This window comes from Sporolactobacillus nakayamae (assembly GCF_900113325.1).
Taxonomy (GTDB): Bacteria; Bacillota; Bacilli; order Bacillales; family Sporolactobacillaceae; genus Sporolactobacillus; species Sporolactobacillus nakayamae.
Map to the genome: position 1 here is coordinate 76,879 of NZ_FOOY01000006.1, position 57,671 is coordinate 134,549.

Sequence of the window (57,671 nt, forward strand, 5' to 3'; positions counted from 1 at the left end):
CCGAAGGCAAACGATCCAAATACGGAATCTGCTGACTCGTAATACTGAGTGCTTGGGCGAACCCGAAAAACAATGATGCACCCATGGCGCCAATTGGATGCCATTTACCAAAGACAAGTGCGGCAAGCGCGAGAAAACCTTGTCCGGCGATCGTCGTCACACTGTAGTTGGATGTAATTGTTACCAAATATACGGCACCGCCGATTCCTCCGAACACACCGCTCAGAGCGACACCTATGTAGCGCATCCTGCTGACATTAATGCCAAGCGTGTCTGCAGCAGCCGGGTGTTCACCTACCGAACGAAGGCGTAATCCGAATGGCGTTTTGAAAATAATAAACCAGACAAACACAGAGACAAGAATGGCAAGGTATGATGTATACGTCACTTGTTGAAAAAAGATTGGTCCTATAAAGGGAATCTTGCTTAATCCAGGAATGCTGATTTTATCAATATTATGCGAAATATAAGGGGTCTGCCCTTTTCCATCAAAAATCATTTTCACGAGAAAAATGGTTAACCCTGCTGCAAGAAAATTTAACGCCACGCCGCTGACTGTTTGATCTGCGCGGAAAGAAATCGAGACCACTGCGTGAATCAACGAGAAAATCCCCCCTGCAACAGCCGCAATTAAAATGGCAATCCAGGGAGATGCGTCACCAAGTCCCGCGCGCTCCAACCCTAGGGTAGAAATAGCCGCCGTAAAGGCACCGACTGCCATCAATCCTTCCAGTCCGATGTTGACAACTCCCGAACGTTCAGAGAAAACACCGCCCAATGATGTAAAAATCAACGGGGCAGCGGTAAGCAGTGTCGAAGGAATAATAATCGTCAATACTTCAAAAAGGCTCATTATTTGTGCCCCTTTCTCGATAGGCGGCCGAGCGCCCACTTAATCACATACCCGGAGCCGACAAAGAAAATAATCAGAGCAATGATGATCTGAATTAATTCAACCGGGACTCCGGCTACCGATTGCATCGTCAAGCCGCCGGTTTGCAATCCGGCGAACAGCGCACCGGAAAGCAATACGCCAACCGGTGTGTTTAAGCCGAGCAAGGCAACAGCAATACCATTGAAACCAATCCCGGTAAATGCAGAATTAATCGTCATATACTGATAAGTGCCCAGTCCTTCCATCGCACCACCTAGGCCAGCAAAGACACCGGAAATTGTCAGCGACAGAATAATATTCCGACTAACATTCATTCCTGCATACTTCGACGCGTCAGGGCTGAAGCCGACAGCACGGAGCTCATAGCCCTTTGGCGTTTTCCATAAAATGAACCACATCGCCAGCACTGCGATAATCGCTACAATAAAGCCCCAGTGAAGCCGAGAACCCTGAGTCAAGTTGGCAAGAAACGGGGAAGCCAGTGATGCTGCGTGTGGTATTGTCGGTGTGCGTTCCCCTTCGGTATAAAGAAAATTCTTTATGATATACGCCGTCGAATAGAGAGCAATATAATTCATCATAATCGTTGAAATGACTTCATGCACTTTAAATTTTGCTTTAAGAAGGCCGGGGATATAACCCCATAATGCTCCCGCTGCCCCGCCGGCGAGAATAGAAAGCGGAAGCAGAACCACTTTTGGAAGGTGACCAAAAATGATGGCGCAAGCCACAGAGGCCAACCAGCCGGCCATCAGCTGACCTTCCACACCAATATTGAAAAGACCGGTGCGGAAGGCAAATGCAACAGCGAGTCCTGCAAGTACAAGCGGGATCATCGCCCGGATCGTTTCACCACCATAATAGGGCTGAAGGAAAATGGATTCCACAATGGATTGATAAGCCAGCAACGGATTGTAACCAATGATGAGCATGATGATCGCCCCGCAAAGCAGGCCAAGTACTACGGAAACAACAGGGATCAACAGATTGATCCAATCAACTTTTTTCAAAAGTCTGTTCACGACTCTGCGCCTCCTTTCTTACGACCGGCCATAAGCAAGCCAAGTTCATTCTCATCCGTTTCTTTCGGATTCACGATATCAATGATGTTCCCCTCATAGATCACAGCAATTCGGTCACTTAAATGAAGAATTTCGTCCAACTCAAAAGAAACAAGCAGAACTGCTTTCCCCTTCTTCTTTTCATCGAGCAATTTGCCATGAATAAACTCGATCGCGCCAATATCCAGTCCTCGTGTCGGCTGTGCCGCAATCAAGAGTTGCGGACTTCGATCCACTTCACGAGCGACAATAACCTTTTGCTGATTGCCTCCCGAAAGTGAGCGTGCAAGCGTTTTTTCACTTGGAGTGCGGATATCAAACTCTTGGATCAGTTGTTCCGCCTTTTTGGTAATCACTTTGTTCTTTAAAACGCCGGATTCGGCATAAGGCTTTTTATAGTAGGTTTGGAGTACCATGTTCTCGCCAATCGTGAAATCCAACACCAAGCCATGTTTCTGCCGGTCTTCCGGTATATAGCCCAAGCCTGCCTCTACAATTTTTCTTGTTTTTTGATTCGTAATATCTTGACCGTTGAGTTTGATCGTTCCCTCTTTAACTTTGCGCAGACCGGCGATTGCTTCAATCAGCTCCGTTTGCCCGTTTCCGTCCACACCCGCGATGCCAAGAATCTCTCCACCATGTACGGACAGGTGTAAATCCTTGATCACATTAACCTTGCGAGAATCCAGTACATTAAGATGCTCAATTTCCAATACCTTTTCCTTAGGATCGTATGGTGCGTCATTGACTTGGACATGAATTTTACGTCCAACCATCATACTGGCTAAATCGCTTGGATTCGTCTCGGAAATCGACATCGTATCTATATTTTTCCCGCGCCTGATGACGGTGCAGCGATCACATGCCTCAAAGATTTCTTTCAACTTATGCGTGATCAATATAATTGACTTGCCTTCCGATACCAAGCGTTTCATGATCACGATCAATTCTTTAATTTCAATCGGAGTCAGCACAGCTGTCGGCTCATCGAAAATCAGTATATCTGAGCCTCTGTAGAGTGTCTTTAATATCTCCACACGCTGCTGCATCCCTACTGTAATATCCTCGACCTTTTGATAAGGATCAACGTCCAGCCCGTATTTTTCGGAGAGTTCCTTAACAATTTTGACTGCTTTCGCCATATCCAGCAAGCCATGCTTTTTTGGTTCTCTTCCCAAGATAATATTTTCAGCAACAGTAAACTTGTCGATCAGCATAAAATGCTGATGCACCATGCCTATGCCGAGCCGAGTTGCGTCGTTGGGGTCATTAATGACTGCCTTTTTCCCATGAACATATAGTTCTCCCTGATCAGGCTGATAGAGACCAAAAAGGATATTCATCAACGTTGATTTTCCGGCTCCATTTTCACCGAACAACGCGTGAATTTCTCCCTCTTCTACCTGAAGGGTAATGTTGTCATTAGCCACAATACCGGGAAATTCTTTCCTAATATGTCTCATTTCAATTGCATAGGACATGCCTTCAGTCTCCCATCTCTGAATATGTAAAAAAGTTTGTCCTTATCACTATGTCAAAACTTGTTTTTTGCTTAATTATAATAGATGGATGAGACAGAATTCCGCCTCATCCATCAGCAAATATTAATAATCACTTCAAATTAGCAAGATATTCCTTTAATTCCTTGTCCGTTGTTGGAACAGTGATCGAACCATCAATGATCTTACCTTTATAGTCATTTACAGCGTCCAAAGCTTTCTTCGATACGTTTTCAGTTGTTGGCGCGATACCTACACCATTTTGTTCAAGTCCGAATTCAAGTACTTTTCCGCCTGGAAATTTGCCTGCTTTTGTTTGCTTCGTTACATCATAGATTGCTTTATCCACACGTTTCACCATGGAAGTAAGTGTTACGTTTTCCGGCAGTCCTTGATCATGCTGATCTTTATCGACACCGATGACCCATACCTTCTTGCCATTCTTGGTGCGATTCTTCGCTTCCGTAAATACACCATTGCCCGTATTGCCGGCAGATGCATAAATAATGTCCGCGCCTTTTGTATAAATTGTTTGAGCGATTGCGCGTCCTTTATCCGGTGCATCGAAAGCACCGGCATATTGAGCATAGACTTCCGCTTTCGGATTCACAGTTTTTACACCGGCTTTAAAGCCGTTTTCGAACTTCTTGATCAGTGCTGAATTAATACCGCCGATAAAGCCGACTTTATTTGTTTTCGTTGTCAAACCTGCAACGACACCGACCAAGAACGAGCCTTGTTGTTCTTTAAATGTAATGCTTGCCACATTTTTCAGAGGTTTATTGTTCTTATCAACAGCAACGGCATCAACAATACCGAGTTTCGCTTTCGGATTCTGTTCAGCAATCTTCTGAACGTCACTCTGCATCAGGAATCCAATGCCATAAACCACGTTGAAGTTCTGGTGAATCATCGTATTCAAGTTCGGTGAATAATCCGAAGCTTGAGTTGACTGCAAATACTTAACGCCCGTCCCTGTTTTCAGGTCGTTGTCTTTAGCAAAATCTTTCAAACCTTCCCAAGCAGACTGGTTGAAGGATTTGTCATCAACGCCGCCTGTGTCCGTAACCATACCGGCTTTAAACGCGCTTTTCTTTGTCGCGCTGTCACCGCTCGATTTGCCATTGCCGCATCCAGCAAGAACAGATGCCATGACAACAACGAAAGCTACGAGCACTGCTATTCTCTTTTTAAACACTTAAAATCCCCCCGTTAAATCTTTTTAATTAAACTCACAGACTTTACTATAGCTTATCTCAGTTCAAAAGGAAACCAATAACTAGCGAAAAAGCGAAAATTTAGTAGAACAACGGAATAATCGTTCGGTTTTTATTATTTATCCCCGTCAAAATTCTTTAATTCATGCGTATTTCACATGAATCGTTGCTCTTCACCTGCTTTCTCCTTTCCATAATAGATTATCTCTCAACTATTTTAGTTCTTATGCAAAAAAAATGGTGGTTACTGTCATATTATCTGACAGAGGTCATGCCATTCATATGATTACAGTACACAGGATACTTTTGTTATAATGAAGCCAAAAGGGTTCTGAGGAGGTTTCTATTTATGGATCGGCTTCTATTTATTGAAACAGGATTTGGTATTGACGTTCATGGTCAAGATGTGACAACCGCTGCTGTCCGTGCCGTTCGCGATGCGATTCACCGCAATTCTATGCCAGGCATCACTCACTTTCTGCCGGAAAATGATCTGAATAACATGAAAGTGACCATTCGCCTCGCCGTTCCTATGGATAAAGAATCCCTGGACTTTGAAAAAGTGAAAGCCGAGATTCCCTATGGCACGGTTCACATTGTAGTTATGGACGGAGGTATGGCTGCTCCAAGCGGAATCGTACTTAAAGAAAAAAATGATAAAAACGATTTAATGTACATTGTTAACGCTTCGGTAGAAGTGGGCTGCTAAAGAGGAAAAGAGGCCGGTAAGCGCATCTATATCTTGCTTCCATTGGCCTCTTTTCTCTTCTTATTCCTTGTATCGATCATAGAGCTTTTCGCGATGCGCGTTAACCACATCATCCAAACTTAACTGATACAGATCGGCGAGAATCGCTAAATTTGAGAGCACATCGCCAATTTCTTCAGATAGATTCTGCTTGATCTCAGCCTTTGTTTCGGCAGACTCACCCGGATGATCACGCCCTATCTCATAGGCGCGAACCGCGCGCGACACCTCTCCTATCTCTTCCATTAAAAAACCAACACGTATATATGGAGGAAGATCCTTCCAACCACGCTTTTCATAAAATCTTTTCTCCCATTCCTGTACTTCTTTCAGATTCATGTATTATTCCTCCATTTGCTCCTTTTGCGACTAATCTTCCGGTACTTTTCATGAGTTGATTATAGCACGTGCGTTCGCTATCACGCAGGATTAACGGTGAAAAATCGGACATAATTTTACGGAAATGACAGGGCTAGACTAAGGTGCAACTAAACAGTAATTGATCCGTTTCCAAACGTTTTCGGATAAGGCCGAGCAGCAGGGATAAATTAAGATAAAATGATTGACCCCAATGATTTTCTGAACAATTAGAAAGAACGTTTTCTACAAGTGTATTTACACTTGTAAAGTTTGTCATTATAATGGGGACAGATTTGAATAATAAAAGATGAACACGCTCTGTTTCATAAACACTAAGAGCTGCACTCATTTAATAGGAGGATATTATGTCACTCACGAATCACCCCTCGGAAAAAAAGTTGCTTGGCGTCGCCGGTCTCGCCTGGTTGTTTGACGCGATGGACGTCGGTATGCTGTCATTCATCATCGCAGCTTTGGCAGCCGATTGGAAATTAGATTCGATTCAAATGGGCTGGATCGGCAGCATCAGTTCAATCGGTATGGCTGTCGGCGCGCTTATTTTCGGATTAATGGCCGACCGAATCGGACGGAAAAATGTGCTTATTTTAACTCTGCTTTTGTTCTCTGTCGGTGCCGGTCTGTCAGCACTGGCTACCGGAATCACCGTTTTTCTTGTACTACGTTTCTTCATCGGCATGGGCCTTGGCGGTGAATTGCCTGTCGCTTCAACCCTTGTTTCCGAAAGTGTTGCCAAAGAAAATCGCGGTCGGATTGTCGTACTGCTCGAAAGCTTCTGGGCAGGTGGGTGGATTATCGCTGCACTGATTGCGTACTTTATTATTCCGCCTTTCGGATGGCGCATCGCATTATTGATCGGAGCGCTTCCGGCATTCTACGCCATTTATCTTCGCTGGAATATCCACGATTCGGCAAACTATGTCGCGAAAAATTTGCAGGATAAACCCTCTGTGCTGCAAAACATCGTTGAGGTCTGGTCGAAAAAATATGTCCGCCAAACCGTGATGCTTTGGATCCTCTGGTTCTGCGTCGTGTTCTCATACTACGGCATGTTTCTCTGGCTTCCCGGCGTCGTCGCTCTTAAAGGATTCAGTATGGTTAAAAGCTTCGGTTACGTACTGATCATGACACTTGCGCAGCTTCCGGGCTATTTCACTGCCGCGTGGCTGATTGAAAAATGGGGTCGCAAGTGGGTGCTGATGGTCTACTTGCTGGGCACTGCGGTATTCGCTTATTTCTTCGGCTATGCGACGACACTGCCGGTCATTCTGATCTCCGGCATCCTGCTTTCATTCTTTAACCTCGGTGCATGGGGCGCACTGTACGCCTATTCACCGGAACAGTATCCGGCAGTTATTCGGGGCACCGGCACAGGCATGGCGGCAGCTTTTGGACGAATCGGCGGCATTTTCGGACCGCTTCTTGTCGGCTATTTGCTCGTGCAGAAGGTATCCATCGGCGGCATCTTCACGATCTTCTGCATTTCCATTATTGTCGCTATTTTAGCTGTGCTCTTCCTCGGTAAAGAGACGAAGAACAAAGAATTGGCTTAAAGAAAAACTTTTAGTAGTAAAGAGGCTTCCCGTGTACATCGGGAAGCCTTTTTGATTAGTTAAGAAAGTATAAAAAAATTAAAGACTCAAGGAAACGAGTGTAAGTGCGACTAAGTCTTTGCCTTAGCCGGAGACTTGGCAAAGCCAAGTTTCCTAATAAGTAAAAAAAGTAAAGCGTTTTGCCTTGCCGGTACGACGATAAGGTCATAAGATTCGGTTGGGCGATCAGATAAGCGTCCAATCTGAGAAATAAACGGATAAATTCCGCTTATTTTGAAAATGAACGAAAAAATAGCTTAAATAGGCGGAAAAATTCCGCTTATCGTATCGAAAAACGTGAAAATGGAGGGTTTTTCTGTGAATAAGCGGAAAAATTACCCTTATGTACCTGTGAAACAAGCGCCAGGATACAAGTAACCGGAAAATCTCCGCTTATTTTACTCCGGCCGCGTTACTTAATTAAGGACCAAAATGATTTATGAAACAGAAATGTCTGTTCACGCACAAGGTTGATGATTCAAACCGGTATTTGGAGCAAAGGAGCTTTCGTATGCAAGGAACCTTCGCTAACAATAGAAGAACTTTCGCTAATTACGCATACGTCCTGTATGCAACGTGAAAGTCACCGCATCATGCGGAAGTAAGGACCGGGCTGTGCCCGGTTTTTCTAATTAGTTACGACTGACCTGATAAATCTTTTCCAGCCATTTCTTTCTTTTCTGCTCACTGCTCGTTCGCACACCGAAAAAAACAAACCGGCGTACCGGCCGAATTCCGCAAAATATCCCGCCAAGTTGGGACTTAATCAGGGAAACTTGGCATTTAATCCGGGATAAATCCTGAACTATCCCGGAAAACTGCGGCCTTACCCGGAAATGGACGCCGTGCTCGAGCTTTATCCCGGCAATTCGGGACTTAATCTTGTAATTTTCGCGCATCGTGTTGTTGCGCATCTCACGTCTACTGTTCAGGAATAGTAAGGCGGCATGAAAGCAGAATCTCCCTTCAATTCTTTCAATAAAAAAACCATTGGCCTAATCTTATTAGCCAATGGTTTTTCGTTTACTGTTTATTTTTTCATCCCATAAACGCAGCACCAATAATGAGCGTACCAGCAATCACAAAAGCAGGATGAACCCGGAAGCGCTGTATTAGAATAAGGCTTGCCGCGGCGATCAGGACCATCGGCAGCCATCCTGATGATTGCAAAGAAGTCGCAAAGAAATTGTAGGCCATCATACCAAGCATGACTACGATAATCGGACGAATCAATAAAGTCAGCCACTTGACCTTTGGCGAATCTTTGAATCGTTCGAGCAGATGCAAAAGCGTAATAAGTAGAATAAGTGAAGGTGCAACGGTCGCAACCATCGCAACTACCGATCCGGCAATACCCGCCACATCATAGCCGATATAGCCGGCCATTTTGGTAGCGATCGGCCCGGGCAGAGCATTTCCGAATGCCAAGATATTGCTGAATTCCGATACCGACATCCAGTGATAGTGGCCGACGACCTCATTTTCTACAAGTGGAATCGATGCGGGACCACCGCCGTAGCCAAGAATAGCCGGAATAAAAAACGCCAGAAATAATTGCCACAGAATCAATTGTGCTCACCCGCCTTTTTGGAAGGCTTAAGCAGAACAAGTAGCAAAGTTAACACGATCAGAATTGCCGGGTGGACATGCAGTACTTCCATCAATACAAAGCTCAATCCGACCAGAATCAAACTGATTGTCCATCCCAAACCCTTTTTAGCATTTTTCATAAAGCTCCAAGTCAGCTGAGCCATCAATACACCGACCACCGGCAGAACCGCCTGCGTCATCCCGCGCACCCACCGCTGGTCTTGGAATCGGGCGAGCATTCCGAGCAGCACGATCATTAAAACAACGGTAGGCAGAACCACTGCCGCAAGTGCGATCAGCAAACCTGAGAGTCCCTTCACGCGCCAGCCGACATATCCGGCGAGCTTCGTATTAATCGGTCCGGGCAGAGCGTTTGACAGAGCCACTAAATCGCCGAATTCTTCAAGACTCATCCATTGATATTTTTTGACCACCTCAGCCTCTATGAGCGGGATTCCGGATGGACCACCGCCAAAACTGACAATCCCTGAGCGGAAAAAAGCGACAAATAAATCCCAATGAATTGCTAAAGTAGATTTCTGAATCGACTTGTTTTCACCTTCCTGAGTCATCCGATCAAACTCCTATCTTTTCCATTCTTTCTTCCTATATTAGAAGATCAAAGTGTGTTCCTATTACCAGGCGGAAATGATGCCGTCCGCCCGTGATTCTGTTCCCCCTGCTAAAGTTCCGGTTTTCGCGTCGCGCCAAATAATTTGTCCGCGTCCAAAGGAACCGGTGTCTAGAGCGATGCGAATGTCATGTCCGCGCCGTGCTAATGCTTGCGCCAACGCATTTGGAAACTCAGGTTCAACCATTACCGTCTTGTTTTCAATCCATTGCCATCTCGGTGCGTCAAGTGCGGCTTGCGGATGCAGGTGCTCGTCAATTAATCGGCTCACGACCTGCAGATGGCCTTGAGGCTGCATATAACCGCCCATAACACCAAACGGCCCGATCGGTTGTCCGTTCTGCGTTAGAAAGCCCGGAATTATGGTGTGATATGTTTTCTTTCCAGGTGCGAGGCTATTTGCGTCCTTTGGATTCAGCGAGAAGGTGTATCCGCGATTCTGCATTGAGATTCCTGTACCCGGAATCACGATCCCCGACCCGAATCCCATGAAGTTGCTTTGAATGAAAGAAACCATATTCCCTTCATCATCAGCGGTTGCCAAATAGACAGTTCCGCCTTTTGGCAGCCTGCCCGGCTCCGGAGTAATCGCCAATCGTCCAATTTGTTTTGCCCGCAATGCAGCGTACTGTTCCGAAAGCAGCTGCTTCGTTTCATCACCCATGTCGCGCGGATCCGTAATATAGGATTTGCCATCGGAAAAAGCAAGCTTTATCGCTTCAATTTGCTTATGATATGTATCAATCAAATCCTCGTTCTTCAAATCGAACTGCTTCAAAATAGTCAAGCCAAGTAAAGCAACCAGCCCCTGCCCGTTCGGAGGAAGCTCCCACACTTCATAACCGCGGTAATTAACTGAAATAGGATCAACCCATTGCGGACGATACTGTTCAAGGTCGCTTTTACGGATAAATCCTCCATGTGCGCGTGAAAAAGTATCGATTTGATCCGCCAATTCGCCTTGATAAAAGGCTTCAGCATTTGATGCGGCAATAGCTCGCAGACTGCGCGCGTGATCTGGGGAACGCCAAATTTCGCCTGCTTCAGGTGCTCGATCATCAGGAGCAAAGATATCGAACCATGGCGCATACATAGGATCGTGGAAAATTTGCTTATATTCATCAAAGGCATGACGCCAATTTTTGGCGACAACAGGCGAAACAGGAAAGCCTTGCTCCGCATACTCAATGGCCGGACGGAGCACATCCTTTAAAGGGAGACGTCCAAACTTGCGTGAACACTCTGCCCACGCGGCGGGAGCACCGGGAACCATCACCGGCTCTAAACCGTGTGCAGGTATCGTATCAAAACCACGTGCGCGAATCGCTTCAATGGAAATGCCCTGCGGAGCAACCCCGCTGGCATTCAGTCCGTGAAGTTTTCCCTTTGTCCAAATAATCGCAAAAGCGTCACTGCCGATTCCGTTGGAAGTGGGTTCAACTACCGTCAGACAAGCCGCCGTGGCAATGGCTGCGTCGATCGCGTTGCCGCCGTCTTTCAAAATATCGAGACCCGCTTGGGCTGCCAATGGCTGCGCGGTTGCCACCATTCCTCTTTTTGCGAAAATTGAATTTCTCGACTGGGGAAATGGATTAAAGTGATAATCAAACATGTGCCACGCCTCTTTTTCAGTGGAGTATGTTCTTTCATTTTACCCCAGCCATGTTAACCCTGTATATGCGGCACGTGATGATTTTACTTTTTTATCAACCAATTGACAGTGCTTATGTTCACTTTGCACAATAGCAAAAAGCGGTGCCTGTACAGGCACCGCTTTCAATCAATTTTTATTTCAGTTGTCCGTGTCAAGAGAGCTTTTGTCAATTGATGACCCTTTGGTTGAATCGCTTTGTGATTTTGTGTTCGATTTACTTTGGTCCTTTGACTTTCCGCTGTCCTGTTTCGGTGTTTCTGTGCTGCCTTGATCTTTTACCTTTTCAGAGGCTGACGGATTTGCTGTTGTTGACTGAGCGCCAACCGTTACTGCCTTCACATCTGAAGCACTCTTGTTCATATATTTTTCCGGGCTGACTGGAATATTATTTTTGCGAATCTCGAAATGTAGATGAACACCCATCGCTTTGTTCAACGCTTCTGTTCCTGCGGTTCCGATTTTCTCTCCTTGAGCAACCTCTTGTCCCTTAGCGACATCTACTGATCCGAGACTTTGATACATTGTTTCAACACCGTCTTTATGTTTCAGTGTGACTTTGTAACCCAAGGTGTCGTCCTTCGTTGCTTCTGTAACTTTTCCACCCATCGCCGCTGTAACTGTAAACGGTTTTTCATCATTCGCGCCAATGTTGATGCCCGTATTTTGGACGTATGAATTGTTATAGTTTACGAGAGCGGCTTGCTGTTCTGCTTCAGTTCCTTTGACGTCATAGAATGGCTGGACCGTTGTTGTGTCCTCTGCCTTTGCCGGCCATTCAAATACTTCATCCCCGGCATTAAGTGCATGAGGCGTTGCTTTGTCCTGATTGAAAACCGTGCTATCCTGATTCTCGCTCGCCTTATCCGCGCCATTCATTTGAAAGAGCAGCACCCCGGTAAGGATAAGTGATGCGGCGCATAAATATAAGGCGGGATAGAACCAACGCCGTTTTGCTAGTTTTCGCAGACCGGACAACTCTTTTTCTTGCGTTTTCTTTTGATCCTTGTTATCTGTCAAATTGTATCACCTCAGCAACATTCTGATCAGAATGCGGCCAATCTATACATTGAAAATGAAAAATCAAGTTTTTTTCTGTAAAAATTTATAAAATTAACAAAAGTGCATCGATAAATTGCTATTTTTTAAGAATAATCTGCGTTCTGTTTTCTGAAAATATTGTGAACAGACACTCCATCTGCGCATTCTTGGAAAAAAATATGGTGCTCGTCCGTCTTATTGATCTTTACTTAAATCTGGTGAGAGTAAAAATAAGCGGAGATTTTCCGGTTATTTACATCACGACGCTTGTTTCATAGGTAAATAAGGGTAATTTTTCCGCTTATGCACGGAAAATACCTCTATTTTCACGTTTTTCGATTCGATAAGCGTAATTTTTCCGTCTATTTAGGTGAATTTTTCATTCATTATCTAATTAAGCGGAATTTCTCCGTCTATTTATCAGATTGGGTGCTAGCCTAATTGTCAACCACATTTTATGACACTTATCGTCGTATCAACAAGCCAAAACACTGTACTTTCTAAACATGTAAAACAGGCACCAAAACTCAGGTCCCTGCAAAATAACGATCATTTTTTTGCGATTTCCTTTTCCCCTTTGACTGTCATCTTGCTAATTTGTGTCCCTTTGTAGAAGTAAGTGATGATCTGTTCGGCTGCCTTTCCTTCGCGGGCCATTCCTTCCGCTCCGTATTGGCTCATTCCGACATCGTGTCCGCTGCCCATGGTCAACACTTTGATTTGATTATCAACTCGTGTGAGCTGGAAATCAGTAGAGCTCAGTTTTAATTTTTCGCGCACCTGCCTGCCTGTAAATCGCTTGCCCGCGATCTCATAGAGCGCAATATGACCGGTACTCGTTTTCCGAACGACCTTCCCTAAAACACCTTGATTATTTGCCAAATTAATGTCTAGTGCCTGTTCAACTGCTCGAATGCTGATTGACTTCGTGTTTCTATACCTTGGGGATAGTTTATCCCATGGACTGGGTACTGATTTAAGGTATGGGACATCATTTGTCCAGTAGTCTTTAGCATTTTCCGTTTGTCCATTGCTTGTCGAAAAGAACACCGGAGAAATTAATTTCCCATTATAAGTAATGACTTGGTTATGTGTACCATCAACTGCTTTTTTAACTTTTTTCATTTTCCAATCATAGTCCTTACCCCAAATTTTCTTTAATTCTTCGGGACTATGATACACTTGGTTCTGTACTGTGTCTGTCACACGAACATCCGAATTTTCAATAATACGCGCCATAATGTACGTTCGTGCAGCGATTGCTTGAGCTTTTAGTGCCTCAACCCTGAACTTGGCTGGCATTTCTGATCCAACAACACCAACCAAATAATCATTTAAATCCACGTGATCCGTTTGTTTTTGTTCTGACCTGTAAACGGAGACGGTTATCAAACTTTGCTGAGCCGCGCTTTGAGTTCGATTGCTGCTTAGGCTTTGTTTCTGTTCACCTACAGCCTTATGTGTGAATGGAATCACGACTGCCGCGGGGATAATAATAATGACAAGCGCGAAGAGGAAAAGGAGTACGGCGGCTTTCTTCATATGGTTTTTGCCTCCAGGACATTGATTTATTAAAATTTATGTTGTCCCTGAGTTAATTAGAACAGGCTGTTCACACATAGTTCCGCCGCTGCTGCATATAATCTTGTTTAAAGATCTTTCTATAACTATCTATTTCTGAAAATTCAAAACGATTTATGCAACTTTCTATTCGTCCACCAATTGATTAAACCAGTATTATCTAGTACTGCAAAAAACCCGACCAGGTCAGTCAGGTCGAGTTTGATTTAAGACATTATTTTATTTTAATACATCTGTTTAAGCAAATTTTGGATTAATGCTAAGGGATCCGCGCAGATCATCAGCGACAGCAACAGGTTGCTCCACCTCGTTTAGGTTTACGCGTTCAATTTCCGCGCCTAAAGCACGTAACTTGCCTGTCAAATCTACATAGCCGCGATCAATATGGTGTAGACGGCTGACCTTTGTATAGCCTTTTGCAACAAGCCCGGCAATAACAAGTGCAGCACCCGCGCGGAGGTCTGTTGCTGCCACCTCGGCACCTTGCAGATCGCATGGACCGCTTATGACCGCAGAGCGTCCGTCAATTTTAATGGTTGCATTCATTCTTCGGAATTCTTCGACATGCATAAAACGATTTTCAAACACCGTTTCTGTGATGACCGATGTTCCTTTGGCTTTGAGTAAGAGTGCCATCATCTGAGCTTGAAGGTCAGTTGGAAAACCGGGATGCGGCATTGTTTTTACGTCAACCGTATGAAGATGGTCACTGCCGATGACACGAACGCCATCCGTTTCTTCTTCAATTGTAACACCCATCTCACGCATTTTTGCAATTAGGGGACGAAGATCTTCAATATCTGAGTCCTGAATCAACACATTACCGCCGGTGATCGCAGCCGCAATCATGTACGTTCCTGCTTCAATCCGATCGGGAAGGATCGTGTGTTCGGCACCATGCAGCTTCTCAACACCTTCAATTGTGATTCTGCCGGTTCCTTCGCCACTTATCTTTGCGCCCATCGCATTGAGGTATTGCGCCAAGTTAACAATTTCCGGCTCACACGCCGCATTCTCAAGGACTGTTTTTCCATCGGCAAGCGATGCCGCCATGATTATGTTTTCCGTAGCGCCGACACTTGGGAAATCCAAATAAATGACTGCGCCTTTAAGTTTTCCGTTGATGCTCGCTTCTATCGAACCATTACCAATGGTAACTTGTGCACCCATCGCTTCAAACCCTTTGAGGTGTTGGTCAATCGGGCGTGATCCAATCGCGCAGCCGCCCGGCAATGCAATTTTCGCATGACCAACCCTTGCCAAAAGAGGACCCATAACCAAGAATGACGCACGCATTTTCCGAACATATTCAAATGGCGCTTCCGTAAATAGATCGGCCATTGCGTTAACCATAATCGTTTTATTTTCATAGTTCACCGACGTATTTAAATAACGTAATACTTCGTTAATTGTGTATACATCCGCCAGTTCCGGTACATTATATATCTTGCTTGTGCCTTCAGAGGCAAGCATTGATGCGGCAATGACAGGAAGAACAGCGTTCTTTGCACCTTCAATCTTCACAGAGCCCGAAAGCCGTTTCCCTCCATGAACGATAATTTTTTCCAAACTTTTCCCCTCCGCGTCCATTTATCTCTTCGCTCGATCCGGAACATTCTTCCGTGCCGCGTATTTTACTAAATCAAATCAAAACGAGGAGTGTCCTAAGATTTATATTCCCCACTTAGTATTCCGTCGTTATGATCGGTGAGCCAAGGACAATAATGGTCCGGTCCCCATCATTCCTCAAGGCCGCCTGAATGTTCATCTTTTTGTTCGCTGTATAAATGGCATTGTTCCATGTCTTAGTATATGCGGAAATTGATACAAAGGTTTTTTCTTGCAGTCGTTCAATTGGAGCAGCTGAAAAAAAGTTCAAATATCGTTTTCCTTCGTCAATTAAGGCAAGTTTCATTTTAGCACTGCGATAAGCTTTTACACAAGTGTAGATGTGCTCTTGTCCGTGAAAAATTCTACTCATTTCCGCCGTCATTTCTTTTTTGTTTTTCAACCATTCATTCTGCATAAGAGATTCGCCGGATACTCGATATAGTACGACCGTCTGGTAATACTTTCCTTTGGGATAAGCGATATAAGTTACCCTCATTTGATAGTTGCCAGACGTTACTTTTTTTGTTCCTTGCCAACCTATGGCCCCTTCATTTGGTCGCAATTTCTTCCAGCTGTATCTAGTTAATTGCGCCTTTTTTTGTGCGAATAAATGGTGAAATTGAGTAAGCGTTACATTTGAAGCCTCGTTCTCACGCGCATAAACCGTCCAATTAAACACATGCGCATGATACTTCTTAAAAGCTTGCGCAAATAATGAGACACGATTTAATTCGTCGCTTTGATGTGTTGCCTGTTCCGCTGACGCTCGTTCTTGACTTGTCGCCGTATACAACTGGATACTCAGTAAAAAGATTATTATTAGAAAAATATTCCGATTCATTATGCCCGCCTCTCTCCCTGTCTTCATTATTCCCAAGGGAAAGAAGGAGGCATACGTGGAACTTTTCGTCAAAAACAGAGCAATTTCGCTGTAGTAAAGAGAATGATCATAGTCAATTGTAAATTTGCGGCAACATCAGAGACCAAACGACATAGTCAAGAAAAAACTTGGCTACAGGATAACTGATCGCGATGGCCAAAAGCACATAAAAAATTCTTGCCTGCAAGCTTTTCGGATAGCGAAATACTGCTTCGAATTTCAAGCTTTGCAGAGCCCACCACGTGAGCGCAAGAAAACTGAGATGAATTAAGATGCTGATCATTGCCTGAAGGCCGGAATTTTCAATCAATCAAAGCCACCGCCTGTTTCTGTCTTCATATGTAATGCCTGTTCTCTAATTCCATATACGATCAACACATGTAATTCGTATAAGAACAAGAGATTGTGCATCCATCTCCTCATTCGTAATGAAATTGTAATACGTTTTTAATGAAAACATAATATTTTTTGCCTGTGATCATTTTATCGCGGATCGCGAGAAATAACCACTGTTTTTCTAATAATATTTTTTTCAATTTATTTCATTATGAAATAAATAATGCTGTCTTTGTATTTATTAAAGTGCGAAAAAAATATACCAAATACATCTGTACACTTTTTGAACAAATAAGCGGAATTTCTCCGTCTATTTAAGCAATTTTTTCATTCATTTTCTAATTAAACGGAATTTTTCCGTTTATTTCTCAGATTAGGCGCTTACCTGATCGCCCAACCGAATTTTATGACCTTATCGTCGTACCAGCAAGGCAAAACGTTATACTTTCTTAACTTGGCACAGAAGAACCGGGCAAAAAGCGCCCGGTTCTTACTTTCACAGGATGCGACTTCAAATCATCAACCCTATGCGCCTAATTGTCATTTTAGCTGCTCGCTTGCCGCGGGCGATCCGGAAGCCTAAGGACGCACTTCCGCAGGACGCGGTGGCTTCGACGTTGCTCATAGGATGTGAGTGCCGTTAATCGAAGTTTCCTCTATTTTTTGGATCGCTTACACAATACTCCGCTCAATTTAACATTTTCTTATAGTAAAAAAAGACCTATCCCACAATCTTTACGGGATAAGTCCTTCGATTTATAGCTCTTATGCTTCTGGAACTGAATCGTCAATCGCTGCTGTAGCTATGCGAAGCTCTGATCGCTCCAGTTTCAGCAATGCTTCTGCATAACCATCGGAAGTCTCATGAAGTGTGCTGAGCTGCACTTCAGCTTCAGCCTTTGCCTTCTTGGCACGTTCTACATCAATGTCGGCTCTTTTTTCTGCAGCTTCCGACAAAATTGTAATCGTACTGCGACTCACCTGGATGAAGCCCCCGTGAACAGCCACATAGTCGACAATTTTCTCGTCTTCATGCTTCAACCGAACAAGTGCGATTTCAAGTGGAGCGACAATCGGCAAGTGATGCGGCAAAATACCTAGTTCGCCGCTTTTGGAACGCACACATACCATATGGACGTCTCCCTCGTACACCTTGCCCGCAGGTGTGACGATATCCGTATGCACCGTACTCATCAGCCAGCCCCCCTCATTAGGTCCAAGCGTTTCATCTCGCTCCGCCAATTAAACCAGTTGCTTTGCTCTTTCCAAAACATCTTCAATGGTTCCTGTGTTTCGGAATGCTTCTTCTGGAACATCGTCATAGTTACCGTCAAGAATTCCTTTGAATCCCTTAATAGTTTCTTCAACAGTAACATAGGAACCTGAAACACCGGTAAATTGTTCAGCAACGTGAAAGTTCTGACCTAGGAAGAACTGGATCCGGCGCGCGCGGCTTACCGTTAATTTATCCTCATCAGAGAGTTCATCCATACCAAGAATAGCAATGATATCCTGCAATTCGCGGTATTTTTGAAGTGTCATCTGAACACGTTCAGCGACTTCGTAATGTTCTTCACCGACAATATCCGGTGACAGCGCTCGTGATGTGGAAGCAAGCGGATCCACAGCCGGATAAATACCGATCTGTGTCAACGAACGTTCAAGGTTTGTTGTCGCATCCAAGTGAGAAAATGTTGTGGCCGGAGCCGGGTCGGTATAGTCATCGGCAGGCACATACACAGCCTGAATGGATGTTACGGAACCTTTTTTCGTTGATGTGATTCGTTCCTGCAAACGCCCCATTTCCGTTGCCAGCGTCGGCTGATAACCAACGGCGGACGGCAAACGTCCAAGCAACGCGGAAACTTCCGAGCCTGCCTGGGTGAATCGGAAAATGTTGTCAATAAACAGCAGTACGTCCTGACCATCGACATCACGGAAGTATTCAGCCATCGTCAATCCGGAAAGTGCGACACGCATACGCGCACCCGGCGGCTCGTTCATTTGGCCGAACACCATTGCAGTCTTTTTAATAACTCCTGAATCCGTCATTTCATAATAAAGGTCGTTACCTTCACGTGTTCGCTCACCGACACCGGCAAATACAGACACGCCGCCGTGTTCTTCAGCAATGTTGTGAATCAATTCCTGAATAAGTACCGTTTTACCAACCCCGGCACCACCAAACAGGCCGATTTTTCCACCTTTGATGTATGGTGTCAAGAGATCAATGACCTTAATTCCTGTTTCAAGAACCTCCGTCTTCGTAGACAGTTCTGCGAATTTTGGCGGTTGTCTATGGATCGCGTGTTTCTCAACATCCGGAGCAATCGTTTTTCCATCAATGGCTTCACCAAGGACATTAAAGACACGTCCCAGCGTCACATCGCCAACCGGAACAGAGATTGGCGCGCCTGTATCAACCACTTCCAGTCCTCTGACAAGTCCGTCACTAGAATCCATGGCGATTGTTCGCACAGAGTCGTCACCAAGGTGAAGTGCGACCTCGAGCGTGAGATGAATGTCAGTTTCATTGGAGGACTGCGCTTTATAATTTATGGTGAGAGCGTTATAGATATCAGGAAGATGACCGCGTTCAAATTTAACATCGACAACGGCGCCCATGACCTGAGTCACATACCCTTTGTTCATGAAACTACCTCCTTCAGCTAGGTTTTCAAAAAGTCCGGGAAAAAGGGGTTCACGGCTCTCTGCTAACAGTACATCCTGTGCACAACACACAGAAGTCACCGCTTCCTGCGGAAGTTCAGCGTCAGCCTGTTTTCCGCTCTTTTGTCCTCCTTTTTGAAACAATAAAAATTTCTTACAGCCGGTTATTCGAGAGCGGCCGCGCCGCCGACAATTTCAGTAATCTCCTGAGTAATAGCGGCCTGGCGCGCACGGTTGTAGGACAGAGACAAGTGATCGATAATATCACTCGCATTGTCCGAAGCGCTTCTCATCGCAGACATTCGAGCTGCTTGTTCTGCGGCTTTTGCATCAAGTAACGCACCGTAGATTTGTCCTTCTGCGTACAGCGGCAGTAGCGTCTCAAGCACTTCATCTTCATCTGGTTCATAGACGTAATTGACCTTTGCTGCTGATTCACTTTCAAGATCCTTCAACGGCAGCAGCTGCTTGTCAACCAAGGTTTGAGAGATGGCATTAACGAAGTGATTATAGATCAGATGCAATTCATCAAACTTTTTGGTATCAAACAGTGCAAGAATCTGCTTAGCGAAATCCAATACATCATCAAAAGAAAGATCATCCGGAATATCCGTTTTGCTCAAAGTCACAGGGTAACCGCGCTTTTCAAAAAAATTCAATCCAACTTTCCCGGTCACGATGATCACGTATTGATCTTTGGACGCGTGCTTTTCTTGGATTAAATTCTGCGTGTACTTCAACACGGTGCTGTCATAGGCACCTGCTAAGCCTCGGTTTTCCGTGACCACTAGATATGCGGTCTTCTTTACCGGCCTCGTCGCCAGCATCGGATGTTTGCTGCTTGATCCTGTCGATGATGTGCTGGCAATACTTGCCACAACTTCGCGCAGTTTATCAGCATAAGCTGAATAATTCTCCGCGGTTGCCTGTGCACGATTCAGTTTCGCTGCTGCAACCATTTGCATCGCTTTGGTAATTTTGCGCATCTGTTTCGTAGACGCGATTTTTTCCTTTATGTCACGCATTGAAGGCATGTTCGTTCACCACCCTTGAAAGCCTGTCTGATCTTAATTATGTACTTCATAACCAATCAGATCGGGCAAATCTTAAGAAGACTGTGCATTCTTTCAAGCACGTTTATTCGATCACTGTGACTTATTCAGTCTTTGAAGGAGCAAAAGTCTTTTTGAATGCGCTGATTGCTGCTGCAAACGTTGCATCATCCGGCAGTTGTTTCGTCGTGCGGATATTATTAAGAATGCCATCACCATTTTGTTCAAGGTAAGCAAGCAATTCTTTTTCAAAACGCTTCACGTCTACTAGTGCAACATCATCAATATAGCCCTTCGTCAACGCGTAAAGAACAGCTACTTGTTTTTCAACCGGATACGGTTTGTGAAGATCCTGTTTCAGGATTTCAACCGTCCGAGCTCCACGATCCAATTTCGCTCTTGTCGCCTTATCAAGGTCTGAGCCGAACTGCGAGAATGCTTCCAACTCACGATAGGACGCCAAATCGAGTTTCAGTGTTCCGGCAACCTTCTTCATCGCTTTGATCTGAGCGGCACCACCAACACGGGATACAGAAGTACCAGCGTCAACGGCAGGGCGAATACCTGAATAGAAAAGATTCGATTCAAGGAAGATCTGACCATCAGTAATGGAAATAACGTTGGTTGGGATATACGCTGAAATATCCCCGGCCTGCGTTTCAATGATAGGCAGCGCGGTAATTGATCCGCCGCCTAATTCATCACTCAGTTTAGCCGCACGTTCCAGCAATCTCGAGTGCAAGTAGAAAACGTCGCCCGGGAATGCTTCACGACCCGGCGGACGGCGAAGCAGCAAGGAAAGTTCACGGTATGCCGCCGCCTGTTTGGATAGATCATCATAAATAATCAACACGTGTTTGCCGTTGTACATGAACTCCTCGCCCATTGTAACGCCGGCATATGGAGCCAAATAGAGCAATGGTGCCGGTTCGGATGCTCCGGCAGAGACGACAATCGTCTTATCCATACATCCGTATTCTTTTAAGGTGTTTACAACACCTGCAACCGTTGACTCTTTTTGACCAATAGCAACGTAAATACTGATGACGTCCTGATCTTTTTGATTAATAATCGTATCAATCGCGATCGCTGTTTTACCGGTCTGACGGTCGCCAATGATCAATTCACGTTGGCCGCGGCCAATCGGAATCATTGCGTCAATCGCTTTAATACCGGTTTGCATTGGTTCGAACACTGATTTTCGATCCATAACGCCTGGCGCTTTCTTTTCAACCGGACGCGACTTATCCGTTACAATCGGTCCCTTTCCGTCAATCGGCTGACCCAGCGGATTGACGACACGGCCAAGCAACGCTTCGCCAACAGGCACTTGCATGATACGTCCTGTACGTTTTACAGCGTCTCCTTCATGGATATCTGTAAAAGGGCCGAGAATAACGATACCGACATTGTCTTCTTCAAGGTTTTGAGCCATGCCAAGGACTCCGCCTGAAAATTCGACAAGCTCGCCCGACATGACACTGTCAAGGCCGTGGACGCGGGCGATTCCGTCGCCGACAGTGATGACACTGCCAACTTCGCTCACTTCAACGGTGGATTGATAATTTTCAATCTGCTGTTTGATCAATGAGCTGATTTCTTCCGCTTTAATGCTCACGATATTTTCACCCCTGTCTCCCTACTTTAATCTCCTGTTTGAAGCCTGCCAGTTTGCCGGCAATCGACCCATCAAAAAGACGGTCGCCGATGCGAAGCAGGATGCCTCCAATGATTGCCTTGTCAACTTTAACGTGGATGCTCAACTTTTTGCCGAGTGCCTTGCCCAAACGCTGAGCAAGTTCTTGTTTCTCTTGCTCTTCTAGGGCAACGGCAGTCGTAACAGTGACGTCAAGTATGCCGCGTTTTTCGTTCGCCATATGTGTGAATGCCTCAAGCACTTCATCAAGTATAGCTTCGCGTTTGCGGTCGATGAGCAGTCTCAGCAGATTCAGGACTTCAACACCTGCTTGATGTTCAAACAGCTTGTTCACAAGTTCTTTTTTATTTTCACCACTGACCTGAGGATGCATCAGAACTCGGCGCAGATCTTCGTGCTCATAAAGGCTCTCTGCTACGATGTGTAATTGAGATTCAATGGTGTCAATGGCATCACGCTCTTCCGCAACTTCAAAAAGCGCACGAGCATAACGGTTCGCTACGATTTCGCTCATCGTTGATTCCCCACTTGTTTGATCAACTGGTCAATCTCTTTAGAATAATCGTCCGGATTGATTTCTTTTTCAAGCACTTTAGATGCGAGCAAAACCGACAAGTCGGCGACTTCATCGCGGATTGCGGCAATCGCCTTTTCTTTCTCAAGGCCAATTTCTTCATTCGCATCTTTAATCATCAGATCCGAACGGTTCTTCGCTGCTTCAAGAATAGCTTTTGCCTCAGCATTAGCCTGGCTTTTCGCCTGTTCAAGAATACTATGGGCTTCATTGCGAATCCGTTCGATTTCCGACTTCTGTTCAGCCAAATAGGATTCCGCATTCTGACTTTTCTTTTCAGCGTCGTCAATTTGACTGTTAATGTATTTTTTTCGTTTTTCCATGATCGCAATAACCGGTCGTACACCGACAATTGCGACGAAAATCATCAACAATATGAAGACGACTAATTGGAAAATAATATTTCCTAAAGAAAATGACAGCACAGCTCTTGCCACTCCTTTCAATCTACAGATTTTCTCGCTGATTTCTACCGCAACAAAAGAGTGGCAGAATTACCCGATAATACCGAAGAGCACCAGGATGCCAAACGCGATTGAAATGACAGGTAATGCTTCTACAAGGCCAAGGGCGATCATTGATTGTCCGAATAAAGTACCCTGAGCTTCCGGTTGACGGGCAATGCCTGACAAATAACTGCTGAAAAGAACACCGTTGCCAATACCTGCTGCAAGCGCACCAAATGCGATCATGATACCACCCGCTAGAACTGCTAAACTCATAACAAGATTCCTCCTAGTTTGTCTATGTTTTTTACTATCGCCTAAGCAGAGGAGCCTATTCATAAATAGGCATTATTCCTCTCCCACCTTTTGGGCGATGTACACCATTGCCAGTACTGTAAAGATGTACGCCTGGATACATCCGACGAAAACGGAGAATCCCATCCAGGCAAAGAGCGGCACACCGGTGAAATAAAAGGCGCCTTCACGAAGAATGGTTATTAATACTTCACCCGCGAAAATATTCGCCCAAAGTCGCAGGGCGTGCGTTGCCGGTTTCGATACTTCGTCAATCAGGTGAATTGGAAGCATCCACCAGAACGGTTTTACATAATGCTGCAGATAGCCGCGCGGACTTTTGGCAATGCCCGCAAAATGCGAATAAAGAAAGATTGCGCCAGCCATCGCCACCGTAACATTGATGTCGGACGTTGGCGATTTGAACCAGCTGACCGAATTATCTGCCATTTTCAAGCCAGCTGTAGTGATCCCAAGTGAAGGAATCGGACCGTTTACTGTTGACGTTACCATGACGATAACGCCAAGCAAATTGGCCACCAAGATGAAAAGAAAAGTTGTCAGCGCAAAGCTTAAATATTTGGCAGACTCTTTCTTTTCAAGCATCGTGCCTGTGATGCCACTGACAAAATCAATGATGTATTCCATCACATTCTGTCGTCCCTCGGGTCTTACGCTAAGTCGCCGAGTCAATAAAAACACAATTAACATGACGATTAACGCGGAAACCACTGATCCAATCATCAATGTGACATCAAATGTCATCCCGAGAAATTTCACTTTCGGAGTCAGTTCCATGAATCTCCCCCCCTTCATCCGAAGAAGTCATGCCATTGCCTTTCAGATAATAATAACTCATCACCGTCACAAGTGTCAGATAGCCGAATAACAATGATAGCACAAAAGATCGATAATCAATACGGGTTGGAAAACGATAAACCATCAGCGCACCAAACACAATAGTCAGTATGCGGACCGTCATATGTAATCCCGCTTGTCTGCGGGCACCTGATTGAACCCGAAGTCCGGCCATCCGTAAACGAAACGATAAATGAAAAACATTATATAAACTGATTAATCCGCCGAGGAGAAAGCCGCTGGCCAGCGCTCTCGCCGGTATCAAAAACCAGATTAACCCAAATACACAAGTGTACAGAACTGTGACAATCAATAAAACGCGTGAAAACCACTCCATGACCGGTTTCATCGCTATTCATTCCTTCATTAGGGATTTCAAAGTATAAAAACAGCTGATCAGTCCCAAAAAGAAACCGGCAACCGCACAAACCGGCAACCATAGATGCCCTGTTCCGTATCGTTTATCAAGATAATTCCCACCAAGCGCACCGATGATGATAAAGGCGAAAATTTCAAATCCCATCGCGCTTACCGTTGCGGCGATCTGCAAAGAGTTAGGTCTTTTTTTCTGTTGCATTAGAACCCCTCCAAAAAAACAATCGTTCTTCCACAACTGTTGCACTCAGGCATATTGATGTACAGGGAAGGCCCCACCTTTATACTTTTCGAATCCAGCATACCGAAACTGTAGTCAGCCATAAATCGTTCACAAAGCAAGTTTACTACAGAAAAGGGGATTGCCTGTACAGTCGCACTTGAAAACGCGGTCATCAAAGCGGTCCTTTTTTAACGTTTCCATGAAAACGTTCTCTTCATGCAATCATTATACAACAAAGTGTGCGATTGATCACTGCAATTGTTTGCGTCTTGTGATAAAAAGTTTTGGCGCATATTTCTTTATAATAAGAATTCTAATCATTTTTCCTACCTACGGCACAGGCGAATTGTGACAAATCACCAACAATGAAAATTTTTCTCATCCTTACCGCTACGAAACGAAATGATTTTTGAACGTATTAATCCTTTTATTTCGTTCCAAATAGTCTGTCCCCGGCATCTCCTAGACCCGGTACAATATAGCCATGCTCATTTAACTTCTCATCAAGCGCAGCCAAATAGATATCGACATCAGGATGCTCCTTCTGTATTTCTTTAACACCCTCGGGGGCACCAATCAAACACATTAACTTAATATTGACCCCGCCCCGCTGCTTCAGTGAAGTAATCGCTGCTGCCGCCGATCCACCGGTCGCCAGCATTGGATCGACAACAATCAAGTCACGCTCTGAAATATCAGCAGGAAGCTTAACATAATACTCCACGGGTTTCAGTGTTTCCGGATCGCGATAAAGACCGACATGGCCCACCTTGGCCGCCGGAATCAAATTCAACACGCCATTGACCATACCCAGTCCGGCGCGAAGGATCGGAACAATGCCCAGCTTCTTTCCGGCGATTTTATACGCCTTTGCTTTTGCGACCGGTGTCTGCACCTCAACTTCTTCCAAAGCAAGGTCACGTGTAATCTCAAAGGCCATCAATGTGGCGACTTCGTCCACCAATTCACGAAATGCTTTTGTGCCTGTTCTGTAGTCTCGTATCATCGTCACTTTATGTTGAATCAGCGGATGATTCAGTACAACTAGTTTACCCATTTTGTGCCTCCATACTTTAATCACCAGAGATGGTAATTAAAAGTTCATATTAGAAAACGCAGCTCCAATCCCTTAGCGGAAGGGCAGGCGTTGCGACGGCCATGGACGGCCTAGATCCGGTGCGCCGTGCGGTGGCTTTGGCGTTGCTTATAGGAAGCGAGCGCTGTTAGTCTTTATTTGCCGGGCCGCTTACACTCATTTCCTTTAAAAATTCTATACTTCTTTACGTATAAAAAGGGAGAAATAAATTCTCCCCATGCAATCTTTTTTAATGGTCAAGCAAAAACTCCGGCACCTTCAGCATACAACGGGTATTTCGCAGTCAATTCATGAACGCGTTTCGACGCTTGATCCAGTGTTTTGTCGTTATCAGGATCCTTCAGCGCGAATGCAATAATGGACGCTGTTTCGTTCATGTCGACTTCTTTGAATCCTCTCGTTGTTACGGCGGGTGTTCCCATTCGCACACCACTTGTAACAAACGGTTTTTCCGGATCAAAAGGAATCGCGTTCTTGTTGGTGGTGATTCCGATAGCGTCAAGAACAGCCTCGGCTTTCTTACCGGTAATCCCCAAGTTGCGCATATCCGCAAGAACAAGGTGGTTGTCTGTTCCACCTGAGACAAGATTAATTCCTTGTTCTTGGAGGGTCGAAGCGAACGCCTTGGCATTGGCGATTATTTGAGCCGCATAGTCCTTAAATTCAGGTTTGAGCGCTTCACCAAGCGCAACTGCTTTGGCTGCGATGATATGCATTAGCGGTCCGCCTTGAATGCCAGGAAAAATAGACTTATCCAGTTTTTTCGCAAATTCTTCTTTGCAGATGATCATTCCGCCGCGTGGTCCGCGCAGTGTCTTGTGCGTTGTCGTGGTGACAAAATCCGCATAAGGAACCGGGCTCGGGTGAAGTCCCGCTGCGACGAGTCCTGCGATATGCGCCATGTCTACCATCAAATAGGCGCCTACACTGTCGGCAATTTCTCGGAATTTCTTGAAGTCGATGATTCGCGGATACGCACTTGCCCCGGCTACGATCAATTTCGGCTTATGTTCCTGAGCCTGTTTAGCCACCTCATCGTAGTCAATAGTTTGCGTATCTTTGGTCACTCCGTAATCCACAAAGTTGTAAAGCTGCCCACTGAAGTTCACCGGGCTTCCATGTGTCAAGTGTCCGCCATGGGCAAGCTTCATTCCCAGAACCGTATCTCCCGGTTTTAAAATGGTTTCATATACCGCCATATTGGCTTGAGCACCTGAATGAGGCTGAACGTTCACATGGTCACCGCCAAACAGTTTAAGCGCGCGATCTCTTGCAAGATCTTCAACGATATCGACATATTCACAGCCGCCATAATAGCGATGTCCAGGATAGCCTTCTGCATATTTATTGGTGAGAACCGAGCCTGCCGCCTCGAGTACCGCGGTGCTGACAAAATTCTCCGAGGCAATCAATTCAATTTTATTCCTTTGTCTGCCCAGTTCTTTCTCAATGGCTTCAAATACTTCAGGATCGTTCGCTTTAATACCCTTCATGAAATGCGTGCAACTCCTCTCAAGTCTAATTCAAGTAAATTTTATCACATTTTATCCATTAACAGTGAATTAAATCGATCCGGAAAATGACCCAGTTGTAATTTACATGAAAGAAAAAAAGAGATGTAAATTGAAAAGACTGCCCAATCGATAACATTTCCAATAGGGCAGCTGCTTATTTATCTTATCTTTTATTGAAGTTATCTTATCTTTTCCGGGTAAACGGCCCGCTCGCCCCCGATTAGTTTTGGACGAGTTCGTGCCATAACTAAATGGGCTTTGCCAATTTCTTTTATCTCGCTGCGAACCGGAACGGCTACATGCTTGAGATGCATACCAATCAGCGTATCGCCTATGTCCAGACCACCGTTTGCTTGGATGTATTCAACAATTACCGGGTCCTCCATATGGTCATAGGCATATGTAGCCATTGAACCGCCTGCATGGCGAATCGGTCTCACCGTTACTTCGTCATAGCCGCGTTGCTGCGCCACTGTTCGATCGATCACGATCGCACGATTTAAATGTTCACAGCATTGAAACGCGAAATGAACGTTTGTCCGTTCATGCCATTTTACTAGTGCGGCAAAAATTGAAGCTGCAATCCCCAATGATCCGGATGTACCGATATGCTTCCCTTCTACCTCACTGGTGCTGCACCCGATGACTAGCAGCGTCCGGTTAGTAAAAGGCATGGCATGCTCAAGATCGACTAATGCTTTGTCAACTGCTTCTGTTAGTTCTGGATCCAATAGTTCCATATTTAATCCTTCCTTGTGAGGACATAGTTATCAATGATTCACTCATTATTATAGCAGGTTACACATTTCAGAAGTAAAGAATACGCAATGTCCGACAAGATTCGCGGGGAACAGCTATTACCTGGGAAATAATTTGGCGAATAAACGGGGAACAACCTTTTGAACGTCATTTTTCTCGCACATGGCTTTTGTTATATATGAAAGTGCAGCAGGAGCTTCAATCCAAGTGTGAAAAGAATGATGCCGCCTAAAGCTTCGCCATATCTCCCAAAATAGTTTCCCGTTTTCCGCCCAATATAAAAGCCAAACCAGGCCATACTCATGCTCGTAAAACCAAACATAAGAATTGCCACCAGTATTTTCGCTCCAAAAAGGCCCATACTAAGTCCAACAGAAAAACTATCAACGCTGACACTCAACGCGAAAAGAAGCAGGCTCACATCTGATGAATAGGCTGTCTCAAATCGGCTACGATTTTTTCCGACTAGAGATAGGATCATTTGAATCCCGATCACCAACAAAAGCAGCCCCCCAGCCATTTCCGTGATTCCTCCAAGTTGGGCTGATAATAGTTGCCCTAAGGTCATGCCAATGAGCGGCATGAGCATATGAAAAAGGCCAATCCACATTCCAGCCCATGCCGCCTTCCGCAATCGAAAAACAGTCATGCCCATTCCCATGCAAACTGAAAATGCGTCCATACCCAGTGCAACGGCCATTACGCAAAGCGCCAGCCCCTGGTTGATCAGATCCGCAGCCATGTCCGTTCCTCCCTCTCGTCCATATGGACAATCTATGCATGTCCATTGGAGAGTAGAAGATAAAATTCGGTCTAACCTTCCATGAGTTTGGTCTAGCTCCTCTTATTGAGTACCTTGCTGCGCATTTTCCGTATACTGTTCGGAAATCGGATATGAACGATGATCCTCCGCCATTCGTGTAAAAAAAAGAGCCGGAGACGTGGCGCCCCCAACCCTTTTCTTCTCTCGATTCACTTTGTACGAAGTCCGTTCGCAGCGCCGATCACTCAATCACTCTTCCGCCTGCTGCTTTGGACAGTCGATTCATAATCGCTTTGCCTATCCCTGTCTCAGAGAATGTCTCACTATATATAACATTTACCTTTTTTTGATCGAAATGGCGCAATACATCAAAAAGATTATGCGCTACAGTTTCGGATTCGCTCCGCTTGCCGCAAACAAGGACAACATCCGCGTCAGGATAGCTGTCTGCATTCTCTTCTGTCGTTAGCACACCAATGCTGCGTCCACTATTTTTTTCAGCTCGGATTAATTCACGAATTCGCTTCTTGCCGGCGGGCACCAGATACATCGTCGCTTCCGGGGCATAGTGCTTATATTTCATGCCCGGCGCTTTTGGCGCTTGATCCGAACGTGTCAATCCAGGATCATCCGCCACCGCGCCTACCGCTTCAATTAACTGTTCTTTGGATATGCCGCCCGGACGAAGAATCGTAATTGGCGTTGTCGTGCAGTCAACTACCGTGGATTCGACACCGACACCGGTTTCTCCTCCGTCTAAAATGCCTGCGATGTGACCATCTAAATCATGAAAAACATGATCCGCTCGTGTCGGACTCGGTCGTCCGGAACGGTTGGCCGATGGGGCAGCAATTGGCAGTCCGGATGCTAGAATCAATGCCCTAGCAACCGGATGACTCGGCATACGAACCGCTACGGTCGACAAACCGGCGGTTACTGCGTTCGATACTTCTCCACGCGACGGCAGCACCAGGGTAAGCGGTCCCGGCCAAAACGTGTCGATCAATTTTTGAGCGATCGGGTGAATTTCCGTGCAAATCGAGCGAACCTGTTCTAAATTGGCGACATGCACGATCAGTGGATTATCACTGGGTCTTCCCTTGGCTTCATAAATCTTTTGCACAGACTCTCGCAGCTTTGCATTCCCGCCGAGTCCGTATACGGTTTCGGTAGGAAAAGCGACAATTTCTCCTTGCTGCAGTTTTTCCGCTGCGGCCATAATCTGTGGCGTATGTTCAAGATCAGGAGCTTCAGGATCCACCCGCCATACTTGTGTTTCTACCATTTTCGTTTCCCCTTTTACTAGTTACTGATCCGCTCAGAGAAAGCTTGTCGATAGGCAAGCTCTTGGTGCAGATAAAAAGTTTCATAGGCTGGCATTCGTATCACGCACCGGAGATACGTTCACAGGACGTAGTGATCTTCTCTGCATTCATGAATATTCTCAACGGTGCAAACAAGGCCGGATTTCATCCGACCTTGTTTCATTCCGTATACACCATACCATTCAGACAAGCAGTACGCAACGCCTTTACCCCGCAATCGCGTGCCAAGCTCTAGTGAAGAAATCAACAACGAATGAATGAACCTCGACCTTATCGACCGGTTGTGACGAGGGCTCAGATGCTGTTGTTTCATTTTGCTGAGGCTGCTGCTTTACCTGTTCGCTCGCCTTTACTGGCTGCGCTGCTTTTTGATCATCGACTTTATCGACCGGTTGTGATGAGGGTTCAGATGCTGTTGTTACATTTTGCTGAGGCTGCCGTTTCACCTGTTTGTTTGCTTTTACCGGCTGCGCTTCCTTTTGAACATCGACTTTTCCCTGCACCTGTGCCCGAGGATTTGCTACCGCCTCGCTATTAGAAAAATCTAGGAAGCACAGCGGCGGGAACAGGACGCACCACCAATTCGCCCCTCTTCCATCTCCCAGCGTGACCACTAACGCATCGTATTTCCCTGCCGGATAGACAAAAGTACCATACATTTTCGTAGGAAAATCCGCTTGTCCAAGTTTTATTTTATAAGCGCCGTCCGCATGCGCCCGCTTTAATGTCTGTTCAACCGTCCGCTTCAGTTCGGGCATATGAGCGCGAATAACTTTTTTTGCCTGATTGGTTGTTTTTAAGTCCTGAACCCACTTCGTTATATCTGCGTTCACCGCGTCGCGTACCTGACGCTTCACAACCTGGTCAGCGGGTGAATCACTATTGGCGAGAATGCGTAACCGAATCGCGTTTTGAGGAATTGGTCCCTTCTGATCCGCTTTCGTTGTGCTATATTGCCAGAAAAAAAATACGAGTACTAGATTAATAGATAATAAGAGCATGAAAACAAATGATTTTTTCACAACGCCCGCCTCCTTACCACCCATTGTGGACACAGAAGCGGGAAACTAAACATACGGATTCAAATTACGTGTTCGAACAATTTCGGATCACAGCCATAACATTGCGGTCATAACCGGAAATATCTTTTTCCACAGACAGAGCTTTGATTTGACTGGTGAATTTGTCACGAACTAAATCGGAAACGTCCCTTCCTTGAGCAGCCCCAATTTCAAAAGCAGCTATAAAAGATCCTTCTCTTCGCCAAATCGAAGGTATGTCATCAATGATCCGCCGATAGAATTCCAGACCATCTGTTCCTCCGAACAACGCTAAATGAGGTTCATAATTTCCAACTGTGTCGTCCAGCCTGCCCATTTCTTCTCGCGTTATATAAGGGGGATTAGAAACAAGTACATCACATGTTCCATTGTGCAGAGGCGCGAGCAGGTCTCCTTGGCGAAAATCGACGCACGCGCCAAGTGCCGACGCATTCCCCTTGGCGACACCCAATGCCTTCTCTGACAAATCGACTGCTGAAATTCGCCAATCCGGATGTTCAAGCGCTAGTGTGATCGCGATCGCCCCGCTGCCGGTGCCGATATCACAAACTGACGGATGCTTCAGCTCCGGCATATAGCGTTCCACCCATTGCCCGACCCTCCAGACCAGTTCTTCCGTCTCCTGACGCGGGATCAGTACGTCAGGAGTGACTTTGAACGTTCGTCCATAGAATGGAGCAGATCCGATCATATACTGAACGGGCGTCCCGAATTGCACGTGGTCCGCGACCCTCGCACGCACCCATGCCGCATCCTCATCGTCTATCAGTTCTCTGCGATCGGCAATAAGATCCGTTCGTGAAAGGTTTAATCGGGCGCAAAGCAGAATTTCACCAATATTTTCATCGCGTTGATGCGCATTTAATAGTGAAGATGCCCAGTTCATCAGTTCATATCTTTTCACAGTCACTGAGCATCCGCCTGTTCCATTTTCTTCGCTTGATCATCTAAAATCAGCGCATTTATAATGTCATCTAATTTCCCATTGAGTACTTGATCCAATTGATGGATGGTCAAACCAATCCGATGATCCGTGACACGATTCTGAGAGAAATTGTAGGTTCGGATGCGTTCTGATCGGTCGCCGGTTCCAACCGCTGACTTCCGCGTCGAATCATAGTGAGCTTGTGCCTCTTTCTGATACTTATCATAGACGCGCGCGCGCAGCACCTTCATCGCTTTTTCCTTATTCTTAATCTGTGATCGTTCCTCCTGACAGGAAACCACAATACCCGTCGGAATATGCGTCAAACGAATCGCGGACATGGTTGTATTGACGCTTTGACCACCCGGTCCGCTAGAAGCAAATCGATCGACACGGATATCTTTGTCATTAAGATCAACCTCGACTTCTTGTGCTTCCGGCAAAACCGCGACAGTCGCAGTCGATGAATGCGTGCGTCCACCCGATTCCGTTTCAGGAACGCGCTGCACGCGGTGTGCGCCATTCTCATATTTTAGTTTCGAAAACGCACCTTTTCCGGAGATCATACACACGATTTCTTTATACCCGCCGATTTCATTGGGATTGGTGTCAATAACTTCAGTTCTCCATCCTTGCTGCTCGGCGTAACGCGAGTACATGCGGAACAAATCCCCGGCAAAAAGGGCTGCCTCATCGCCGCCGGCAGCACCACGCACCTCAAGAATGACATTCCGATCGTCATTCGGATCTTTGGGAATGAGCAGCTGCTTTAATTCTTCTTCTATTCGTGGTCGATCCGACTCAAGGCGGTTGATTTCTTCAAGAACCATAGTCTTCATACTCTCATCCAACTGTTCATCGAGCATCGATTCAGCATCGGTTATTTCGGCAATCATTCGTTTGTATTTACGATATACTGAAACAATGTCTTGTAAATCAGACTGTTCTTTAGAATATTTACGCAGCTTAGCCGGGTCACCGATCACATCCGGATCAGCAAGAAGTTGATTCAGTTTATCATAGCGTTCTTCCATGGACTGTATTCGTTCAAACATTTCATCCACCTCATCAATTGTATCCGTCTGCGTCCCATTTACTATATTATATCAGTCATTTCATCGTGAAAAAACAGACGCAAATCATTAGATTGGCGGATGACTGTAACAGTTCCTACAGACTGGGTAGTAGCTTTCATTACCGCCAATTTGAATCTGTTCTCCGGTATAGACGGGTTTGCCCCTGCCATCAATGCGAAGATTCATCGTCGCCTTATGTTCACAAAACCAGCAAATCGTCTTCATTTCTTCAATTTTGTCCGCATAGAGCAGCATATATTTGCTTCCCTCAAACAATTCATTTCGGAAATCATTTTTCAGACCAAAACCCATAACGGGAATATGTAACTGATCGACAATGTCCGCAAGCTGAAGCACATGCGCTTTAGACAGGAATTGCACTTCGTCAATAAGCACGCAGTGAGGCCGCGGACTATAGTCGCTCACAACAGCGAAGAGGTTTGTGGACTCAAAGACAGGATGCGCCCTCCGTTTAAACCCGATTCGGCTGGAAATTGCGCCGACCTGATCCCGATCATCTATTCCCGGAGTAAATAGCAGAACAGACTTCCCCTGCTCCTCATAATTGTGAGCGACCTTAATAATTTCAATGGATTTACCACTGTTCATCGCCCCATACTTAAAGAAAAGCTGAGCCATTAGTTAGTCGTCCTTTCATGCAACTGAATTTTCTATAGTGATTTCAGGCTGTGAGAAAAACTGGGCAAGCCCAGTCCTTACTTCCGCAGGATGTGATGACTTTCGCGTTGCATACAGGACGTATGCGTAATTAGCGAAAGACCCTTACATACGAAAGTTCCATTGCTCCAAATGCGGTTTTGAATCATCAAGCTTGTCTTGAACAAACAGTTCTATTTCAAGAGTCATTTTGATTCTTGATTAAGTAACGTGGCCGGAATTAAATAAGCGGAGATTTTCCGGCTATTTGCATCATGATGCTTGTTTCACAGGTAAATAAGGGTAATTTTTCCGCTTATGCACAGAAAAAGCCTCCATTTTCACGCTTTTCGATTCGATAGGCGGAATTTCTCCGTCTATTCAAGCAATTTTTTCATTCATTTTCTAATTAAGCGGAACTTTTCCGTTTATTTCTAAGATTGGGCGCTTACCTGATCGCCCCAACCGAATCTTATGATCTTATCGTCGTACCAGCAAGGCAAAAAATGATAAACTTTTGTAAGTAAATAAGGCATTTTATATTTTCATTCAAGCGGGCCAAGCCCAGTCCTTACTTCCGCAGGATGTGATGACTTTCGCGTTGCATACAGGACGTATGCGTAATTAGCGAAAGTTCCTTGCATACGAAAGTTCCTTTTTTATATGGCATTGGTTCGTGTCTTTATGATATTGAATCGTCGCTTCGGTTACTCGCTTGCCGCGGGCAGTCCGGGAGCCTCCTTGAACAGACGATTATCTGCGCGTTCTCCCCTGGCCTGCATTCCCGCTTTCGTGTCTGGATTTATTATCTGGGGTCAGCATGCTCAAAATCATATACTTTTACTTTTTTTACCTGTTAAAAAGCAGGCAGTTGGCTGCCTGCAATTGATCATGTATGCTCGCCTTGTCCTAAAAAAACAAAAACGGCAAATTCCGCACCATTTTTCATCGCACCGGAACACGCCGTTTTTCTCTCTGGACTTCAAACGAATCTTATTTAAGATTATATTTCTGTTTAAACCGATCAACACGTCCGCCTTTGTCAGCGAATTTCTGACGGCCGGTATAGAATGGATGCGAATCGGAACTGATTTCAACTGTAATTAATGGGTATTCGTTTCCGTCTTCCCATTGAACCGTTTGATTCGATTTCTTCGTTGAACCGCTCAAAAATTTAAATCCAGTACTTGCGTCCATAAATACAACCTTATGATAGTCAGGATGGATGCCTGCTTTCATCTCATTCATCTCCTTTGCGCCCTGATTATTCTCTCAAACCAGAGTCATATAGTGCCTAATAATATAACGCACAACGAGTATTATAACAGGCAGTCGTGGGGTTTGCAAGCAAGGTCTTACTTGGAAAACCTTGCCATATAGAGTTTTTCTTCACTACACCCAAAACAGGGTCAACCTTATCGTCCTTATTTTGACTGCAAACTGCCTTTTTTCTCTTTATCGAAAATATCGAAAAATTCCTGGTTGGACTTTGTTTCACGAATTCGTTTATAAAAATGCTCCACAAACTCTTGAGATTCATCCATCGTTTTGCGCATGGTCCACAGTTTGTCCAAATGATCACGATCAACAAGCAATTCTTCCTTACGCGTGCTGGAACGTCGAATATCAATAGCCGGAAAGATTCTGCGTTCTGCCAGTCTTCGGTCAAGATGCAGCTCCATATTTCCTGTTCCTTTAAATTCCTCATAAATGACATCGTCCATGCGCGATCCTGTATCAACCAAAGCCGTAGCCAGTATTGTCAGACTTCCGCCCTCTTCAATGTTTCGAGCCGCGCCAAAGAATTTTTTCGGTTTATGAAATGCGGCGGGATCGATACCTCCGGATAGAGTCCGACCACTCGGAGGAATGACAAGGTTATAAGCTCGGGCCAGTCGGGTCAAGCTGTCCATGAGAATAACGACATCTCGCTTATGTTCCACCAGGCGCATTGCCCGTTCAAGGACAAGTTCGGATACCTTCACATGATTTTCGGGCACTTCGTCAAAGGTTGAGCTCACAACATCTCCCTTGACCGAACGCTCAATATCCGTTACTTCCTCCGGACGTTCATCGACGAGCAAAACAATTAATTCAACATCAGGATAATTTACAGTAATACTGTTGGCGATCTCCTTCAATAATGTCGTCTTTCCGGCTTTTGGCGGAGCAACAATCATACCTCTTTGTCCAAAACCCACAGGTGAAACCATGTCAATAATTCGTGTGGAAAAATCTTCTTTGTCCGTTTCAAGAACCATGTGTCTGTCGGGATAAAGCGGAGTCAACGCAGGAAAATGAACCCGTTCCTTCGCTACATCAGGATTCTCTCCGTTAACGGCCTCAACCCTCAGCAGCCCAAAGTAACGCTCATTTTCTTTCGGGGGTCGAACTTTCCCCGTCACCTTATCTCCATTTCGTAAATCAAATCGACGAATTTGCGAAGCGGAAATATAAATATCTTCCGAGCTCGGCGAATAATTGATCGGGCGAAGAAAACCAAAGCCCTCAGTTGGAATAATCTCAAGAACACCTTCCATAAGTGATAAGCCGTCTTTTTCCGCCTGTTTTTTTAAAATCGAGAAAATCAATTCTCTTTTGTTCAATTTACTATAGTAGGATACTTTAAACTCTTTTGCATGCTCATATAATTCTTTAAGTTTCATATTTTCTAACTCTGCTAATGTAATCGGCATTCTCACACCACACTTTTTAAATTTATCATCAAATACATAAAGCCAGAAACTAATTCGGCTTTATATTTTTACCTTCTTCACATCTGAAATTCGGAAAAGACATAGAACTGTGCTAGTTGAGAGGAGGGGAGGAATTAAGTTGAAAGAGCAAGCCACGAACAGCTGGGCAAATTTAAATTCTTCACGAGCATAAGCACAGTCTCTTCAGATCATAGATATCATTCAAAAAAAGCCAAACGCAATTTTTTTCTCACCGTTATAATTTTTTATAAATCACATTATCCCATTAATATCATATTATACCCTTTTAATCAACCATTAGTCCCGTATTTTCAACGGATCAAGTTAGAAAATTTAGTTTCATCGAGCTTCTGATGGTAAAACAGCCGTTGCTACGGCCAGGATGGCCCAGATTCCAGATCCGGTGAACCGCAGAATGTGCTGGTTTCGATAGTGTTCCTTTTTTGCGAATCACGTACACCGTTTCTTTGAATTCAGAATTTTGCGTTTTGTTAATGATGTAAAAAAGGATCTGCACGAAAACACACATGGTTTCTATGCAAATCCTGACTTATTCTTGCTCCTTAAGACTTTCTCTAGCTTCATCCTCGAGCATGCGCTCGCGCCAGATGTTGGCACCGATAGCTCGCAGCTTCTCCATGATATGATCATAGCCGCGATCAATATGCTCAACACCAACAATTTCTGTAATGCCTTTTGCCATTAATCCGGCAATGACTAGTGATGCTCCCGCTCTTAAATCAGTGGCTCGAACCTTCGCACCCTCAAGGCGTGTCGGTCCGCTCAAAATTGCTGAGCGACCTTCAACTTTCACATTCGCCCCCATGCGCCTTAATTCATCAATATGTTTAAAGCGCGCGCCATAAATGGTGTCCGTGATAATACTCGTGCCTTCCGCTTGCGTCATTAAACTTGTCAACGGTTGCTGGAGATCTGTTGGAAATCCCGGATAAACCAACGTTTTCACATCTGCGCTTATCAGGCGCTTATTGCTTCTCGAGACAAGAATTTGATCCTCGCCTACCTGCACATCGGCGCCCATTTCACGAAGTTTCGCAGTTAGTGATTCCACATGCTGAGGGATCACATTGTCAATCAGCAAACGATCGGCTCCGGCCGCTCCGATAATCATGTATGTGCCGACTTCGATCCGGTCGGGAATAATCATATGTCTGCATCCATGGAGCTGCTTCACGCCTTCAATGCGAATGACATCTGTTCCCGCTCCTTTAATCTTGGCGCCCATACTCGTCAATAGTGTCGCTACATCAATAATTTCCGGTTCTTTCGCCGCGTTCTCAATGACAGTCTGCCCTTCGGCTTTAACAGCCGCAAGCATGATATTAATTGTCGCGCCAACGCTGACGACGTCAAGATAGATCCTCGCCCCGCGCAAAGAATCCGCACGTAAATAAATCGCTCCGCGTTCATTCGTCACTTTTGCCCCAAGCGCCTCAAATCCTTTGATGTGCTGGTCGATGGGACGCGGACCAAGATTGCACCCACCGGGGAGACCAATCACGGCTTTATGAAATCTGCCGAGCATCGCGCCCATTAAATAGTAGGAAGCACGCAATCGTTTCACTGAACCATTCGGAAGCGGCATGTCCACCATCTTTCTCGGGTCAACAACAAATGTATGGTCGTCAAAAGAAACAGTTCCGCCAATTTCACGTAGTAGCTTGCATAGTGTGCGCACATCTGAAATATCGGGAAGCTGGTCAATGGTAACAGGTGAATCAGCAAGAATGGTGGCCGGAATCAGCGCGACCGCACTGTTTTTCGCTCCGCTTATTTGAACGGTGCCATTTAAACGTGTGCCGCCTTCAATTAGTAATTTATCCATGGTCAGAATACTTCCTTTTCCTTTTACATCAAATTATCAAGCGCTTTTCTAAGAACACTCATACATGAAACCAGGCAGGCAAAACCATTATATGTACAAAATTAACACTATGCTCTCGTTTTCATAAAATTACTGAGCATTTATAGGTCCTGCCGACAACTAGAAGACTCTTTCAGCATTATAGCATAAACCTGTAAATCATGTGTGTACGGACTCGTCCCGCTATAGAAAACCCGATTAATTATTTTGCGCACTGCGGGCATTCTTTCTCAACTGCGGCAATGAGTTCCTGAAGATCAAAAGGTTTTGAAAAATGCGCGATTGCGCCATCACGCAATGCTTCCTTAACGAGCGTATTCTCGCCATAAGCTGTCATAATCATCACTTTCAGATTCGGTTTCATTTGCTTCATATGGTGCAATATTTCCATACCGCTCATTTTAGGAATTTTCATATCAAGCAGGACGAGCTTTGGGTCCTCTTCTTTGAGAAATTTCAGTGCCTGATCACCGCTGCCCGCCGTCAAAATGGGGTAACCTTCTTTTTTAAAAACCTCTTTCAGCAATAGTCGAATACCTGCCTGATCGTCAACAATCATAATTTTGTTTGCCTTTGTTGCGGTGCACACCAAATTCTGTTTTACCATTAGATTGCCCTCTTTCGTTCATTCTTTGCAACGCGCTCTGTGCTGGTTCAGATTTATCTTCACATATATCACTTCTTTATCGAACGTGATTTCCCTCTTTTAAATTATTAGAAAAAAAGCAAAAACCGGCAGGTCGATTCATAAATCAATCGGTCTGCCGGTTTTCTCATACAGTTATACACTGGTAAGAAGGTATTAAAATTTATTATTCATTAGCCAAAGATGCTTTAATGAAGTCGTGGAATAATGGTTCCGGGCGTGTTGGACGCGACTTGAATTCCGGATGGAATTGGCATGCCACAAACCAAGGATGATCATTTAATTCAATCATTTCCACAAGCCGATTGTCCGGACTCAAGCCTGAGAACACCATGCCTTTTTCCGTCATTTTTTCACGGTACTGGTTGTTAAACTCATAACGGTGACGATGGCGCTGGTAGATAATTTCTTTGTTGTAAGCGTCAAAAACCTTCGTATCCTTCACGATTTTACATGGATATAACCCAAGACGCAGAGTGCCGCCCAAATCTTCAACATCCATTTGTTCCGGAAGGAGATCGATAATCGCTTCCTCAGCGTCTTGATTAAATTCGGCTGAATCTGCTCCGCTCAATTTCAATACGTGACGAGCAAATTCTATCGTCGCCAGCTGCATACCGAGACAGATGCCGAAGAACGGCACCTTATGTTCACGCGCGTATTGGATGGCCAAAATTTTCCCTTCAATGCCTCGGTCACCAAATCCGCCCGGAACAATGATACCTTGACAATCCTTTAACTGTTCATTCACGTTGTTTGGCAGCAAATCTTCAGAGTTAATATACTGAACCTTCACTTCCGTATCGAAGCTGTATCCCCCATGTTTCAGTGCCTCAACAACAGAAATATAGGCATCCTGAAGCTCAACATATTTACCGACTAAGCCAATTTTCACATGTTTTTTCGGATGAAGAACCTTATCCACCAGATCATGCCACTGGCTCATATCTGCTTCGCCCTGCGGCAGATGCAATTTCTCACAGACGATATCGTCCAAATGCTGATCCTGCAACTGCAACGGAACCTGATAGAGCGTTTCTGCGTCACGTGCCTCAATGACAGCTTCTTTGTCGATATCGCAGAATAAAGCGAGCTTCGCTTTCATCTCTTCGGAAACCGGCAATTCGGTACGAACAACAATGATATTCGGCTGAATGCCAAGACTGCGCAGCTCTTTTACACTGTGCTGCGTCGGTTTTGTTTTCATTTCACCGGCCGCTTTCAGATAAGGAATCAATGTACAGTGGATATAAAGCACATTGTCCAAACCAACATTACTCTTAATTTGTCTGATCGCTTCTAGGAACGGGAGGCTTTCGATATCACCGACCGTACCGCCGATTTCCGTAATCACAACATCAGCGCCCGTCGTTTTGCCCGCTCGGAAAACACGATCTTTGATTTCATTCGTGATATGTGGAATGACCTGAACGGTGCCGCCTAAGTAGTCACCCCGGCGTTCTCTTTTCAGAACTGTGGAATAGATTTTACCTGTTGTAACATTGCTGTTTTTATTTAGATTGATATCAATGAACCGTTCGTAATGCCCAAGGTCGAGATCGGTTTCTGCACCATCATCGGTAACAAATACTTCACCGTGCTGATACGGGCTCATTGTGCCTGGATCCACATTAATATATGGATCAAACTTCTGGATCGTCACTTTCAATCCGCGATTTTTCAAAAGACGTCCCAATGACGCCGCGGTAATCCCTTTGCCGAGAGACGAAACCACGCCTCCGGTCACAAAAATGTACTTCGTCATCCTTGATGATTTCCCCCTTATCAATAGAAAAAGCTTCGTGAATTCATACGGCAAGCACAGTGATGAATCTACATGGCAAGGGGTCGTCATTGCGATCAATTTTGACCTTTTTCGACCGGTTTTTCTTGCCTTTGTTTGTAAAAAAGCAAAAGCGACACGCTCCCCTTTCGGAGGGCTCGCTTTTGCTTTGAATTTCGTTCTATTTGTCGCCCTTTGCAATTCTAACAAACTTGCCCAGTTGAATCAAGAGTACGTTACAGGAAAAAAGCACCTGCATGATTCGATGAAATGAGATTGGGTTGTACTCCATTCCATTGACTCTGTATTCTAGCTTATTTGCGATGCAAAAGGCACGTCCGTACGATCGCAAGCTTATTCTTCATCATCATCAATAATCGCGTTACGCTTAATTCTTTTCACATCATCATCTTCAAAATCATCATCGTTGTCATCGTCTGTATCATTGTCTTCATCTAAATTTTCTTCTTCTTCATCTTCGTCATAATCATCAAATCCATCATCCGCTACCTTATGCTTCTCATGATGGCTGTCCCCGAGTGTTTTAGCGATATCATCCTCGCGTTGTTCCAGCGGGTACCAGTTGCGCAGCGCCCAGAGGTTATGACCAACGCTCAGAAAACGTCCGTCAAGAATCAACGTTGTATAAAGACGAGCCAGTGATTCGCCGCCATCAGCCTCAACTTCGCCGTCTTTATAAACCATGTCGGTCAGTTCATAGAAAGTTTTCGGTTCTTTCGACTGGGACAATATATCATAGAATTGGTCAACCTTCGCTTTTTCAACCACGTGTTCTGTCAATGGAAACATCCTTTCCCTTTATCATACCTTATCAAGGCTTTAACATCCGCCCTGCAGTAGGTTTTTCTAACGCAAGACTTCTGAATGCTGAAAAAAATCCGCAAACCGCTTATCCAAAAATCTATTTGGACGTCCGTCACGGAAGTACGCACACTGAGACTCATTGTAAGGTTATACAATAAATACAATAATCCGTTCATGAATTAAAATCAAGTCTAGTCAAAAAAATTCTCAGTAAAACAACGATACAACGATAAATTTGGGATATATTAAATGATAACCGGCGCAAATTATACGCCTAGTTGATCGGAGGAACGATGATGCACCCATTCGTCCAACTACTCATCATTTTTTTTGCACTCACCATTCTCTTTTTTGCCTTGGTCCTGTTCGACATTCGCGCGGGATTAAAATTGAAACGGCCCTTAATTGCCGAGCGCAATCCAATAACCGGACTTAACAATTTCCGCTATTACACAAATGGTCATGCGCTCTTCGAAGAAATGAAGCGAACCATCAGCAATGCCAAGTATCATATTCATCTTTCCTTTTTTATCTTTATCGCAGACGATGTAGGGGAAGAATGGATCAACCTCTTAAAAAGAAAAGCGGCAGACGGCGTCGAAGTCCGATTGCTTGTCGACGCCCTTAGCAGTTTCGCACTAAGAAAAAAAAGAGCAGAACTCGTTAAAGCAGGCGTTCAGCTTGCTTTCTCAGGAAAACCAACTTTTCCATTCACCTTTTATTACCTAAACCATCGCAACCATAGAAAGATGATGATTATCGATGGAAAAATCGGCTATTTCGGAGGCTACAATGTCAGTCGTGACTATATCGGCCGCAACCCGAAAATGGGACCATGGCATGACAACCATTTAAAAATCGAAGGCGAGAGCGTTCCCGAACTTCAGCGTTTGTTCCTTGAAGACTGGAAAAAAGCAACCCACGCAGATCTTCTCAAGAACGGTACCTATTTCCCAGCGGTTGCTAAAGGGCCATCACCTCTGACACTGATTGGAACGGACGGCAAACAGCTTGAAACCTGCTTTGTTGATAAATTGAGCAGTGCCCAGACATCCATCGTGATCGGATCCCCTTATTTTGTACCAAGCAAGCGACTCATGGACGTGCTCGTCAACCGCGTGGAGCACGGAGTTAAGTTGAGCATTCTCTTACCAATGAAAAAGGACCACGCGCTTGTTCAACCGGCTTCATATCAATACCTTGAACCGCTCTTGAAAAAAGGTGCCGAGCTTTTCCATTTTTACCAAGGATTTTATCATTCGAAGGTTTTCATTATTGACCGCAGACTATGTTATCTTGGTACGGCAAATTTTGATCAGCGCAGTCTGTTTTGGAACGATGAGCTATCAGGATTCATTGAGGATCCTGAACTCGTCCACCAAGCACTGGTACAGTTGAAAAAGGAAATGAAGGACAAATCCGTCTCCATTTCTTACGACCAATTGGCCCGTCGCTCACCTTGGGCTAAATTGAAAACCAAAGTGTGTGCGTGGTTCAGCTACTTTCTTTAAACAAATGCTCTGCATACAAAACAGCCTCCTGATAAGGATTGGAGGCTGTTTTTACTTAATCCATTCTTTTGTTCACATTTTTTCTGGTGCGTTAACACCGATCAGTTCCATTCCGTTTTTAAGCGTAATACGAACAGCTTTCATTAGAGCGACTCTCGCCTTGCTAAGCAGCACATTAGTTTCGTCGAGCACTTTTTCAGCGTTGTAGAAACTGTGCAGGCAAGCTGCTAGGTCATACAAATAGTTCGGAATGTGCTGGATGGCCAACTTCTCCGCGCTGTCCGCGACAACTGCAGGAAAATCGCCCAGCTTCTTCAGCAAATCAATTTCCTTATCTCCGGTGAGCAGATTCAGGTCAAGTTCCTCGACGTTATCATGTTCAAAAGCCTCCGCCCGTTTCAGCATGCTGGTGATTCGTGCATACGCGTATTGAACATAGTATACCGGGTTTTCATTCGAATGCGAAATCGCCAGATCCAAGTCAAAATCAAGGTGGCTGTCCGAGCTGCGCATAGCGAAGAAATAACGCGCAGCATCAACACCTACATCCTCCATCAACTCGCGCATCGTGACCGCTTTGCCTGTACGCTTGCTCATCTTGACCTTCTCGCCATCCTTGAATAAGTTAACCAGCTGAATGATCTGTACCGTTAATTGGTCAGGATTGTAACCAAGCGATTGAATCGCCGCTTTCAGTCTCGGCACATAACCATGGTGATCCGCGCCAAGCACGTCAATCAACTGTTCGAACCCGCGATCAAGCTTGTTTTTGTGGTACGCGATATCCGGCGTGAAGTATGTGTAACTGCCATCCGACTTAACAAGCACTCGATCCTTGTCATCACCGTATTCAGAGGTCTTCAGCCACAACGCTCCGTCTTTTTCATAAACTTCGCCTTTATTTTTAAGATACTCAAGAACAGGCTCAATCTTATTATCCTCATAAAGAGAACGTTCGGAGAACCAGTTGTCAAAATGGACACGAAAGTCTCCAAGATCTTTTTTGATTCCGCGCATGAGGTGCTCAACACCAAAATTCCGGAAGAAGCGGCTTCGTTCTTCTGCCGGTTTCGCCGACAGAGCATCACCATATTCATCAACCAGCCGCTTCGCCAGTTCAATGATATCTTTGCCATGATAGCCATTTTCCGGAATCTCCGCACTCTGCCCTAATTGCTGAAGATAACGTGCTTCCAATGAAATCGCCAAATTGGCAATCTGATTTCCGCCATCGTTGATGTAATATTCCGGTACGGCATGGTAGCCGGCCTTGTTCAACAGCTTGCACAAAGCATCACCGACCGCCGCGCCTCGTCCGTGGCCAAGGTGAAGACTGCCGGTTGGATTGGCAGAAACAAATTCGACGAGGACCTTTTTCCCGGCGCCACTGTTTGAAGCACCGTAAGAATCGCCTGCCTCGATAATTGTCGGAATCAAATTCGTTAAATATTGATTATCTAGGAAAAAGTTGATGAATCCGGGTCCCGCAATCTCGATCTTGCGAATATGACCTTTCTCCTTGTCGAAGCTCGCAATCAACTCTTCAGCGATCTTCCTCGGTGCCTTTTTGGCAATTCTTGCGAGCTGCATCGCCATATTGGCTGCAAAGTCGCCGTGCGACTTGTCTTTCGGCGCTTCAAGTACTACATCCGGCACTTGCTCCGGGGCGGCAAGACCCGCCTTGATCACCGCCTCTACAATCTCTTCCTTTAATTGATTCTTGACTTGCTCAACGATCGTCATCTTATATAACCTCCAAAATTGCGTCTGGCGCATATCTCGCATTGTATTCTATGTGGTATCATTTCCGGAAACCGCTATTCTCAGCTTGGCTTTAACCGATCTTATAGCGGTAATCAAGCATCACTTTGCCCACCGATTGACCCGCAACGCTTAAGTCGTAGACAAGTCGCACCACCCCTGAATCATCTGAGGTATCGCTATCAATAATCTCGGTGGTCGCCTTCGTTTCCATATGACCGATTTGCGTGCCGTAAGTGCCGGTCATTGTCTGTCCGATCATGAGCGGCTGCCTCATTGGAGAAGCGCCCTTGCGTATAATAAGCGCTTCTTTGCCGCTGACTCGAATCGTGTAATCGGCAGGTCCGACATCTGCAATTTCAGCGCTAAAAACAAGATACAGACTTGATCCGCTTCTACCGACCCTCCCCTGAAGAACGGCAGTCGTCTTCTGCTGCTGCCTAGACTGCCCAGGATCACAGATTCGGCTTATAAAAACGATTTCAGCATCACGTGTCTTCATTCAGCAGCCTTCTTTCGTAACCGCATGTGTTCATACTTATACTACTATAAAAGATTGACTATCTCTGGGCAAGGTTAACCCGGCTATTTTTCCAAGGATTCTATTTTTTTCTCGTATTTATACCTTAATTCGCCTTTTTCGATTCGCAAGGTTTAGAAAACGGCGGTTTCATCCATAATGAATGGTAAAAACAAAGACACACACGGGGCTGTCATGGCTGCCTGTTTTTCGGATTGAGGGGGTGCTGATCCATGCGTTTCGACATGAGGATCCGAAAAAGGAAGAACGTAATCACGCGATGGAGCGTCCGCATCGCCGCATTGTTTCCTATACTGCTGCTGCTCTGCGTTGCCATACTTCTCTTGTCGGCAAAGATTGCCGGACCGATGGATATTCCGGCATCACGTCCCGCCGTTATCTATGACAACAGCGGCAAGTTCATTGGAAAATGGGATACGACCAACAGACAATGGGTAAGCAGTGACAACATGGCGCCTTCGATCAAACTGGCGACGCTTGCCATCGAAGATCGCCGCTTCTTCCACCACCATGGATTTGATTTTCAGCGAATCGCTCAGTCCGCCTTTGTCGATATGCGCAGCTTAAGCAAAGCTCAGGGCGCAAGCACAATCACGATGCAGTATGCGAAAAACCTGTTTTTATCCAACGACAAAACATGGTTGCGCAAATTCTCCGAAATGTTCTACACTGTTCGCCTTGAAATGAATGAATCGAAAAAAGAGATTCTTGAAGGCTACTTAAATACAATCTATTACGGGCATGGCGCATACGGAGTTGAAGCCGCCGCACATGTGTATTTCAACAAGCGCGCAGAAAATCTTAGTCTTGCTCAATCCAGCATGCTGGCCGGAATTCCAAATGGCCCCAGCCTTTATTCGCCTTTTCTAAACTACGATTTGGCTAAAAAGCGGCAAAAGGTTGTTTTGAACACGATGGTAAAAAGCGGCTATCTCACAAAAAAGCGAGCTGAAATCGCATACCATTCGCCGCTTCAGCTGGTACGCACGGACAAAAAAGAAGCAGAGATAGCGCCTTATTTTCAAGACGTAGTTAGGCACGAACTGACGGAGCGTCTGCACATCAGCCAAAAAGAATTGGCCACCGGCGGGCTCAAGGTCTACACAACGCTCGATAACGAAACACAAGAAACGGCAGAATTTTGGATCAAGCATACCATACCGGATTCATCAAAAATTCAAACAGCGCTGGTTGCTTTGGATCCGAAAACCGGTGGTGTCGTAGCGATGGTCGGAGGTCGTGACTATCAAAGCAGTTCCTATAACCGGGCAGTAAGCGCAAAGCGCGCGCCGGGTTCTGCGTTTAAACCGTTTCTTTATTATGCGGCTCTACGGAATGGCTTCACACCGGCGACTCGTTTAAAGAGCGCGCCAACGGCATTCACCTTTGACAACGGCCATTCCGACTACGCGCCGAACAATTTCGGCGGCTATTATGCAGACAAACCGATTACCATGGCGCAAGCGCTTGCCCTGTCCGATAATATTTTTGCCGTAAAGACACATTTAGCAATTGGCATGCAGCACTTAGTCCAAGCTGCCCGCCAAGCCGGAATCTCGAGCGCGCTTGCGCCGATTCCCTCTCTGGCTTTAGGCTCAAAGCCGGTAAGCGTTCTTGAGCTCACCCGCGGCTACGCGACCTTCGCCAATGAGGGCGCGCGTGTTCACCCGGCGCTTATTACACGCGTGACTGATCATGCAGGACGAACGCTTTATGAATGGGCGCCAAAGAAAAAGCAAGTGCTGAATCGCCAAACATCCTACGTTCTCTCTCAGATGATGACCGGTATCTTTGATAAACGGCTGAATGGATACACGCGGGTGACGGGTAGTCCGGTAGCAGGATTGCTGACGCACAAAGTCGCCGCAAAAACCGGATCGACATCAGCAGACAGTTGGATGGCAGGATTCACGCCTGATTTGGTCGCCTCGGTCTGGGTCGGCTATGACAAAGGCGAAACCATCAGTACATATCCGGACACCGGCTATGCGAAAACAATTTGGAGTCATTTTATGGAATCAGCGCTCGAAGGAACACCAAAAAATGCATTCAAACCGCCTAAAGGCGTCGTTAGCGTCAGTATTGACCCGAAGAGCGGCCTTCGCGCTGGCAAAGGATGCACCGGACGACCCACTTATTTTGTAAAAGGAACTGAACCGACCGCGTATTGCGGTCAATCGAAAGCCGAAAAAGCCATCAAAAAGAAAAAGAAGCCGCGCAGCATGTTTGACCGCCTGTTCCATTGGTGGAAATAGCAACGGTGTGAACTAGCCCGCTTTTGAGCTCACTAAAAAGCAACAGGAACTTCCGATATAAAATTCGGAAAAGTTCTGTTGCTTTTTTGAATGCAGATTAAAAGTTCTATTTTGAGGTCATTTTATTTCTCAATCACGATGTTCTTCTCTTATACTTAGATCACCGAGCAAAAAAGAGGGGATCTATGATGATTAGTTTATTTTTAATTGGCGGATTGATTGCCGGCGGTATTATTCCTGTACAGACCTCTATTAATTCCAGACTAGGCGTTGAAGTCGGGTCGCCCTTCATGGCTTCGTTTCTGTCATTTTTTACCGGAACACTGACTCTGGTTATCCTATCTCTGGTTATTGATCATAAACTCACCTTCGCTCCGGATAGTTTCCACAATAACCCGTGGTGGATCTGGATCGGTGGCGCGCTCGGGGTTTTCTACCTGACCTCGAACATTCTGCTGCTTCCTCAACTAGGTGCAGCGCTGACCGTTGTAATCACACTTATCGGTCAAATGATCATGGCCATTGCAATTGATCAGTTCGGCTGGTTCAACGTGCCCATTCATGAACTGAACATTCCGCGCCTGATCGGGATTGTCTGCATGCTCGGCGGCGTTTTTTTGATCAAGAACTATTAAGGAGAACCATTATGAAGCGTAAAAAATTCACAGTAACAGCACTATTTCTCATCTGGGGGCTCGCCGCAGGAATGGTATCACCGGTTCAGACATCGATAAACACCCAACTGCGCTATGCCGTCCAGTCGCCTTTTCTTGCGTCGCTCATCTCATTCATGACCGGCACATGCATCCTTGTGCTAGTCACGCTGATCATCGACCGCAAAATGACGATGGATCTAAAACTAATCCCGCGCGCACCAAAGTGGATTTGGATCGGCGGGATGCTCGGCGTCATTTTTGTCACGTCTAACATTTTGCTGCTGCCTGTACTTGGATCGGCGCTAACTGTTGTTTCGGTACTCTGCGGTCAGATGATCGTCGCCATAGCCGTCGATCACTTCGGTTGGTTTGGCGTCGCGCAGCATAAAATGAATTGGCCGCGCGCGGCGGGTCTTGTATTAATGATCGCCGGTATTTTGCTGATTCAACAGTACTAATGCGCCTGTGACCCGTTCATTCAGCCGTGAGCGATGCCTTCAAGTCCGGATTGGCTCGTTCCCATTGCTCAGGCGCAACGCTGATCAAAAATTCACGAAGTACCTTTTTTGATTTGGCGTCCATATCATCCAGCATCACTTTTCCTTTGAGCGCTTTGTCCATTTTATTAACGTGATCCGCCAGTACCTTATAACCGCGTTTGATCTCCCGATGGATAATCATTTCGGCGGCGCCCGCTCCTGAGTAACGCGGTCCTTCTTTGGTCACTTCCGTATTTACCCAGACAAGCCAATATTTTTTCCCCCCGCCTTGCAGATCGTCCTTATTTGCCGAAAAACGGATTCTGCGTTCAATAGCGCTGCGCGCGTGGAGCGCACCTATGTCAACTTCCGCTTTGCCTTCTTCCACGTCAATGATGACTGGAGATATAGTGTCCAAATTAATCAACCCGGCACCAAAACCGCCATGGCCTTTTGTCGAATCGCCTTTAATTATATTAAAGCCTGATTTTTTTCCATCCTGATGAAAAATATCCAAATCATTCACCCTTTCAGACGTGATTAATCTCACTGTTGCTAGTTTATCACATGCGCTCCGGCAACGCCCAATTAACGGAGCAGATCATCCCTGCACCATCTGCTCGAATCAAGCATCCTATGAGTCAGATGCCATAAAAACTGTTGTAAATTAGGTTGTGACAAACTCCCTAATTCTAATTAATTGATTCAAAGCGCCGCATCCTTTAGACTCAATATTAGTGAACGGTCTGATCGCCTGACGTTGCTCACCTCCTATGAGCAACGATGAAGTCAAGTTTTCTAAAAGAATGTGAGGGGAACACCATGCGCAATAAAAAGCCATTCACGATCACTCAAGTATCCGCAGACGGACGCTTTGGCTTGGAACGTGAGAACTTAAGAGTTGATCCACGCGGTACGTTGGCGCTGACACCGCACCCCCTTGCGTTCGGTGACAAGCTGACTAATTCTGAAATTACAACTGATTTTTCTGAGAGTCAGATTGAGTTGGTCACTCCTGTTGCGCATTCCGTGCAGGAACTGTTTGCGCATGAAAAACGGTTGACCAAGACAATTTATACGGGGATTAACGATGAATTACTATGGCCGCTGAGTACCCCTCCTTCGTTATTACCGGCAGAAGACCAGATTCCGATCGCGGATTTTGGTCGCAAAGGGCAAGATAAAACGGGCTACCGCGTCTACCTCTCGAAGAAATACGGGCGCATTAAACAGCTCTACTGTGGTATTCATTTTAATTTTTCTTTTCCTGACCATCTATTTCCAAATCAGGATGCATGCAACCGTTTTTATCTGAATCTAGTCGCAAATGCTCTGCGGCATCGCTATTTTCTTGTTCATCTGCTCTCGGCAAGTCCGGAACGAATCGAGTCGATCCCTTATCGTTCCGTACGGCTAAGCACGCATGGATACAAAAATCTTGAACCCGTGTATCCAGACTACTCAAGCCCTCAGAATTACATTGACTCGCTTCGCGACGCCGTAGAAAGAGGCGTGATTGAAAGCCCACGCGAACTCTATCAGCTCGTCCGAATTAAGGGAACCGGCTTTGAAGATCTTGTGAACGCACCGAAAGCCGGTCGGATCGAACTGAGAATTGCCGATCTCAATCCACTTTTTCGTGCGGGAATCAACCCAAACGATCTGTATTTGATGCATCTTTACCTGCTCTGGTGTGCACAAAGTGACGCTAGCGAATTTACAAGAGAAGACCAAAAAGAAGCGAATGCGCGATCAGATGAAGCAGCGTTATGCACGGTCACCGACTCGTTTAGCGTTAAAATGAATGCGCTGTTCGATGCTTTACTTACGTTCACACGTAGCCAAAGCCTCCCCGCCGCTTATGAATCGGCACTAAACGACGCACGAGCACGCTGGATTGATCGTTCAAAAAGTTATGCAGCACGCGTTCATTCCGAGCTCAAGCGCGAGCCGTCGGCAGCGATGCATTGGGCAAGACAAATGAAAAATGCGTACCTTTCCCCCTGTCGCTCAGCTCATTAACAAGCAGTTAACCGTTTGCCACAATGAAACGAACGCATAGCCAAGATGATTTCCTATATCTCTCCTTTATTCCAGCCATTGCCAAAAATGGAGACAGCCTTTATTCTTAAAGTAGAAATGTCCCAAACGCGCAGAAATAGTTTCTCGTGATGAAATGGCTTCAAGCCTTTACTTACGAAAATTGGACATGGTACTTTTGTTTTGTGGAGGATTCGTAACGTATGGTCCTGATCAGATGCATCAAAAATGTATATGGAGAGACAGTCGAAATCCCTACAGATTTCATGGAATCACGGCTGCTTTTCAAAGTGAACAATTTTTACATGGCTGAACAAGATAATGAAGGGCATTTAGTCACGCAGGATGAAGAAGGCGAGCCGCACATTATCGCCGACAGCAATGAGATCCTAAGTGGCGGCTCTTGGTTCCATGAACATTTTGTGCTCTTGTGAATGCGGTATCATCTGTTTAAATGAATGATCTTTGGTCAGGGGGACAGTAAATGAGCAGTATTCAATTTGAACTCGTGAAGAAGATCGGGACGGTGAATGAGTCACCCAATGGATGGTCGAAGCAGCTGAATATGATCAGTTGGAACGGACGCGCCCCGAAATATGATCTAAGAGATTGGGCACCTGATGGGGAGAAAATGGGCAAGGGCATTACGCTCAGTGTGGATGAGATGAAAGCTCTGAAACTTTTACTCAATCAGCTCGAAGAATTAAACTGAATCAGGCAGGAACAGGCGGATGGCAAGTGGCCATCCGCCTGTTCCAATTTTGACGTTTCAGATCTTCAGCGCAGCGCAGGACACTCAGCCGACTGAAGGGAACGAAGCTCGTCGATGAATGCTAACGCATGATCAAAATCCTCGTTCATCGTCCGTTTTTCAAGTGCCCTCACCTTTTCTACTGCTTCAACGCGCGGCAAATAGTCAAAATAAAGGAGTGTAGCGACACATTCAAGAAACCAAGTTTCTTGGGCTACGACGTGTTGTGTAAGACCGTGCATATTGGGCAGAACATTTTTGTAATGAGACAAGAAATCCAGACCCGCCTCTGAAATGCGATAAGAGCATGTCTCATCTTTATTTTGAGTCTCTTCCCGATCTTCAATCAAGAATCCAAAATCACATAATTCCTCAAGTTGTACCGATAATTCTTCAGAATAAGGACCGTTGAAATGAAAATGAAAAATCTGGTGAAATGGAAAACCGAGTCTCTGAAAAATATAAATGGATTTCTGCAGCTTCTTGCGTCCGGAGTTTCTACCTGACTGTTGAATTAATGCGGCAATTATTGCGTGGTCTTCCAACATGTTTCATTTCCCCCATGTAACATGATCTCAAATACTCGATTAAAATGCTCCCTTTATGCTGTTTCTTAGATGCCTAAAATGTCTTGAATTGTTTTTCGATACGGTGAATGCTCCGGCAAATCAAGAATTCTGTCCTTCGGGTAGTACAGCTTGCAATCTGTTCGACGCATTCCGGTAATCGAACCCACAACATCAGATTCCTGCGAGAGTTCATGCAGTGTTCCATCCGGCATCAGAAGTTGAATCGGCTGCCGTTCCCCTTCTTCGCCCGGCCGATACAGATCATACGGAGAATTTGACGACGAATCCACTTCCAAATAGTAATCCGGATCAATACCTGCGTCCCTGAACGCTTCCACCAGCCGATCCTTAGAGCCGATCAGTGAAGGTGTGAATTCAACATACTTAAAAAGACGGCGATTCATGAACCGAAAGCATAGATCGCTAAGAATCGCGTCCTCTTCTTCTTGCCAAGCTTGGAAAAAATAAAGGATGACCGACTCGTCTAGTTTAAGATAATCTTGAAGTGTCATTTTTCCTTCAAAAATTTTAATCAGCGGATGCGGCGCATACTTGAAGTGGAAGCCTTCTTGGTAAAGTACTTTCGCTCTGTGAAGAATTTGCGTAAGAATGACCTCTGCGCTCCGCGTGACCGGATGGAAATACACTTGCCAGTACATCTGATAGCGGCTCATGATATAGTCTTCCACCGCATGCATTCCGGACAGCTTAAAAACAATCTGGTCATCCTGAGTGCGCATGACTCGCCAAATACGTTCCATATCAAAATGGCCGTAGCTGACGCCGGTAAAATAAGCATCACGAAGAAGATAGTCCATACGGTCGGCATCAATTTGACTTGAAATCAGGCTGACAACGAGGCGGTTTGGATACGTTTTACCAATGACATCAGCCACTTTCTCCGCAAAACCCTGACCTTGCTGTTCAAGCAGCCGATGAATTTCCGTATTGCCGAGTATAATTTTTTGCGTATACTCTTCATGATTGGTACCGAACACCTTCTCAAAGGAATGCGAAAACGGTCCATGCCCCACATCGTGGAGCAGCGCGGCGCAGAGTGCGATCATCGTCTCCGAATCATCCCAATGATTTCTATATTTGAAAATATCAATGACTCGTCTGGCAATTTCATAGACACCCAGTGAATGGCCAAAACGACTGTGTTCCGCGCCATGAAAGGTCAGAAAAGTCGTACCGAGCTGTCGAATCCGCCTTAAGCGTTGAAATTCAGGTGTCCCGATCAAGTCCCAGATTAGTCGATCACGGACATGAATATAGCGATGTACCGGATCTTTAAACACCTTTTCTTCATTCAATTTTTGGTATGATCGGGTCAATGCCACCACGTCCTATTTGCTACTCGCTCAGGTCCGTTCCCAGCTCCACAAGTCGCGAGGTTCTGTACTCATTATACCTTTACCGGATTAGATTGAAAGCGGGGCATATACCGATTCAATTCATCGGTTCGTCCACAATCCGTTTCCTGTTCTTAAAATAGACCGGTGTCAACTTATATTCTTTGGCCATCGCCGCACCCAGAGGATACTTGACACCAATAGTTTCGGGCCCGTGGTTGTCCCCGCCAATCGTTACATATTGCCCGCCTAATTCGCGATACCGACGCACAATACTTTCAAGGCCTTCCCTAAACCCGCCTTGATCGATCAAGCGCAAATTAATTTCCAGGCAGATATCATTTTCGATCAGTGTGCTGAGAAAATTATCGATCAGCAGCGGGAAATCTTCATAACGAAGCACGTTGTCCGAATAACTCAGATAACGACATGGATAGTCAATGTGACCAAATGTATCGATGTACGGATTGCGATGAATCGTGTGCTCCGCATAGATTAAATACTGTGTAAAGAAATCCTGTTTGCTGAGAAAATTTTTCCCGCGATCCGTGTACATGTCATAATCCTGCAAATTATGCACCGAACCAATAACCATATCAAACGGATGAGCGGCAACAATTTCACGATTGCGTGCGACATAGTCTTGCCTATTATCCAACCCAAGTTCAATACCTAATAAAAGATGCTCGCCCCGATAGGCAGAATAGGTCTCAAAATAGTTACTAATCTCAAAGTCAACGGGAGCACCGTCGTCCTGACGCTCATTTAAATCATAGTGCTCTGTAAGAACCAAATTTAAATGATGGCGCGCCGCTTCCTGAAGCGCTTCTTGAATGCCCATTTCCGCATCGAATGAAAAATGGGTGTGATTATGCGTATCAAAGGCCATGTTGATCCGTTCCTCCAATTACCGATTTACTTTTATTCAAAATTCTGCTGACCATTTGCCGATCCAGATAGACATGACGAACATTCTTCGCGTCGAAGCGGCAAATTTTGAAAACTCCTTGAACAAAAATGCCGATCAGCGATACCATGATCACTGTTCCAATCCCAACGGAGCCTCCTAAAAGCCAGCCAAACACTAGAGCCACACCTTCGTTCACTGTACGAACCACGCGAACCGACTGTCCGGTCTTACGCGCGAGCACTACCATAAGCCCGTCCCTTGGGCCGGCGCCAAACCCCGCACTCATGTACAGATAGGTTCCGAAGCTGATAATGATCAATCCTGCGAGAATCATAAGCAGTTGCGTATAGAAATGGTGCGCAATCGGAACAAGATGATTGAGGAGCAGTAAATCCATAAACAACCCAATAAAAATCATATTCGCCAACGTGCCGAATCCAATCTTCTCACCAAAAATTCTGTTCAGAATGACAATACATAGGGCTACCAGAATATTAGCCAAACCAATGGTAATAGGAAACGTCCTTGAGAGGCCTTGATGCAGTACATCCCATGGCTGCAAGCCCAGATTCGCGTTGATGGTGCAGACTGCGCCAAGCGCGAACAAAAAAAGTCCGATAAACAGTTTAGCCAAGTTAACCATGAGTTTCAAAAATGTTCCCCCTGTATCTGCTATAAATCATTCCAACCAATCATGTCCTTTGTTGCACCTGTTTTACTTAATGTCCTTTCAGTATAAGTTTAATTAGTCATTGAAACAACGCATACAGCAAATTAAATTCGTTCAAATCTCACTTAGATCAGCGACCTGCTTTTTCTCATGTTGGGTTGACGGATATCAATACTAGTGTTATATTTTGTCATACCAAATTTTTTATTAATTTGAAAAGGTTGATTATTATGTCTTTCCTATCCTACCTACGAGTCTTGATTATTATCTAGGGCCTTGGCAATCGCTGAAAATTTAACGATTGTCCGGGTCCTCCTTGGCGTAGGTGGGAGTCGGACAGAACTCCCATTCTTTTATGAATGGGAGTTTTTTCGTTCCACAGATTTAAAAACAGAAAGGATGAGAGAATTTGAGAAGTGATGAAATCAAGAAAGGCGTGGATCGCGCACCCGCACGGAGCCTGCTCAGGGCAACAGGCATGATAAAAAATGAGGAGGACATGCATAAGCCGTTTATCGCGGTGTGCAACTCTTATGTAGACATTGTTCCTGGACATGTGCATCTTCGCGAACTTGCCGATGTCGCAAAGAAAGCGATCCGAGAAGCCGGCGGAATTCCATTTGAATTTAATACGATCGGCGTCGATGACGGCATCGCGATGGGCCATATCGGCATGCGCTATTCGCTCCCAAGTCGCGAGTTGATCGCAGACGCAGCTGAGACGATGATTAACGCCCACTGGTTCGACGGTGTTTTCTACATTCCGAACTGCGACAAAATCACACCGGGCATGATGCTCGCTGCTGTACGAACCAATGTGCCCGCAATATTCTGTTCAGGCGGACCAATGGAGGCGGGATTATCGGCACAAGGCAAGGCATTGACACTATCCTCCGTTTTCGAAGGCGTCGGTGCCTTTAAAGAAGGCCAAATGACCAAAGAGCAATTCCTTGATCTAGAAAAAACAGCTTGCCCAACTTGCGGATCCTGCGCCGGTATGTTCACGGCCAATTCCATGAACTGTCTGATGGAAATGATCGGCGTCGCCCTGCCTGGAAACGGAACGGCTTTAGCAACTTCCGATGAACGCCGCGATCTCATCAGGGAATCCGCTGTTCGATTAATGGATCTTGTAAAAAACAATGTTCGTCCACGCGACATTATCACCTCGGAAGCAATTGATGACGCGTTTGCTCTTGATATGGCTATGGGCGGATCAACCAATACCGTTCTTCACATGCTGGCCATCGCATCAGAAGCCGGTATCGACTATGACCTGAATCGAATCAATAAGGTTGCTGAAAAAGTTCCTTATCTTGCAAAAATCGCACCAAGCTCCTCTTATTCAATGAAAGATGTCCACGATGCAGGCGGTATGTCGGCAATTATCAAAACACTTGTTGATATGGGCAATGTCGTACACCCTGAACGAATCACGGTGACCGGCAAAACGATTCACGAAAATGTTGCAAATGCGGAGATTAAGAATCCAAACGTTATTCATCCGCTAGATCATGCCTACAGCAAAACAGGCGGTCTCTCCATTCTCTTTGGAAACATCGCGCCAAAAGGCTCTGCCATTAAAGCGGGCGGTGTTGATCCTTCCGTTAAGACGTTTACCGGTGAAGCCATCTGCTTTAATTCTCACGATGAAGCCGTTGAAGCCATTGACAATCATACCGTCCGTAAAGGCCATGTTGTTGTCATTCGTTACGAAGGTCCGAAAGGCGGCCCTGGAATGCCGGAGATGCTTGCACCTACTTCATCGATTGTCGGCCGCGGACTCGGCAAAGATGTCGCTCTGCTCACCGATGGACGCTTTTCCGGCGCGACGCGCGGCATCTCAGTCGGCCATGTCTCGCCTGAAGCCGCATCCGGCGGACCTATTGCTCTCGTTCAAGACGGAGACACCATCACCATTGATTTGGTCAATCGAACCGTTCATCTCGCCGTATCCGACGCAGAGCTTGCTGAGCGGCGTAAAGAACTAAAGCCATTTGTTCCAAAGGTTCGTTCCGGTTACCTTGCCCGTTACGCGGCACTCGTTACCTCCGCGCACACCGGCGGCGTCATGCGTTTGCCTGAAGCGTGGTCAGAGGCTGATACAAAAGAAAAAGAGTCTGTCAGCGACTAAAATTCGGGGTCATTTTTAAAGACAGAGATCATCGCCCCTTATTAAATAAAAAAATAACAAGGATGCACGAAAACAGAAAGGATGTCTTTATTCATGAAAGCGATTGTTGCTACTGGACAGTTTCTAGGAAAATATTTCTCATTATTC

At 45.5% G+C, this 57,671-nt stretch carries 57 protein-coding genes (2 of these 57 only partly in view); 11 read left to right on the forward strand and 46 right to left on the reverse strand.

Annotated elements, in window-relative coordinates; translation table 11 throughout:
* From BM003_RS04970 to BM003_RS04985, 4 genes are all read right to left on the reverse strand, one after another.
* Nucleotides 1-853, reverse strand: partial view of an ABC transporter permease gene (locus tag BM003_RS04970; RefSeq protein WP_093670726.1) — the 5' portion only. 113 nt of this gene lie to the left of the window's left edge; only the first 853 of its 966 coding nucleotides appear in the window; the start codon lies at nt 851-853; the stop codon falls past the left edge of the window.
* Nucleotides 853-1,917 carry an ABC transporter permease gene (locus BM003_RS04975; protein ID WP_093670728.1) on the reverse strand — a complete coding sequence of 355 codons (1,065 nt, stop codon included), beginning with the start codon at nt 1,915-1,917 and terminating at the stop codon, nt 853-855. Before BM003_RS04975 ends, BM003_RS04970 begins: the two co-directional genes overlap by 1 nt.
* Complete coding sequence (locus BM003_RS04980; protein WP_093670730.1) at nt 1,914-3,437, reverse strand: ABC transporter ATP-binding protein; 1,524 nt, start codon at nt 3,435-3,437, stop codon at nt 1,914-1,916. Before BM003_RS04980 ends, BM003_RS04975 begins: the two co-directional genes overlap by 4 nt.
* 130 nt (nt 3,438-3,567) lie before the next feature.
* Nucleotides 3,568-4,653, reverse strand: a complete 1,086-nt coding sequence (locus tag BM003_RS04985) for a BMP family lipoprotein (protein ID WP_093670732.1) — start codon at nt 4,651-4,653, stop codon at nt 3,568-3,570.
* A gap of 368 nt (nt 4,654-5,021) precedes the next feature.
* Between BM003_RS04985 and BM003_RS04990 the strand changes: the two genes are divergently transcribed.
* Nucleotides 5,022-5,381 (forward strand): Lin0512 family protein, encoded by a 360-nt coding sequence (locus BM003_RS04990; protein ID WP_093670734.1) that lies wholly within the window; start codon nt 5,022-5,024, stop codon nt 5,379-5,381.
* A 60-nt stretch (nt 5,382-5,441) separates the two neighbouring features.
* Here the strand turns inward: BM003_RS04990 and BM003_RS04995 are convergent, their stop codons facing one another.
* Entirely contained in the window at nt 5,442-5,759 is a 318-nt protein-coding gene (locus BM003_RS04995) for a MazG nucleotide pyrophosphohydrolase domain-containing protein (RefSeq protein ID WP_093670736.1), read from the reverse strand.
* A 386-nt stretch (nt 5,760-6,145) separates the two neighbouring features.
* On the opposite strand from BM003_RS04995, the gene BM003_RS05000 reads away from it, so the two are divergent.
* Nucleotides 6,146-7,351: an MFS transporter gene (locus tag BM003_RS05000; protein WP_093670738.1), complete on the forward strand. Its 1,206-nt coding sequence runs from the start codon at nt 6,146-6,148 to the stop codon at nt 7,349-7,351.
* Between the two features lie 1,077 nt (nt 7,352-8,428).
* On the opposite strand, the gene BM003_RS05010 is transcribed toward BM003_RS05000, so the two are convergent.
* The 34 genes from BM003_RS05010 to rpoE all read right to left on the reverse strand — a co-directional run bounded on the left by BM003_RS05010 (nt 8,429) and on the right by rpoE (nt 41,868).
* Entirely contained in the window at nt 8,429-8,959 is a 531-nt protein-coding gene (locus BM003_RS05010) for a chromate transporter (RefSeq protein ID WP_093670742.1), read from the reverse strand.
* The gene (locus BM003_RS05015; protein ID WP_093670744.1) at nt 8,956-9,552 is read right to left on the reverse strand and encodes a chromate transporter; all 597 of its coding nucleotides are present in this window, start codon (nt 9,550-9,552) and stop codon (nt 8,956-8,958) included. The genes BM003_RS05010 and BM003_RS05015 overlap by 4 nt, the downstream gene beginning before the upstream one ends.
* A 63-nt stretch (nt 9,553-9,615) precedes the next feature.
* Entirely contained in the window at nt 9,616-11,223 is a 1,608-nt protein-coding gene (locus BM003_RS05020; RefSeq protein ID WP_093670745.1) for a gamma-glutamyltransferase family protein, read from the reverse strand.
* 180 nt (nt 11,224-11,403) lie between these two features.
* Nucleotides 11,404-12,282 carry a M23 family metallopeptidase gene (locus BM003_RS05025; protein ID WP_093670747.1) on the reverse strand — a complete coding sequence of 293 codons (879 nt, stop codon included), beginning with the start codon at nt 12,280-12,282 and terminating at the stop codon, nt 11,404-11,406.
* Between the two features lie 570 nt (nt 12,283-12,852).
* Nucleotides 12,853-13,845 carry a stage II sporulation protein D gene (gene spoIID, locus BM003_RS05030; protein WP_093670749.1) on the reverse strand — a complete coding sequence of 331 codons (993 nt, stop codon included), beginning with the start codon at nt 13,843-13,845 and terminating at the stop codon, nt 12,853-12,855.
* A 276-nt stretch (nt 13,846-14,121) separates the two neighbouring features.
* Nucleotides 14,122-15,453, reverse strand: coding sequence for a UDP-N-acetylglucosamine 1-carboxyvinyltransferase (gene murA, locus BM003_RS05035; RefSeq protein WP_093670751.1), 1,332 nt, complete (start codon nt 15,451-15,453; stop codon nt 14,122-14,124).
* 115 nt (nt 15,454-15,568) lie between these two features.
* Nucleotides 15,569-16,336 (reverse strand): YwmB family TATA-box binding protein, encoded by a 768-nt coding sequence (locus BM003_RS05040; RefSeq protein WP_177184643.1) that lies wholly within the window; start codon nt 16,334-16,336, stop codon nt 15,569-15,571.
* Between the two features lie 112 nt (nt 16,337-16,448).
* On the reverse strand, nt 16,449-16,685 hold the full coding sequence (locus BM003_RS05045; RefSeq protein ID WP_177184644.1) for a DUF1146 family protein: 237 nt from the start codon (nt 16,683-16,685) through the stop codon (nt 16,449-16,451).
* Nucleotides 16,686-17,476: 791 nt separating this feature from the next.
* Nucleotides 17,477-17,905 (reverse strand): F0F1 ATP synthase subunit epsilon, encoded by a 429-nt coding sequence (locus BM003_RS05050; protein ID WP_093670755.1) that lies wholly within the window; start codon nt 17,903-17,905, stop codon nt 17,477-17,479.
* Nucleotides 17,906-17,953: 48 nt separating this feature from the next.
* Nucleotides 17,954-19,363, reverse strand: a complete 1,410-nt coding sequence (gene atpD / locus BM003_RS05055) for a F0F1 ATP synthase subunit beta (RefSeq protein ID WP_093670921.1) — start codon at nt 19,361-19,363, stop codon at nt 17,954-17,956.
* Nucleotides 19,364-19,545: 182 nt separating this feature from the next.
* Nucleotides 19,546-20,415 carry an ATP synthase F1 subunit gamma gene (gene atpG, locus BM003_RS05060; RefSeq protein WP_093670757.1) on the reverse strand — a complete coding sequence of 290 codons (870 nt, stop codon included), beginning with the start codon at nt 20,413-20,415 and terminating at the stop codon, nt 19,546-19,548.
* 121 nt (nt 20,416-20,536) lie between these two features.
* Nucleotides 20,537-22,051 carry a F0F1 ATP synthase subunit alpha gene (gene atpA / locus BM003_RS05065; protein ID WP_093670759.1) on the reverse strand — a complete coding sequence of 505 codons (1,515 nt, stop codon included), beginning with the start codon at nt 22,049-22,051 and terminating at the stop codon, nt 20,537-20,539.
* Between the two features lie 7 nt (nt 22,052-22,058).
* Complete coding sequence (locus BM003_RS05070) at nt 22,059-22,604, reverse strand: F0F1 ATP synthase subunit delta (RefSeq protein WP_093670761.1); 546 nt, start codon at nt 22,602-22,604, stop codon at nt 22,059-22,061.
* Nucleotides 22,601-23,089, reverse strand: coding sequence for a F0F1 ATP synthase subunit B (gene atpF, locus BM003_RS05075; RefSeq protein WP_177184645.1), 489 nt, complete (start codon nt 23,087-23,089; stop codon nt 22,601-22,603). Before atpF ends, BM003_RS05070 begins: the two co-directional genes overlap by 4 nt.
* A gap of 69 nt (nt 23,090-23,158) precedes the next feature.
* Nucleotides 23,159-23,386, reverse strand: a complete 228-nt coding sequence (atpE, locus tag BM003_RS05080) for an ATP synthase F0 subunit C (RefSeq protein WP_093670763.1) — start codon at nt 23,384-23,386, stop codon at nt 23,159-23,161.
* 72 nt (nt 23,387-23,458) lie between these two features.
* Nucleotides 23,459-24,202, reverse strand: a complete 744-nt coding sequence (atpB, locus tag BM003_RS05085; RefSeq protein WP_093670765.1) for a F0F1 ATP synthase subunit A — start codon at nt 24,200-24,202, stop codon at nt 23,459-23,461.
* Nucleotides 24,159-24,611 carry an ATP synthase subunit I gene (locus BM003_RS05090; protein WP_093670767.1) on the reverse strand — a complete coding sequence of 151 codons (453 nt, stop codon included), beginning with the start codon at nt 24,609-24,611 and terminating at the stop codon, nt 24,159-24,161. The genes atpB and BM003_RS05090 overlap by 44 nt, the downstream gene beginning before the upstream one ends.
* 6 nt (nt 24,612-24,617) lie before the next feature.
* Nucleotides 24,618-24,839 carry an AtpZ/AtpI family protein gene (locus BM003_RS05095; protein WP_093670769.1) on the reverse strand — a complete coding sequence of 74 codons (222 nt, stop codon included), beginning with the start codon at nt 24,837-24,839 and terminating at the stop codon, nt 24,618-24,620.
* 448 nt (nt 24,840-25,287) lie between these two features.
* Nucleotides 25,288-25,917 carry a uracil phosphoribosyltransferase gene (gene upp / locus BM003_RS05105; protein ID WP_093670773.1) on the reverse strand — a complete coding sequence of 210 codons (630 nt, stop codon included), beginning with the start codon at nt 25,915-25,917 and terminating at the stop codon, nt 25,288-25,290.
* Nucleotides 25,918-26,192: 275 nt separating this feature from the next.
* The gene (locus tag BM003_RS05110; protein WP_093670775.1) at nt 26,193-27,449 is read right to left on the reverse strand and encodes a serine hydroxymethyltransferase; all 1,257 of its coding nucleotides are present in this window, start codon (nt 27,447-27,449) and stop codon (nt 26,193-26,195) included.
* A gap of 200 nt (nt 27,450-27,649) precedes the next feature.
* Complete coding sequence (locus BM003_RS05115; protein ID WP_093670777.1) at nt 27,650-28,210, reverse strand: TIGR01440 family protein; 561 nt, start codon at nt 28,208-28,210, stop codon at nt 27,650-27,652.
* A 191-nt stretch (nt 28,211-28,401) separates the two neighbouring features.
* Nucleotides 28,402-28,971, reverse strand: coding sequence for a manganese efflux pump MntP (locus tag BM003_RS05120; RefSeq protein ID WP_093670779.1), 570 nt, complete (start codon nt 28,969-28,971; stop codon nt 28,402-28,404).
* Nucleotides 28,972-29,073: 102 nt separating this feature from the next.
* The gene (locus BM003_RS17555; protein WP_177184646.1) at nt 29,074-29,241 is read right to left on the reverse strand and encodes a hypothetical protein; all 168 of its coding nucleotides are present in this window, start codon (nt 29,239-29,241) and stop codon (nt 29,074-29,076) included.
* Complete coding sequence (locus tag BM003_RS05125) at nt 29,234-30,277, reverse strand: L-threonylcarbamoyladenylate synthase (protein WP_093670781.1); 1,044 nt, start codon at nt 30,275-30,277, stop codon at nt 29,234-29,236. Before BM003_RS05125 ends, BM003_RS17555 begins: the two co-directional genes overlap by 8 nt.
* 246 nt (nt 30,278-30,523) lie before the next feature.
* Nucleotides 30,524-31,339 (reverse strand): stage II sporulation protein R, encoded by an 816-nt coding sequence (gene spoIIR, locus BM003_RS05130; RefSeq protein WP_245734069.1) that lies wholly within the window; start codon nt 31,337-31,339, stop codon nt 30,524-30,526.
* A gap of 64 nt (nt 31,340-31,403) precedes the next feature.
* Nucleotides 31,404-32,288 (reverse strand): peptide chain release factor N(5)-glutamine methyltransferase, encoded by an 885-nt coding sequence (gene prmC, locus BM003_RS05135; RefSeq protein WP_093670783.1) that lies wholly within the window; start codon nt 32,286-32,288, stop codon nt 31,404-31,406.
* Nucleotides 32,285-33,358, reverse strand: a complete 1,074-nt coding sequence (gene prfA, locus BM003_RS05140; protein ID WP_093670785.1) for a peptide chain release factor 1 — start codon at nt 33,356-33,358, stop codon at nt 32,285-32,287. Before prfA ends, prmC begins: the two co-directional genes overlap by 4 nt.
* A gap of 87 nt (nt 33,359-33,445) precedes the next feature.
* Nucleotides 33,446-34,018: a thymidine kinase gene (locus tag BM003_RS05145; protein WP_093670787.1), complete on the reverse strand. Its 573-nt coding sequence runs from the start codon at nt 34,016-34,018 to the stop codon at nt 33,446-33,448.
* Nucleotides 34,019-35,029: 1,011 nt separating this feature from the next.
* Nucleotides 35,030-35,275 carry a type B 50S ribosomal protein L31 gene (locus tag BM003_RS05150; RefSeq protein WP_093670789.1) on the reverse strand — a complete coding sequence of 82 codons (246 nt, stop codon included), beginning with the start codon at nt 35,273-35,275 and terminating at the stop codon, nt 35,030-35,032.
* 185 nt (nt 35,276-35,460) lie between these two features.
* Complete coding sequence (gene rho, locus BM003_RS05155) at nt 35,461-36,732, reverse strand: transcription termination factor Rho (protein ID WP_093670791.1); 1,272 nt, start codon at nt 36,730-36,732, stop codon at nt 35,461-35,463.
* A gap of 571 nt (nt 36,733-37,303) precedes the next feature.
* Complete coding sequence (locus BM003_RS05165) at nt 37,304-38,599, reverse strand: UDP-N-acetylglucosamine 1-carboxyvinyltransferase (RefSeq protein ID WP_093670795.1); 1,296 nt, start codon at nt 38,597-38,599, stop codon at nt 37,304-37,306.
* A 241-nt stretch (nt 38,600-38,840) separates the two neighbouring features.
* Nucleotides 38,841-39,245: a response regulator gene (locus BM003_RS05170; protein WP_093670797.1), complete on the reverse strand. Its 405-nt coding sequence runs from the start codon at nt 39,243-39,245 to the stop codon at nt 38,841-38,843.
* Nucleotides 39,246-39,450: 205 nt separating this feature from the next.
* Entirely contained in the window at nt 39,451-41,049 is a 1,599-nt protein-coding gene (locus BM003_RS05175) for a CTP synthase (RefSeq protein WP_093670799.1), read from the reverse strand.
* Between the two features lie 372 nt (nt 41,050-41,421).
* Nucleotides 41,422-41,868, reverse strand: a complete 447-nt coding sequence (rpoE, locus tag BM003_RS05185) for a DNA-directed RNA polymerase subunit delta (protein WP_177184648.1) — start codon at nt 41,866-41,868, stop codon at nt 41,422-41,424.
* A 320-nt stretch (nt 41,869-42,188) separates the two neighbouring features.
* Here rpoE and BM003_RS05190 point away from each other — a divergent pair, with 320 nt between their 5' ends.
* Nucleotides 42,189-43,403 carry a phospholipase D-like domain-containing protein gene (locus BM003_RS05190; protein WP_093670805.1) on the forward strand — a complete coding sequence of 405 codons (1,215 nt, stop codon included), beginning with the start codon at nt 42,189-42,191 and terminating at the stop codon, nt 43,401-43,403.
* 72 nt (nt 43,404-43,475) lie between these two features.
* Here the strand turns inward: BM003_RS05190 and argS are convergent, their stop codons facing one another.
* A complete protein-coding gene (gene argS / locus BM003_RS05195) occupies nt 43,476-45,146 on the reverse strand; it encodes an arginine--tRNA ligase (protein ID WP_093670807.1) in 1,671 nt (556 codons plus the stop codon).
* Between the two features lie 91 nt (nt 45,147-45,237).
* Nucleotides 45,238-45,666 carry a YwiB family protein gene (locus BM003_RS05200; protein WP_093670809.1) on the reverse strand — a complete coding sequence of 143 codons (429 nt, stop codon included), beginning with the start codon at nt 45,664-45,666 and terminating at the stop codon, nt 45,238-45,240.
* Nucleotides 45,667-45,917: 251 nt separating this feature from the next.
* Here BM003_RS05200 and BM003_RS05205 point away from each other — a divergent pair, with 251 nt between their 5' ends.
* From BM003_RS05205 to BM003_RS05215, 3 genes are all read left to right on the forward strand, one after another.
* Nucleotides 45,918-47,960, forward strand: a complete 2,043-nt coding sequence (locus BM003_RS05205) for a transglycosylase domain-containing protein (RefSeq protein WP_093670811.1) — start codon at nt 45,918-45,920, stop codon at nt 47,958-47,960.
* A gap of 188 nt (nt 47,961-48,148) precedes the next feature.
* Nucleotides 48,149-48,595: a DMT family transporter gene (locus BM003_RS05210; protein ID WP_093670927.1), complete on the forward strand. Its 447-nt coding sequence runs from the start codon at nt 48,149-48,151 to the stop codon at nt 48,593-48,595.
* A gap of 11 nt (nt 48,596-48,606) precedes the next feature.
* Nucleotides 48,607-49,074: a DMT family transporter gene (locus BM003_RS05215; RefSeq protein ID WP_093670813.1), complete on the forward strand. Its 468-nt coding sequence runs from the start codon at nt 48,607-48,609 to the stop codon at nt 49,072-49,074.
* Nucleotides 49,075-49,090: 16 nt separating this feature from the next.
* On the opposite strand, the gene BM003_RS05220 is transcribed toward BM003_RS05215, so the two are convergent.
* Nucleotides 49,091-49,621: a YwhD family protein gene (locus BM003_RS05220; protein ID WP_093670815.1), complete on the reverse strand. Its 531-nt coding sequence runs from the start codon at nt 49,619-49,621 to the stop codon at nt 49,091-49,093.
* A 296-nt stretch (nt 49,622-49,917) separates the two neighbouring features.
* On the opposite strand from BM003_RS05220, the gene BM003_RS05225 reads away from it, so the two are divergent.
* From BM003_RS05225 to BM003_RS05235, 3 genes are all read left to right on the forward strand, one after another.
* Nucleotides 49,918-51,117 (forward strand): glutathione synthase, encoded by a 1,200-nt coding sequence (locus BM003_RS05225; RefSeq protein WP_093670817.1) that lies wholly within the window; start codon nt 49,918-49,920, stop codon nt 51,115-51,117.
* 221 nt (nt 51,118-51,338) lie between these two features.
* Nucleotides 51,339-51,569, forward strand: coding sequence for a hypothetical protein (locus BM003_RS05230; RefSeq protein ID WP_093670819.1), 231 nt, complete (start codon nt 51,339-51,341; stop codon nt 51,567-51,569).
* Nucleotides 51,570-51,619: 50 nt separating this feature from the next.
* Complete coding sequence (locus BM003_RS05235) at nt 51,620-51,847, forward strand: YdbC family protein (protein WP_093670821.1); 228 nt, start codon at nt 51,620-51,622, stop codon at nt 51,845-51,847.
* A gap of 65 nt (nt 51,848-51,912) precedes the next feature.
* On the opposite strand, the gene BM003_RS05240 is transcribed toward BM003_RS05235, so the two are convergent.
* From BM003_RS05240 to BM003_RS05255, 4 genes are all read right to left on the reverse strand, one after another.
* Nucleotides 51,913-52,434 (reverse strand): YwgA family protein, encoded by a 522-nt coding sequence (locus BM003_RS05240; RefSeq protein WP_093670823.1) that lies wholly within the window; start codon nt 52,432-52,434, stop codon nt 51,913-51,915.
* A gap of 65 nt (nt 52,435-52,499) precedes the next feature.
* Nucleotides 52,500-53,792, reverse strand: coding sequence for an HD domain-containing protein (locus BM003_RS05245; protein ID WP_093670825.1), 1,293 nt, complete (start codon nt 53,790-53,792; stop codon nt 52,500-52,502).
* Nucleotides 53,793-53,907: 115 nt separating this feature from the next.
* The gene (locus BM003_RS05250) at nt 53,908-54,699 is read right to left on the reverse strand and encodes a PHP domain-containing protein (protein WP_093670827.1); all 792 of its coding nucleotides are present in this window, start codon (nt 54,697-54,699) and stop codon (nt 53,908-53,910) included.
* Nucleotides 54,689-55,363 (reverse strand): DUF6198 family protein, encoded by a 675-nt coding sequence (locus tag BM003_RS05255; protein WP_093670929.1) that lies wholly within the window; start codon nt 55,361-55,363, stop codon nt 54,689-54,691. The genes BM003_RS05250 and BM003_RS05255 overlap by 11 nt, the downstream gene beginning before the upstream one ends.
* Before the next feature lie 436 nt (nt 55,364-55,799).
* Here BM003_RS05255 and ilvD point away from each other — a divergent pair, with 436 nt between their 5' ends.
* On the forward strand, nt 55,800-57,524 hold the full coding sequence (gene ilvD, locus BM003_RS05260) for a dihydroxy-acid dehydratase (protein WP_093670829.1): 1,725 nt from the start codon (nt 55,800-55,802) through the stop codon (nt 57,522-57,524).
* A gap of 93 nt (nt 57,525-57,617) precedes the next feature.
* Nucleotides 57,618-57,671, forward strand: the 5' end (the start) of a protein-coding gene (locus tag BM003_RS05265) for a bile acid:sodium symporter family protein (protein ID WP_093670831.1). It continues 924 nt past the right edge of the window; only the first 54 of its 978 coding nucleotides appear in the window; it begins with the start codon at nt 57,618-57,620; its stop codon lies off the right edge, out of view.

What these genes read in the sequence shown, in the direction of transcription:
- atpD (WP_093670921.1), bottom strand. Translation starts at nt 19,363, where the DNA reads ATGAACAAAGGGTATGTGACTCAGGTCATGGGCGCCGTTGTCGATGTT.
- BM003_RS05090 (WP_093670767.1), bottom strand. Translation starts at nt 24,611, where the DNA reads ATGAAACCGGTCATGGAGTGGTTTTCACGCGTTTTATTGATTGTCACA.
- BM003_RS05000 (WP_093670738.1), top strand. Translation starts at nt 6,146, where the DNA reads ATGTCACTCACGAATCACCCCTCGGAAAAAAAGTTGCTTGGCGTCGCC.
- BM003_RS05095 (WP_093670769.1), bottom strand. Translation starts at nt 24,839, where the DNA reads ATGCAACAGAAAAAAAGACCTAACTCTTTGCAGATCGCCGCAACGGTA.
- BM003_RS05205 (WP_093670811.1), top strand. Translation starts at nt 45,918, where the DNA reads ATGCGTTTCGACATGAGGATCCGAAAAAGGAAGAACGTAATCACGCGA.
- BM003_RS05115 (WP_093670777.1), bottom strand. Translation starts at nt 28,210, where the DNA reads ATGGAACTATTGGATCCAGAACTAACAGAAGCAGTTGACAAAGCATTA.
- BM003_RS05040 (WP_177184643.1), bottom strand. Translation starts at nt 16,336, where the DNA reads ATGAATCGGAATATTTTTCTAATAATAATCTTTTTACTGAGTATCCAG.
- BM003_RS04980 (WP_093670730.1), bottom strand. Translation starts at nt 3,437, where the DNA reads ATGTCCTATGCAATTGAAATGAGACATATTAGGAAAGAATTTCCCGGT.
- prfA (WP_093670785.1), bottom strand. Translation starts at nt 33,358, where the DNA reads ATGTTTGAACGAATACAGTCCATGGAAGAACGCTATGATAAACTGAAT.
- BM003_RS05175 (WP_093670799.1), bottom strand. Translation starts at nt 41,049, where the DNA reads ATGACGAAGTACATTTTTGTGACCGGAGGCGTGGTTTCGTCTCTCGGC.
- BM003_RS05230 (WP_093670819.1), top strand. Translation starts at nt 51,339, where the DNA reads ATGGTCCTGATCAGATGCATCAAAAATGTATATGGAGAGACAGTCGAA.
- atpG (WP_093670757.1), bottom strand. Translation starts at nt 20,415, where the DNA reads ATGCCTTCAATGCGTGACATAAAGGAAAAAATCGCGTCTACGAAACAG.
- upp (WP_093670773.1), bottom strand. Translation starts at nt 25,917, where the DNA reads ATGGGTAAACTAGTTGTACTGAATCATCCGCTGATTCAACATAAAGTG.
- BM003_RS05165 (WP_093670795.1), bottom strand. Translation starts at nt 38,599, where the DNA reads ATGGATAAATTACTAATTGAAGGCGGCACACGTTTAAATGGCACCGTT.
- BM003_RS05210 (WP_093670927.1), top strand. Translation starts at nt 48,149, where the DNA reads ATGATTAGTTTATTTTTAATTGGCGGATTGATTGCCGGCGGTATTATT.
- argS (WP_093670807.1), bottom strand. Translation starts at nt 45,146, where the DNA reads ATGACGATCGTTGAGCAAGTCAAGAATCAATTAAAGGAAGAGATTGTA.
- BM003_RS05150 (WP_093670789.1), bottom strand. Translation starts at nt 35,275, where the DNA reads ATGAAAGCAGGCATCCATCCTGACTATCATAAGGTTGTATTTATGGAC.
- BM003_RS05050 (WP_093670755.1), bottom strand. Translation starts at nt 17,905, where the DNA reads ATGAGTACGGTGCATACGGATATCGTCACACCTGCGGGCAAGGTGTAC.
- BM003_RS05190 (WP_093670805.1), top strand. Translation starts at nt 42,189, where the DNA reads ATGCACCCATTCGTCCAACTACTCATCATTTTTTTTGCACTCACCATT.
- BM003_RS05110 (WP_093670775.1), bottom strand. Translation starts at nt 27,449, where the DNA reads ATGAAGGGTATTAAAGCGAACGATCCTGAAGTATTTGAAGCCATTGAG.
- BM003_RS05215 (WP_093670813.1), top strand. Translation starts at nt 48,607, where the DNA reads ATGAAGCGTAAAAAATTCACAGTAACAGCACTATTTCTCATCTGGGGG.
- BM003_RS05125 (WP_093670781.1), bottom strand. Translation starts at nt 30,277, where the DNA reads ATGGTAGAAACACAAGTATGGCGGGTGGATCCTGAAGCTCCTGATCTT.
- BM003_RS05235 (WP_093670821.1), top strand. Translation starts at nt 51,620, where the DNA reads ATGAGCAGTATTCAATTTGAACTCGTGAAGAAGATCGGGACGGTGAAT.
- BM003_RS05240 (WP_093670823.1), bottom strand. Translation starts at nt 52,434, where the DNA reads ATGTTGGAAGACCACGCAATAATTGCCGCATTAATTCAACAGTCAGGT.
- BM003_RS05250 (WP_093670827.1), bottom strand. Translation starts at nt 54,699, where the DNA reads ATGGCCTTTGATACGCATAATCACACCCATTTTTCATTCGATGCGGAA.
- BM003_RS04995 (WP_093670736.1), bottom strand. Translation starts at nt 5,759, where the DNA reads ATGAATCTGAAAGAAGTACAGGAATGGGAGAAAAGATTTTATGAAAAG.
- BM003_RS04990 (WP_093670734.1), top strand. Translation starts at nt 5,022, where the DNA reads ATGGATCGGCTTCTATTTATTGAAACAGGATTTGGTATTGACGTTCAT.
- BM003_RS05255 (WP_093670929.1), bottom strand. Translation starts at nt 55,363, where the DNA reads ATGGTTAACTTGGCTAAACTGTTTATCGGACTTTTTTTGTTCGCGCTT.
- BM003_RS05145 (WP_093670787.1), bottom strand. Translation starts at nt 34,018, where the DNA reads ATGGCTCAGCTTTTCTTTAAGTATGGGGCGATGAACAGTGGTAAATCC.
- BM003_RS05200 (WP_093670809.1), bottom strand. Translation starts at nt 45,666, where the DNA reads ATGAAGACACGTGATGCTGAAATCGTTTTTATAAGCCGAATCTGTGAT.
- BM003_RS05070 (WP_093670761.1), bottom strand. Translation starts at nt 22,604, where the DNA reads ATGAGCGAAATCGTAGCGAACCGTTATGCTCGTGCGCTTTTTGAAGTT.
- BM003_RS05020 (WP_093670745.1), bottom strand. Translation starts at nt 11,223, where the DNA reads ATGTTTGATTATCACTTTAATCCATTTCCCCAGTCGAGAAATTCAATT.
- BM003_RS05015 (WP_093670744.1), bottom strand. Translation starts at nt 9,552, where the DNA reads ATGACTCAGGAAGGTGAAAACAAGTCGATTCAGAAATCTACTTTAGCA.
- BM003_RS05120 (WP_093670779.1), bottom strand. Translation starts at nt 28,971, where the DNA reads ATGGCTGCGGATCTGATCAACCAGGGGCTGGCGCTTTGCGTAATGGCC.
- BM003_RS05225 (WP_093670817.1), top strand. Translation starts at nt 49,918, where the DNA reads ATGCGCAATAAAAAGCCATTCACGATCACTCAAGTATCCGCAGACGGA.
- rho (WP_093670791.1), bottom strand. Translation starts at nt 36,732, where the DNA reads ATGCCGATTACATTAGCAGAGTTAGAAAATATGAAACTTAAAGAATTA.
- atpB (WP_093670765.1), bottom strand. Translation starts at nt 24,202, where the DNA reads ATGGAACTGACTCCGAAAGTGAAATTTCTCGGGATGACATTTGATGTC.
- atpE (WP_093670763.1), bottom strand. Translation starts at nt 23,386, where the DNA reads ATGAGTTTAGCAGTTCTAGCGGGTGGTATCATGATCGCATTTGGTGCG.
- BM003_RS05170 (WP_093670797.1), bottom strand. Translation starts at nt 39,245, where the DNA reads ATGGTAAAACAGAATTTGGTGTGCACCGCAACAAAGGCAAACAAAATT.
- spoIID (WP_093670749.1), bottom strand. Translation starts at nt 13,845, where the DNA reads ATGAAGAAAGCCGCCGTACTCCTTTTCCTCTTCGCGCTTGTCATTATT.